The sequence below is a fragment of the Paenibacillus sp. USDA918EY genome, assembly GCF_009870825.1.
GTDB lineage: Bacteria > Bacillota > Bacilli > Paenibacillales > Paenibacillaceae > Paenibacillus_AQ > Paenibacillus_AQ albilobatus.
Map to the genome: position 1 here is coordinate 402,726 of NZ_WTWY01000002.1, position 57,671 is coordinate 460,396.

Annotated in this window: 42 protein-coding genes, 1 pseudogene and 2 riboswitches (2 of these 45 cut by a window edge); of the genes and pseudogenes, 12 read left to right on the forward strand and 31 right to left on the reverse strand. The window is 53.4% G+C overall.

All coding sequences use genetic code 11. From position 1 onward, the window contains the following. From GQY55_RS06125 to GQY55_RS06150, 6 genes are all read left to right on the forward strand, one after another. Positions 1–509, forward strand: the 3' portion of a protein-coding gene (locus GQY55_RS06125) for an aminopeptidase (protein ID WP_160039229.1). It extends 724 nt beyond the left edge of the window; the window shows 509 of its 1,233 coding nt (coding positions 725–1,233); its start codon lies beyond the left edge, outside the window; the stop codon is at positions 507–509. A gap of 275 nt (positions 510–784) precedes the next feature. Beyond that, positions 785–1,333, forward strand: a complete 549-nt coding sequence (locus GQY55_RS06130; RefSeq protein WP_268894992.1) for a TetR/AcrR family transcriptional regulator — start codon at positions 785–787, stop codon at positions 1,331–1,333. A 71-nt stretch (positions 1,334–1,404) separates the two neighbouring features. Beyond that, complete coding sequence (locus GQY55_RS06135) at positions 1,405–2,577, forward strand: MFS transporter (protein ID WP_160039231.1); 1,173 nt, start codon at positions 1,405–1,407, stop codon at positions 2,575–2,577. A 72-nt stretch (positions 2,578–2,649) separates the two neighbouring features. After that, positions 2,650–3,198 carry an NADPH-dependent FMN reductase gene (locus GQY55_RS06140; protein ID WP_160039232.1) on the forward strand — a complete coding sequence of 183 codons (549 nt, stop codon included), beginning with the start codon at positions 2,650–2,652 and terminating at the stop codon, positions 3,196–3,198. 181 nt (positions 3,199–3,379) lie between these two features. After that, positions 3,380–5,161 carry a DUF5050 domain-containing protein gene (locus GQY55_RS06145; RefSeq protein WP_160039233.1) on the forward strand — a complete coding sequence of 594 codons (1,782 nt, stop codon included), beginning with the start codon at positions 3,380–3,382 and terminating at the stop codon, positions 5,159–5,161. A 96-nt stretch (positions 5,162–5,257) separates the two neighbouring features. Continuing rightward, entirely contained in the window at positions 5,258–5,683 is a 426-nt protein-coding gene (locus tag GQY55_RS06150; RefSeq protein WP_160039234.1) for a DUF1801 domain-containing protein, read from the forward strand. Between the two features lie 526 nt (positions 5,684–6,209). Here the strand turns inward: GQY55_RS06150 and GQY55_RS06155 are convergent. The 9 genes and pseudogenes from GQY55_RS06155 to GQY55_RS06195 form a co-directional block, all read right to left on the reverse strand. Then, positions 6,210–6,569, reverse strand: coding sequence for a hypothetical protein (locus tag GQY55_RS06155; protein ID WP_160039235.1), 360 nt, complete (start codon positions 6,567–6,569; stop codon positions 6,210–6,212). Between the two features lie 129 nt (positions 6,570–6,698). Further along, positions 6,699–7,265 (reverse strand): hypothetical protein, encoded by a 567-nt coding sequence (locus GQY55_RS06160; RefSeq protein WP_160039236.1) that lies wholly within the window; start codon positions 7,263–7,265, stop codon positions 6,699–6,701. A gap of 173 nt (positions 7,266–7,438) precedes the next feature. Beyond that, positions 7,439–7,561, reverse strand: a pseudogene (locus tag GQY55_RS32025) (RHS repeat-associated core domain-containing protein); the annotation flags it as partial. Positions 7,562–7,790: 229 nt separating this feature from the next. Continuing rightward, entirely contained in the window at positions 7,791–8,087 is a 297-nt protein-coding gene (locus tag GQY55_RS06170; protein ID WP_160039240.1) for a hypothetical protein, read from the reverse strand. A 741-nt stretch (positions 8,088–8,828) separates the two neighbouring features. After that, positions 8,829–9,170, reverse strand: a complete 342-nt coding sequence (locus GQY55_RS06175) for a hypothetical protein (protein WP_160039242.1) — start codon at positions 9,168–9,170, stop codon at positions 8,829–8,831. A gap of 46 nt (positions 9,171–9,216) precedes the next feature. After that, a complete protein-coding gene (locus GQY55_RS06180) occupies positions 9,217–9,540 on the reverse strand; it encodes a hypothetical protein (protein WP_160039244.1) in 324 nt (107 codons plus the stop codon). 190 nt (positions 9,541–9,730) lie between these two features. Further along, on the reverse strand, positions 9,731–10,654 hold the full coding sequence (locus GQY55_RS06185; RefSeq protein ID WP_160039246.1) for a WG repeat-containing protein: 924 nt from the start codon (positions 10,652–10,654) through the stop codon (positions 9,731–9,733). A gap of 220 nt (positions 10,655–10,874) precedes the next feature. Further along, positions 10,875–17,060 carry a DUF6531 domain-containing protein gene (locus tag GQY55_RS06190; RefSeq protein WP_160039248.1) on the reverse strand — a complete coding sequence of 2,062 codons (6,186 nt, stop codon included), beginning with the start codon at positions 17,058–17,060 and terminating at the stop codon, positions 10,875–10,877. After that, positions 17,053–19,068, reverse strand: a complete 2,016-nt coding sequence (locus GQY55_RS06195) for an S-layer homology domain-containing protein (protein WP_160039250.1) — start codon at positions 19,066–19,068, stop codon at positions 17,053–17,055. Before GQY55_RS06195 ends, GQY55_RS06190 begins: the two co-directional genes overlap by 8 nt. A 36-nt stretch (positions 19,069–19,104) precedes the next feature. After that, positions 19,105–19,200, reverse strand: a riboswitch (cyclic di-GMP riboswitch). Between the two features lie 418 nt (positions 19,201–19,618). Here GQY55_RS06195 and GQY55_RS06200 point away from each other — a divergent pair. Next, positions 19,619–20,872 carry a peptidase gene (locus GQY55_RS06200; protein WP_160039252.1) on the forward strand — a complete coding sequence of 418 codons (1,254 nt, stop codon included), beginning with the start codon at positions 19,619–19,621 and terminating at the stop codon, positions 20,870–20,872. Positions 20,873–21,166: 294 nt separating this feature from the next. On the opposite strand, the gene GQY55_RS06205 is transcribed toward GQY55_RS06200, so the two are convergent. Continuing rightward, positions 21,167–22,831, reverse strand: coding sequence for an MFS transporter (locus GQY55_RS06205; RefSeq protein WP_160039254.1), 1,665 nt, complete (start codon positions 22,829–22,831; stop codon positions 21,167–21,169). Positions 22,832–22,997: 166 nt separating this feature from the next. On the opposite strand from GQY55_RS06205, the gene GQY55_RS06210 reads away from it, so the two are divergent. Continuing rightward, positions 22,998–23,597 carry a TetR/AcrR family transcriptional regulator gene (locus GQY55_RS06210; RefSeq protein ID WP_160039256.1) on the forward strand — a complete coding sequence of 200 codons (600 nt, stop codon included), beginning with the start codon at positions 22,998–23,000 and terminating at the stop codon, positions 23,595–23,597. Between the two features lie 547 nt (positions 23,598–24,144). On the opposite strand, the gene GQY55_RS06215 is transcribed toward GQY55_RS06210, so the two are convergent. From GQY55_RS06215 to GQY55_RS06230, 4 genes are all read right to left on the reverse strand, one after another. Then, the gene (locus tag GQY55_RS06215; protein WP_160039258.1) at positions 24,145–24,540 is read right to left on the reverse strand and encodes a VOC family protein; all 396 of its coding nucleotides are present in this window, start codon (positions 24,538–24,540) and stop codon (positions 24,145–24,147) included. Positions 24,541–24,709: 169 nt separating this feature from the next. After that, positions 24,710–26,272, reverse strand: a complete 1,563-nt coding sequence (locus GQY55_RS06220; RefSeq protein ID WP_160039260.1) for an extracellular solute-binding protein — start codon at positions 26,270–26,272, stop codon at positions 24,710–24,712. A 43-nt stretch (positions 26,273–26,315) separates the two neighbouring features. Next, complete coding sequence (locus GQY55_RS06225) at positions 26,316–27,200, reverse strand: carbohydrate ABC transporter permease (protein ID WP_160039262.1); 885 nt, start codon at positions 27,198–27,200, stop codon at positions 26,316–26,318. Continuing rightward, positions 27,194–28,234, reverse strand: coding sequence for an ABC transporter permease (locus tag GQY55_RS06230; RefSeq protein ID WP_236575448.1), 1,041 nt, complete (start codon positions 28,232–28,234; stop codon positions 27,194–27,196). The genes GQY55_RS06225 and GQY55_RS06230 overlap by 7 nt, the downstream gene beginning before the upstream one ends. Positions 28,235–28,452: 218 nt before the next feature. On the opposite strand from GQY55_RS06230, the gene GQY55_RS06235 reads away from it, so the two are divergent. After that, positions 28,453–30,708 carry a helix-turn-helix domain-containing protein gene (locus GQY55_RS06235; protein WP_236575449.1) on the forward strand — a complete coding sequence of 752 codons (2,256 nt, stop codon included), beginning with the start codon at positions 28,453–28,455 and terminating at the stop codon, positions 30,706–30,708. A gap of 257 nt (positions 30,709–30,965) precedes the next feature. On the opposite strand, the gene GQY55_RS06240 is transcribed toward GQY55_RS06235, so the two are convergent. From GQY55_RS06240 to GQY55_RS06260, 5 genes are all read right to left on the reverse strand, one after another. Further along, positions 30,966–32,204, reverse strand: coding sequence for an N-acetylglucosamine-6-phosphate deacetylase (locus tag GQY55_RS06240; RefSeq protein WP_160039267.1), 1,239 nt, complete (start codon positions 32,202–32,204; stop codon positions 30,966–30,968). A gap of 110 nt (positions 32,205–32,314) precedes the next feature. Further along, positions 32,315–33,091 carry a glucosamine-6-phosphate deaminase gene (locus GQY55_RS06245; protein WP_201452101.1) on the reverse strand — a complete coding sequence of 259 codons (777 nt, stop codon included), beginning with the start codon at positions 33,089–33,091 and terminating at the stop codon, positions 32,315–32,317. Positions 33,092–33,142: 51 nt separating this feature from the next. Then, positions 33,143–34,027, reverse strand: coding sequence for a sugar phosphate isomerase/epimerase family protein (locus GQY55_RS06250; RefSeq protein WP_212958122.1), 885 nt, complete (start codon positions 34,025–34,027; stop codon positions 33,143–33,145). Positions 34,028–34,143: 116 nt separating this feature from the next. Further along, on the reverse strand, positions 34,144–35,079 hold the full coding sequence (locus GQY55_RS06255) for a Gfo/Idh/MocA family protein (RefSeq protein WP_160039271.1): 936 nt from the start codon (positions 35,077–35,079) through the stop codon (positions 34,144–34,146). A 2-nt stretch (positions 35,080–35,081) separates the two neighbouring features. After that, the gene (locus GQY55_RS06260; protein ID WP_160039273.1) at positions 35,082–36,125 is read right to left on the reverse strand and encodes a Gfo/Idh/MocA family protein; all 1,044 of its coding nucleotides are present in this window, start codon (positions 36,123–36,125) and stop codon (positions 35,082–35,084) included. A 17-nt stretch (positions 36,126–36,142) separates the two neighbouring features. Here GQY55_RS06260 and GQY55_RS31250 point away from each other — a divergent pair, with 17 nt between their 5' ends. Then, positions 36,143–36,358, forward strand: a complete 216-nt coding sequence (locus tag GQY55_RS31250; protein ID WP_236575450.1) for a hypothetical protein — start codon at positions 36,143–36,145, stop codon at positions 36,356–36,358. Here the strand turns inward: GQY55_RS31250 and GQY55_RS06265 are convergent. Next, a complete protein-coding gene (locus GQY55_RS06265) occupies positions 36,355–36,717 on the reverse strand; it encodes a winged helix-turn-helix transcriptional regulator (protein WP_160039275.1) in 363 nt (120 codons plus the stop codon). The genes GQY55_RS31250 and GQY55_RS06265 overlap by 4 nt on opposite strands. A 140-nt stretch (positions 36,718–36,857) precedes the next feature. On the opposite strand from GQY55_RS06265, the gene GQY55_RS06270 reads away from it, so the two are divergent. After that, positions 36,858–38,021 carry an MFS transporter gene (locus tag GQY55_RS06270; RefSeq protein WP_160039277.1) on the forward strand — a complete coding sequence of 388 codons (1,164 nt, stop codon included), beginning with the start codon at positions 36,858–36,860 and terminating at the stop codon, positions 38,019–38,021. A gap of 85 nt (positions 38,022–38,106) precedes the next feature. Here the strand turns inward: GQY55_RS06270 and GQY55_RS06275 are convergent, their stop codons facing one another. From GQY55_RS06275 to GQY55_RS06305, 7 genes are all read right to left on the reverse strand, one after another. Then, a complete protein-coding gene (locus tag GQY55_RS06275) occupies positions 38,107–41,316 on the reverse strand; it encodes an alpha-mannosidase (RefSeq protein ID WP_160039279.1) in 3,210 nt (1,069 codons plus the stop codon). Between the two features lie 176 nt (positions 41,317–41,492). Continuing rightward, on the reverse strand, positions 41,493–42,626 hold the full coding sequence (locus GQY55_RS06280; RefSeq protein WP_160039281.1) for a GntR family transcriptional regulator: 1,134 nt from the start codon (positions 42,624–42,626) through the stop codon (positions 41,493–41,495). 124 nt (positions 42,627–42,750) lie between these two features. Continuing rightward, entirely contained in the window at positions 42,751–45,138 is a 2,388-nt protein-coding gene (locus GQY55_RS06285) for a glycoside hydrolase family 95 protein (protein ID WP_160039283.1), read from the reverse strand. A 380-nt stretch (positions 45,139–45,518) separates the two neighbouring features. After that, positions 45,519–45,791 (reverse strand): hypothetical protein, encoded by a 273-nt coding sequence (locus tag GQY55_RS06290; protein ID WP_160039285.1) that lies wholly within the window; start codon positions 45,789–45,791, stop codon positions 45,519–45,521. 175 nt (positions 45,792–45,966) lie between these two features. Further along, entirely contained in the window at positions 45,967–46,566 is a 600-nt protein-coding gene (locus tag GQY55_RS06295) for a TetR/AcrR family transcriptional regulator (RefSeq protein ID WP_160039287.1), read from the reverse strand. A 268-nt stretch (positions 46,567–46,834) separates the two neighbouring features. Beyond that, positions 46,835–48,199 carry an MATE family efflux transporter gene (locus tag GQY55_RS06300; protein WP_201452117.1) on the reverse strand — a complete coding sequence of 455 codons (1,365 nt, stop codon included), beginning with the start codon at positions 48,197–48,199 and terminating at the stop codon, positions 46,835–46,837. Positions 48,200–48,570: 371 nt separating this feature from the next. After that, entirely contained in the window at positions 48,571–50,001 is a 1,431-nt protein-coding gene (locus tag GQY55_RS06305; RefSeq protein WP_160039289.1) for an NAD(P)/FAD-dependent oxidoreductase, read from the reverse strand. 143 nt (positions 50,002–50,144) lie between these two features. Further along, positions 50,145–50,244: riboswitch (purine riboswitch) on the reverse strand. Positions 50,245–50,529: 285 nt separating this feature from the next. On the opposite strand from GQY55_RS06305, the gene GQY55_RS06310 reads away from it, so the two are divergent. Beyond that, positions 50,530–50,937 (forward strand): VOC family protein, encoded by a 408-nt coding sequence (locus GQY55_RS06310; RefSeq protein WP_160039291.1) that lies wholly within the window; start codon positions 50,530–50,532, stop codon positions 50,935–50,937. A 73-nt stretch (positions 50,938–51,010) separates the two neighbouring features. On the opposite strand, the gene GQY55_RS06315 is transcribed toward GQY55_RS06310, so the two are convergent. The 4 genes from GQY55_RS06315 to GQY55_RS06330 all read right to left on the reverse strand — a co-directional run. Then, positions 51,011–54,184, reverse strand: coding sequence for a GAP1-N2 domain-containing protein (locus GQY55_RS06315; RefSeq protein WP_160039293.1), 3,174 nt, complete (start codon positions 54,182–54,184; stop codon positions 51,011–51,013). After that, positions 54,181–55,443, reverse strand: coding sequence for a hypothetical protein (locus GQY55_RS06320; RefSeq protein ID WP_160039295.1), 1,263 nt, complete (start codon positions 55,441–55,443; stop codon positions 54,181–54,183). Before GQY55_RS06320 ends, GQY55_RS06315 begins: the two co-directional genes overlap by 4 nt. A gap of 970 nt (positions 55,444–56,413) precedes the next feature. Further along, positions 56,414–57,061, reverse strand: coding sequence for a beta-mannanase (locus GQY55_RS06325; protein WP_160039297.1), 648 nt, complete (start codon positions 57,059–57,061; stop codon positions 56,414–56,416). Between the two features lie 18 nt (positions 57,062–57,079). Next, a protein-coding gene (locus GQY55_RS06330; RefSeq protein ID WP_160039299.1) for a vWA domain-containing protein crosses the window boundary here: on the reverse strand, positions 57,080–57,671 show its 3' portion. Its footprint extends 689 nt past the window's final position; 592 of the gene's 1,281 nt are visible here — the last part of the coding sequence; its start codon lies off the right edge, out of view; it ends in the stop codon at positions 57,080–57,082.

Sequence of the window (57,671 nt, forward strand, 5' to 3'; positions counted from 1 at the left end):
TTAACCCGAACGTGCCCACCGAAGAGGTGTTTACGTCGCCGCGCAAGGAAGGAACCCACGGCGTCGTGCGCAGCACCAAACCGCTCAGTTACCAGGGCAATCTGATCGAAAATTTCAGCCTGACGTTCGAAAACGGCAAGGTCGTCGATTTTTCCGCGGAAACGGGTTATGAATCGTTAAAAACGATGCTCGGCATCGACGAAGCCGGCCGTTATTTGGGCGAAGTGGCGCTAGTGCCGCATCATTCCCCGATTTCCGAATCGAATTTGATTTTCTTCAACACCTTGTACGACGAAAATGCCTCCAATCACCTGGCTTTGGGCGAAGCGTTCCCGACCTGCGTCGAAGGCGGATTGTCGATGTCCAGCGAAGAGCTGGACCAAGCCGGGCTGAACCACAGCCTGATCCACGTCGATTTCATGATCGGCTCGGCCGACATGGACATTGACGGCATCACCGCCGACGGCGCCATCGAGCCGGTGTTCCGGAACGGCAATTGGGCGTTTTAAGTTGTAAAAGAAGCAGGAGCCCCGATATTAACGGTTGGGCTCCTCCTTTTTTGGGAGAGACCTATTCTCTTTTAAAACGGGAAATCTGCAGAGACAACGGCCCGCATCCTCTAAGCGTGTTTTGCTATTCTTTTTCACCTATTTCTGAAGCAACCGCTTGACATCCAAAGACTGGAATTGTATGATCAAAACAAAAATGTTAGTTGTCGCTAACTAACGAAGCAGCGAGGTGATTCCGTCTGAGTACCAAAACCGAAAACACGGCCGACCGAATATTGGCAGCCACTGTCGAACTCATGTCCGAGAAAGGCTATAAAGCCGTTACGATCAAGGAAATCGCCGCCGCCGCATCCGTCAGCGAGATGACCGTTTTTCGGACGTTTGGCTCGAAAAAGGCCATTTTGGAAGCTATTTTGCAGAATTACATGTTCTCCACCCCGATCGAGCAGATCATTAGACAGAACATCACGTATGAGCTCGAGGCCGATTTATTGATGATCAGCAAACTGTACCATGACGTACTAAAAAGAGATAAAAAAATCTATTTGATTTCCGTCATGGAACGAAAAACGATGCCTGAAATCCATCGGGGCGTTCATAGCAATGCCGTGAGGTTCTTGAGCATCGTCACCGAATATCTCAAAACCATGCAGGAAAAGGGCAAAGTCGTCCAAGGCGACCCTGAAATCCAGGCTATGACGGTTATGAAGTTCAATTACGGGAAGTTCATCGCAAGCACGATGCTGGAAGGAATCGTCCCCGAAGTACGGGAAGACCACATCGAAGAATCGATATCCATTTTGGCCAGAGGGTTAAAGACGTAATTTTTTTTAGATTATATGTTAGTTACTAGTAACTAACATATAATTAAAATGCTCATAGAGGAGGCTGCTTTATGGACCGATTGTGGACCAAAACGTTTATCGGATTGATGGCGATGTTGTTTTTCTTATGTTTCGGTTTTTATATCCTGCTTCCGACGCTGCCGCTGCACATCAAAGACCTTGGCGCCGACGAAGCGCAGGTGGGACTCATCATCGGCGGGTTTACGTTGTCCGCGGTGGTCGCCCGACCCATCGTCGGCGGACTTCTGGACCGATATGGCCGACGTCCGTTTATCCTGGCGGGACTTATTTTGTTTGCCGTCTCGATGTTTTTGTACAACTGGGCTAGCGGACTGATCCTGTTGTTGCTGCTGCGGATTTTGCACGGCTTCGGCTGGGCCCTTTCCACCACGTCGATCGGAACGTCGATCACCGACGTCATTCCGGCGGAGCGCCGGGGCGAAGGCATGGGATGGTATGGACTGTCCATGACGGTTTCGATGGCCATCGGCCCCATCGTCGGGGTGTGGATGATCGGCCATTACGCCTTTGACCGCACCATTTTGCTTGCTTCCTGCCTGTCTGCCGTCGCCATCCTGATCGCTGTGTTCACCAAAGTCCCCGCCTTCCGGTCGGACCGCAAAAACAAAATGGCGTTTTTCGACAAATCCGTGCTGCCTATTTCGGCATCGATATTTTTTCTGGCGCTGACGTACGGCGGGATCACCACCTTCCTCCCCTTGTTCGCCGAATCCATTCAAGTCAATGCAGGCACGTTCTTTTTGGTTTACGCCATCGTTCTGACCATTACCCGTCCTTTTGCCGGAAAACTGGCGGATCGGTACCACGAAGGGGCGGTCATTATCCCGGCCGTGATCATAGCGGTCATTGCGCTGGCGGTGTTAAGCATATCCACCGGTTACGTGGGCGTGATGTGCTCCGCGGTGTTGTACGGAATCGGCTTCGGATCGGCGCAGCCCACGCTGCAGACGGCAACCGTTAACCTCGTCGCTCCAACGAAAAAAGGCTTGGCCAACGCTTCCTTTTTCACCGCCATGGATTTGGGGATCGGCTTGGGGTCGATGGTTCTCGGCCTGATATCCCAGTACTTGGGCTACCCTTTCTTGTTTGCCGCATGCGCGGTGTCCGGACTTCTTTCATTGCTCATTTTCGCCGTTTTTGTCAGAAGAACCTTACTACGAGGAAAGGAGGAGCTAAGAAGAAACATCGAGCTGTCATCTTAAGACGAATTTTTTTTGAATGGCATGTTAGTTACAACTAACTAACAATCATTTATGTTAAGGAGGCAACAAACAATGGCAACCGATCTTTTGAACATTGGAATTATCCTTGGAAGCACGCGTCCGGGGAGAGTCAGCCCCCAGGTGGGAACATGGATTTTGGACATTGACTCTCGGCGCGGCGACGCCGTTTACGAAATCGTCGATTTGGCGGATTACCGTCTGCCGTTTTTGGGCGATCCTGCCGGCGAACAACAAATAGCCGCTTGGGCGAACAAAATATCCGCTTTGGACGCGTTCATATTCATGACGGCGGAATACAACCACAGCATCACGGGCGCGTTAAAAAACGCGCTGGACTGCGCGCGCACCGAATGGTACAACAAGGCAGCCGGCATCGTCAGCTACGGATCCTCCGGCGGAACGCGCGCCGCCGAACATTTGCGCGGAATCCTCGCGGAGCTGCAGGTGGCCGACGTTCGCACGCATCCGGCGCTGAATTTGTTCACGGATTTCGAAAACTATACGGTGTTTAAGCCCGCCGATTTGCATGTATCCCATGTCAACGACATGCTGGACCAGGTGGTTCGTTGGGCAACGGCGTTAAAGACGGTCCGCAGCTGATTTGTCGTTAAAGCCCTTCCGGGTGCGGAAGGGCTTTGCTTTTTGCGTTGAAAAATCAGACGGCAACCTCTCCCCTCCTTTTTGCGTCTATACTTTTAAACATCTTCCGTGTGCATCTCATCCCTAGACCTGCTATTTCAACTTCCGTTTTCCAACAAACCATTCACAAGGAGAGGAACAAATGAACAAATTCAAAAGCATCGCCCTGTTGTTGTCTGCCTGGCTCGCATTCGGCAGCGTTTCCGCTTACGCGGCTGAAAGCACCACCCCGGAGCCTTTAAGCAAGGCGTTCGACCACATCGTGATCATCCCGCAAAACTTTCAGGGAAAAGCCTATATTAACGGGCAAATGGCCAACTACTTCAGCGATTACCGGATCGTTCAGCGCGAAGGACGCGTGTACGTCCCGATTCGCTTGATGAGCACGCTCGCCAGTGAGCTGGACAAGGGCCAAGGAACTTGGCAGGCCATCTGGCAGCCGAAAAGTCCCGACGACGTCATGCTGGTGAACTACGAGTTAAAAAAGACCATCAAGCTGAAAGTGAACAGCACCACGATGAAGATCAACAACGAACCCCGCGAGATGGACGCCGCGCCGCAAAAAATAGACGGCCAGATCATGCTTCCTTTAAAAAGCACGGCCGAAGCGCTCGGGAAAAGTATTCAATGGTCCGACGGCCTCCTCCTCATGGGCAGCACTCCCGTCGATTTGAAGGATGCGCAGTCGGCAGCAATCAAGGACCGCATCAAAACGCAGCTGTCCGATCCGCGGAAGCCTTTGGAAATATCGGCGGACATCTGGCCGTTAACCCGGTATGGAAATACAACTTACTATATCAAACGAACTTATACAAAAAACGATACCATCGAGCAAGTATTCAAAAAAACGGACGGGCAAAAAGACGTTCAGATCCAGCTGCCCGGGAAACCGCAGATAACATCGCTTCAAGTCCTTAACGGCAAGCTTTATTATGCGACATACATCAACAACCAGGCCGAACTGCATGCACTGGATTTAAAAACCCAGAAATCGGAAAAAGTTAGTTCGCTGAAGCCGATGGGACCGGATCAAGGGCTTTTTTTGGGAAGCGTCGAATCGATCGATAACGATTTGTTTGTCACATTGAATAACGGAGAACTCACTTTGGGCCGGGTGGACTTGTACAAAGTCGAAAAAGGCGCGTTAAAACCGGTAGCCGGTGCCAAAAGTTTTGCCGGATACGTGAAGTCAGGGGATTATCTGTACAAGGCCGACTTTAATTTCATGACCGACATGTCAGGCAATTTGGCTCGCGTCAACCTGAAAACGGGGGAACAAAAGCCGGTCGGCCAGCCGGAGTTTGCTTACGGGGTTAACCGGATGCTTAGCCCGGATGGCGGAGTAGGCTATTCAAGTAACAACACCATGTACGTAAAAGACGGCTACCTGTATACGTTAGGTTATAAAGAGGCCGATCCGAACGACCAAAGCGCGGTGTACAAAATCAATCCGACAGATTCGACCCAAACGAAACTGACGCCTCCGGCCAGCCGCTTTTGGATGATCGGCAGCGAAGTTTATTATATCGACGCCGAATCGGGTTACCTGAGCAAAACCAACCTGAACGGTGCAACCCCCGAAATCGTTGTGCCAAGAAAAATGCTGAACGTCCAATTTGCAAACGGAAGCTTTTATTACACCTCAAATGAGGCAGGTAAGGATACCATCCCAGGGGACTTGTATCAATACGACCCGTCGGCGGGAAAAGAATTCAAACGAAGCGATAAAACGGTCACATCATTTTACGCAGGCAAAACAGGGCTGTATTATGTATCGAACGGGTATGAACCCGGATTGTACAAGGTCGATGCCAAAGGCGGCAACGTCCGATTGGTGAACGACCGCATTCGCGACGGCTTCCTGACGGATGAGGGCATGATCTATAAGCTGGTCTACAAAGATGGAATTTACTTCGTAAAGTAACGGATAACCCCGGAACAGCGACAAGGTGAAATCCCGTCCGAAATAAGGTATGATGATTGGCAAACAAGCGAATGCCCCGCAAAGGAGTGCCGGTTCATGTATGAGCTGAAAACGAAGGAAACCGAAAACAGCGTCATCGAATTCATCGAGCAAATCGACCACCCCGGCAAACGCGAGGATGCGTACAAGCTGCTGGATATTTTTACGGAAACGACGGGTGATCCGGCCAAAATGTGGGGACCCGGCATCATCGGCTTTGGTTCGTACCATTACAAATACGCTTCGGGCCATGAGGGCGATGCGCCTCTCGTCTCGTTTTCCCCGCGAAAAGCGAAAATCAGCCTGTATTTTGCCCCGGGAGACGATCAGCGCGAGGCGCTGCTCAAGGATTTTGGAAAACATACGTCAGGCAAAGGCTGCGTCTACATCAACAAGGTGGCGGACATCGACGTAGAGATTCTGAAGGAGCTGATTCGCCAGTCGGTGAAGTTTTTGCGGGAGACGTATCCGGTTGGAGAGTAAATGAGAAGTTTTTGTTGATGAAAAAAGGGCGCTTGCGGCGTCCTTTTTTCTTCTCCTCCAAGGGTCATAAAAAACATCCGATTATTTGTCATCATCAAAGATCCATTTTTCATTAAAGTGATCGTTGATCGCTGTAGGATTGCTTGCATGGATATTCGATGGAACCTTTACCCCTCGATACCATGCAACGAACTTTCTGGATTCTTTCGTGTAAATAATATAGGCTTTTTCATTGTTAAAACATCCTTGGTTGTCAAAGCCATTGTATTAGGCAAGTCCTTAAATGCCCAATTATTTGACAAAATGAATCACTCCTATTATTTTTTTGATTTAACAATACTTATGGATTTACTGTAGCACCACATACTCAAGTGCTCCCGCGTGGATCAACCTGTATTCATAAAGTCGTTATACTCTTGGCTGCATTTATGGATAGTCCCGGTGGGATGAAGCCCGGCGGTACTACATGGTATAACAGTATTCTTCATAAAAAAACCTTGCAGGAGTTACATTCAAGGATGCATGCCTATTTTTCTATTCCTGTTTTCTTAAAATACTCATCATAGGCTTCATGAATTTTTTTACGACATATGTCTTCCCATATTTTTTTCAATTCCGAAATTTTGGCTTCGTCTGCATCGTATGGGACCATCTCACCACCAAACCCAATCCAAGCATCCGAATCAGGTACTTCGCCAAACTCAGCCGAAAATGCCACCTCATTAGGCGCATAAGTAAAGCCAATGTGCTTACAATTATTCTCAAAACAATGATATCCCGGCTCACCGAACCCATGTTTACAATAAGGCGGCTTCTCTCCACTCCCTTCATCTTCAATGGAATTTTGAGAGCAGTATAATTCTAAAAGTAAATGCTTGATAGTCATTGATACACCTCATCTTTATGACATACTTCAATAACATTTATATTACCATTTGAATCTTTGGTATAAACTATATTCTCTTATATAAAGAAACCCTGAAAGGCATAGCCAATCAAGGTCATAAAACTAGAATCATTTTTTATTTTCTATAAATGTGTTCTTAATAGGAGGGCTTGGTTCCCAACTAATGAGTTTAATATGATACTTCTCATATAACTGATCTTCTTCAAGATAATCTTCTCCGCTTACATTACCCTTCTCATTCTTAACAAGCCATGCATTAGGAAAACTCGAGTTATTTTCATTATACCTTTTTGAATCATTCATATAGTAATCCGCACTACCTGGATAAAAGGCAATGTTCTCAACTTCATTATTTAGTTTCTCTAAGATAACAAAATCCCCACTCACATTACCACTCGTTAATCGTTGTTTCCATTTTCTAAATTTTCCTTGTCCTTCATCCATACCAACACCATCATATTCACATACAACCGTATCTTGAACAATCTTTTTCTTTCCGTTTATTTCATAAACTAATTTAAATGGAAATTCACTGTATGTGATCGATGGTTGTGGTGGATTCGGTTGTGAATTAAGTCCAACATACAAAAGCAACCAAGGCCAACTAAAAATAACAAGTGTCACTAGCGCCGAGAAGCATAGCCAACTTGTTGCAATAATTAATATTTTTTTCATGAATACCCTTTTTCCTTAAGGGCATTAATTACTGATTCCGTTGAATGATTTTCAATACGCTTATTCACGATCGCATCAGCTCCTTTTACAAAGAATTCCCATGTAGTTCACTTATGTTGAATTGGTAAGATAATATCTTCCGCCATTTTTGCCGCTTCCATCACAGTTGGAATATGCCCGCTTGGGTCGATATAAATCAATGGGTTATTATACACATACGTATATCGGTTCAAACTTAAAGGCTCATGAATCTGTCCTTCATACGTATCCTCACTAATAAACCGTCCAATTTCTGGTTGTAAAAGCGGCGGCATTATCTAAAAAAACAGGTCAATCATGGTGGATCTGACCATAATCGACCTGTTTGAGTACCGTAATAACGTTATTTAGGTTATAAAATAAATGTATTATTAGATGGGTTAGATGTGTTATTAGTTTAATATTGGACTCATTCTGCACTGGGTAGTCTCGCCAAAAAAGTGAGACCCTGTTTGCTTATCAGTGTCATATAACAGATTAATAAAATCAAAAAGGTGTGATAATTAACCTGCTGTCAGTGATCACCTTGCACTTTTGGGCTAATGATTTAATTTCTTCTATGTGCTTTATTGCATTAGATTCAACTAACTTATCCTTCAATCTTTCAAGTTCATTTAATAATTTATCCATGTCTTTACTTGAAAAAACATCATAACTACAGGTAGATAGCTCACCCAACAGTTCAAATTCATCCTCATCTTGCTGTAAATATTCTACATTACTAACTTCATACACCTTCCCTAACTGTTCACCACTAGCTAATTCTAAAATAATCTTAAACATACTATCACTCCTCGAATCCCAGCCCACCTGGAAAGGTATTTACAAGTACAACATAAGTTTTAATCCCTTTTGTAATCGACATGTAGCATCCCCTCATATTTTTTTCGAAAATTTTTATAGATACATTGTATTACAAGAAATCGATGGCTTTGGAATTTCTTACATTAGACCACCCAATTAATGACTTTCGAGTCGAGCAAGTCACGGAACAATATGTTCAGTTCTGATGAGGACAAAAACAAAATATTCATTTTAGCCGCCCCAACAAAGAAAAACCACAATACGGGGATTAGTCGTATTGTGGCTAATTACATGTAATTAACTCTACTCGATGTTCCTGATAAGATGTCAATTTTGAATTTCTCTTCAGGGATGCCAAGTTCATTTGTGGTATACAGAATATACTGAGATGCAGTGTCTGTTGGTTCAAGCATGACCCAGTGATTAACCTTTTTTACCCCAAGTCCTATAATTTAGTTTTGTCTGAACATCGACAGGAATATAGGTTTCTTTTCCTGAGCCTAAATCTTTTAGAAAGAGCCGTGCATGACTATTCCTTTGAAATAAATTCCGTAGTATAAAAAAAGAACCTTGAGGATTGCACCCTCAAGGCCTCATTATAAATATCAATTGTAATTCAGCGTCTGACAAACTTAGACTGAACTTTTCAGTTAAGAGTGTTTAGTCTCTAAACGGCTTCTTTTGGTTCTTAATGAGTTTTAAAACAATCCCCTGAAAAGGTTACTCAAAATCCTCGAACCAACAAGTTGAAAATTGTATCATAGGATCACAAAAAACAGCTGACATTTCTTTAACACTGGAATGGGCGGATGTTTTCCCCTTATCCCACAACCACTTATCCGAAATTAATCTTAATATTTTTTCTGCCCTGTGATAATCGAACGGGCCTATCGACTCAAAATTACATGTAGTTTTGAACCAACCATCCACCTTCCAATAAGGTTCATTTTCAATCAGATTAAATGATGTTACTTCATCACTCAATCTGCGTATTACTTCATTTAGCACACTTAATGCTTCAGTATTAGTATTACATTCTGTAAACAAGCTAAGTTGAAACATTTGAACCTCCTTTCTTTAATGCGAAATAGTTCAATCTGGAACTACACTAATGTAATTCTTCCCATTCTTTAAAACTTCCCCATCTCTTCATTCCTTGTTTAGACAACTGCATCCCATTCAAAATCCTTATTTGGGTCACCATGGTAAGGCTCCTTTTTCTATATGCTACCAAACCTATCCACATAACCTTCAAGCGTTTTATCGAATTTGACTTCTTCTCCTGGAATGAATCATTCCTCTGCTCCTCACTTGCTGTCTCTGTTTCAGGCTCCGGAAACTCCAGACAGACATCATTTGCGAAGTTCAGCTCACAGTGCTTTTTCTTGTTGTTCTGCTTCTCCCAGCCGTCCCGTGGGCCGCCTAGATGCATATCCGGATTCCTCGTCGTATTGGCTGCATTTTGGGCTAGTCCCGGCTGAATGAAGCCCGGCGGTACTACGTGGCAGTTGCCCTTGTCGCTTCCATTGCCTTAGCCGTTGCTGTTTCCTCTGCCCCGTGGGCATTGTCAAATCATAAAAATAAGGACGCCACCAGCGCCCTTATTTTTATGTTACTACTTATTATCTCATTTCACCCAGTTCTCGATTAAAGAGCTTCTCCTCCCCATTTACATTCACCATGAAATATCTTGCCCCTTGAAGATAAGACTCAACATCTACGTTGGACTCCTTTGGCAAAGGGTACACCATTTCTCCCCGGTCATTAATCAGTTCCACCTGTTTCCCCTTTTTAACCAAAGCAAGCCCACTGATAAAGGGAAGAGCAGCATCATACTTTGCCTCAATAAGCGTATCCCCCGTTGTGTTCATGTATCCATATTTCATCGTCTGGGGATCAAAAAAGAATGCCCTTCCTTCTGAAAATCTGCTGCCAATTCTCAAGCTTGGAGGTATAGCGACTTCCCCATCCATATTGATATATCCATACTGCCTATTTTCAAAAAGAACCTGAGCCAAGCCTTCAGAGAACCCTTCAACAGGTGTATACTTCGGGTTTTCAAGTATGACTGAGCCCTCGGTATTGATAAAATAGGATTTGCCTGCTCTTGATACAAGCGCCATCCCATCAATGAATGAACTTGCTTCGTCATACACAGCATCGAGACACAATTCTCCGTCAGAGCCAAGAAAACCAAACCTATCTTCTCTGCTAAATCTATACAAGTTTGAGGAAAGACCGTCGATATGATCCGCAATACCTTTTGGAAGCTGGTTGAGCGCGTCCCCTTTTTTATTTAGTAATGTGAATCTCTCTTCTGCCATGACCCAGGCTTTTCCCTCAAGAAACTTCTCGGCGGATTGAAACTGATAGTCTATAATCACGTTCCCATCCATATCGATATAACCCCACAAACCATTTTTTAATACAGCTGCTACTCCATCAGAAAAATAATCGGCTTCCTCAAAGATCGGAGGAATCAGAACATTCCACTCCCGACCAATATATCCCCATTGTTCGCCTTCGTTAAACGGGAAGTAGTCCATATTACACCTCTTTTTCAGGTATTATCTCTCAACTATAATAACGATAATCTTATAAATATGAGATCATACAACCCCACACTGGACTATGTGGTAAAAAGTCAGTAAAAATTTAACAAGAAATCTCTTCAGGCATGCGTTGTAATAATCACCAAAGATTCCATAGTGCCTAATCCATGCCCACTTTCAAGATAAAAATTAAATACTAAAGATAAAATAATTACTAAAATATTGGTTTCAATAACGCCCCAATCGTCTTTAGGCCACTAGTTACTCCCTTAGCAATGGCACTTCCAACAGCAGAAGCACCAGTTAATATACCTTCAACAAATAACTTATCTCCGGATGGAAGAATAGCTGCATACTGCTCATTTACATAGTCTCGTGCTTGATTTACGCTGAAGTTTTTGGTCTTACCGTCTTTTTTCAGATATAACGAGTAATTCACTACTCCAGGGGCAGTAAAGTACACGCTCATTTTCAGATCTCCAAACACTTCGATGTCTTTTATAGGTTGTATTATTTTACCGCTTCCTCTAGTATATCCCGTTGCCTCAGTATACTTTACAAGTTGCTCTTCTGCACTGCCACCAAAAGGTTTTACTTCCCAGATCATCTTGTTATGAACAATATCAATTTCCCCTGCTGTGGATCTCTCCTCTAATTTAGGATTCTTCTTGCCTCCATAGGACTTCTTTATTTCCTTTGAAGCAATAACTTGAGCTATCTCATGAAATACAGTACTATTACCGCTTCGAATTCCCCCTGGTTGGGCTAAACCATTATACATGAGAATTTTTACTACTGCTCCTGTTCGGCTCGTCCTCCCACTAATATACTCTCCGGCAATATAATTGAGATTTTCGACCGACATATGCCCGCTCGGATCAACATAAATCAACGGATTATTCTCCACATACGCATACAAATTCTGACTAAGTGGATTTCCTAATGTCCCTTTATACGTATCCTCGCTAATAAACCGTCCAATTTCCGGCTGGTAATAACGAGCACGGGCGTATGTCAAACCGTCAGTATAACCATACCCCAATCCGGTGTATCCAAACAAATTGTCCGGTCCCGGCCAGTTCAGGTCGAACTTCTTGCCGTCCAGCGGGATGCCGAATTCGTCGTAGTGGTAGCGCGCCGACACGCGGCCGTCTTTTTCTACGAGGCCCAGGGCGCTGCCGAGCGCATCCTCCATATACCAAAGCGTCTTCGGCTGCGTTCCCGGCTTGGCTCCGCCGTCACCCGGAACCGGCTCCCAGCCGTTGTTCGGGTCATAGGCAGGCAGGTAAGTCATGCTCAACCGTTCTCCGCCTGCTCCGTATACGTAAGATTGTTTCCACTTGCTGTCGTCCGTTTCAGCGGCCTGCAGCGGCTCCGGAAGCTCCAAGCTGACGTCATTGGTAAAGTTCAGCTCCCAGTGCCTTTTCTTGTACTGCTTCTCCCAGCCGTCTCGTGGGCCGCCTGGATGCATATCCGGGTATTCTTCGTCGTATTGGCCGCATTTTTTGGCTAGTCCCGGCGGAATGAAGCCCGGCGGTACTACATGGCAGTTGCCCTTGCCATTTCCGTTTCCATTGCCGTTCCCGTGACCGTTGCCGTTGCCATTTCCATTTCCGTTTCCGTTATTGCCGTTACCATTACCGTTTCCATTATTGCCGTTACCATTACCGTTACCGTTGCCGTTGCCTCTGCCGCCATGGGCATAATCAATCGTCATCTTCATCCGGTTGCCGTCGCCGTCATAAGCATATTTCGTGACGTCTCCACGCTCGTTCGTCTGCTTGATCAGGCGGTTCGCTCCGTCCCAAACATATTGCTGAACGATCTCCGGAGCGGACCATTTTCCGACGGAACCCGGCAGATTTAAAGGCGCGTCCGGCCCAGGAGCCGGAAGCCCTGCTGCAGGATCCACTGCTGTAGGATCCACTGCTGCAGGATCGGCAGGATCCATTGTCGCCGGGTCGTATACGTCCGTTGTAACGCTTGGATCTGCGTAGGTAACCCCGGTCACCGAGAATGTTTCCGGAAGCTTCAGCTGCTGCCGAATGACCTCCAGCAAATTGCCCCGCGGATCATATCGGTAATCGTTGATTTCCGTGCCGCTAGTCATTTGAAGCAACCGATCCGCTGCGTCGTACGTGTAACTTTCCGTATCGGCCAGGTCGCCCCAATGGCTGCTCTTGGCCGTCCGGTTACCGACGGCGTCATATTGGTAGGTCGTGATGGACGGCAGTCCCGCTTCCGCGTTCTGTCTTTGCACCTGAATGAGTTGGTTCAACGCGTCGTAGGCGTAATCGGTAATCATACGCTTCTCTTTGTCGTTTGCGTCGGCATCGTCTTCGTCGTTACCGTCCGACATACGCTCCGTCCGGACCAGGTTTCCTGCCGGGTCGTAAGCATACGACAACTTCTCCAGGACCTTGCCGAATTGATTCCGATGGGTCAAGCCGACGAGCTGTCCGGCATCGTCATAGCGATACGTGCTTTCCCCAAGCGTCGGAAGATGCTTGGATACAAGCAACCCTCTGGCATCATAATCATAGGAAGTGGTTCGGCCCGCCGCGTCGGTCACCGACGTCATGCGGTCCAACAGATCGTATTGGTAGCTGACGGATGTTCCATCCGGGTATTCCACGCGGCTACGCTGGCCGGTAGGCGTCCATTCGTAACGAATCGTGCGCGCATTCGGATCCTTGACCGATATAAGCCGGTTCAGCGCGTCATAAGCGTACGTCGTCGTGCCCAGGCTGTCCGTCATCTGTGTTCTGCGACCGGCGGCGTCATATTGGTAACCGACATGTTTGCCGTCCGGGTACCGGATGCCGGTCAAGCGGCTCAGCAAATCGTAAGCGTAGCTGGTTTCGGTGCCGTCCGGAGCGGTCATGCCCGTCACATTGCCGACGCTGTCATAAGCAAACTCGGTAATCCGCTGATCCGGAGCGATCTCCCGGATCAAGTCGCCGCGGCGGTTATACTGATACCCTGTCGCGCGGCCGAGCGCGTCCGTCTTGGAGACGATGTTGCCTAAAGCATCGTAGGCATAGGCCGTCTTGTTGCCCAAAGCGTTCGTGACCTGCGTAAGCCGTCCAAGCGCGTCGTACGCATAGGCTGTCGTCTGCCCCTTGGCATCCGTCAAACCGGTCACCAGGTCATGGGCATTGTAGGCAAACTGGGTGGCTTGGCCCAACGGATCGACCATTCGGGTAACCCGGTTCAGCGGGTCATAGGCGTAGGTCGTCGTCTTTCCTGCTTCGTCGGCAGACTGAACGACGCGCCCGAGCGCATCCCGGGTTACCGTCGACTCTCCGCCAAGCGGATCGATCGTCTTCACGAGCAGACCGCGTGCGTCGTATTCCATCTTCCATTCCGCGCCGTTCGGACCGGTGATCCGAGTAAGGCGGCCCGAACCGTCATAGGCATAGGCGGTTACCTGCCCCAGAGCATCCGTCTGCGAAGTCAGCCGGCCCAAGGCATCATACGCATAAACAACCGCATGGCCCAGCGGATCGGTTTCCTGCGTCAAACGTCCGGCGCCGTCATAGCTGAAGCGGGTCGCGCCGCCTTCCGCATCCCTGATCTCTACCGGAAGGTTGCGCCGGTCATAAGCGATCCGGGTTTCCGCGCCGCTGGCTTCCGCCTGGAGGGTCAGGTTCCCGTTGCCGTCATATTCATAACGGGTGACGTTGCCTTCGGGATCGGTCGCCGCTGCGATCCGGTTATTGTCGTCATACGCATAAACCGTCTCGCCCCCTTTCGGGTCCGTTATTTTGACGAGATTGCCCACCCCGTCATATTCGTAACGGGTGACGCCCCCCAAAGCGTCCGTTTCTTTGGCTAACCGCGCATAGCTGTCATATTCGTATTTCGTCTTGGAGCCTGCCGTATCCGTATAAGCGGTCAGGTTGCTGTCCTTGTCATATTCGAACCGTTCCGCCTGCCCCAAAGCGTCGATTCGTTTCGTCACCCGGTCGCGTGGATCGTATTCGAAGCTTGTCCGCTGTCCAAGTGCATCGATGATGTCGGTGACCCGGTGCAGAGGATCCCGGACCATTTCCACCCGGTTGCCGAGCGGGTCCTTCAAGGAACGGGCAAAACCGGACGAGTCATTTTCGATCGTCGTCGTTTCGCCGTTAGGGTTTACCACCGCTTCGGCGATGCCGCGGTCGTTGACGACGATTTTGGAGACGCCGCCAAGCGGATCGGTCATGCTTGTCAGGTTGCCTTTTCCGTCGTAACCAAACACCGTTTTATTCCCGAGCGGGTCGACCACTTCCTCCGGAAGATTGAAGGCAGTGTACCGGATTTCAGTTTGGTATCCTTCAGGGTCCTTCGCCCGGATCAGGTTGCCGCTGCCGTCGTACGTATACTCCCATGTATTTCCGTTGCGGTCCGTTTTTTGAATGACATTGTCGTTCGCGTCGTAAAGGAAACGTTCCGTCGTTCCATCCGGGTACGTGATCGCCGTTTGACGGTACCGATCGTCGTAGAAATGGACGGTTTTGCGTCCCAGCGCATCGGTAGTCACTGTCTTCTTCTCGTTCGGGAAGTATTCGATATCCCCCCAAGCTCCGGAAAAATCTCGCTGGCGCACGACCCGGTCCTGATCGTCATATTCATTGACGAGGGACATCGTCTGGTTCGGATTGCCGATCTCCGTCATTCGGTGCTTTTCATCGTACTTGTAAGTGATCCGCGCGCCGTCCGGCAAAATCATCGCCTTCAGGTCATGGTTCACGGCATCGTATTCGTAAGCCGCATACCGGCCCGATTGATCCGTAACCCGGACCACTTTGCCGCCGTCCCCGTAGGTGAGCGTCAGCTTCGCGCCTTCCGTCGAAACCTCCGTCAGCAGGCTGCCAGCATACGACAGCTGAACGGTATTCCCGTTGGCATCGGCGATCCGCAGCAGCTTGCCGTCTTTCCGATAAGTGTATTTCCACTTCTGCGGCGTCTCCTGCGTGAAGGTGCCGTCCGGTTGTTGAACGAGCGTATCGTACTGGCCGTCCATGCCTTGATAACGTCCGCCGCCGAGCGGCTCGAAGCGGAAGCTTGCGCCTTCCGGGGACACGGCGTACAGGATTCCGCCTTCGCGGAATTCCAGCTTCCGTTCGTACGTATGATGCCATCCGACCCCGAAATCCCCGTCGTATCTGTCGCGGCTGTGGTAGGTGAGGGTCATGTCGAGCGGCATCAACGCCGGGACGTCGATATTCGTTTGATAAAAAGTGAAATCCCCTGTTGCAAGGTTGATCGGGTCAAACGCGGCGGCAAGCGGAAATCCGTTGCGGTTCGCGAATTCTTCCTGGATTCTCTCGTCGTCATCCTTGCCGATTTCGCCGGCTTGCCGCGGATTCAGAATCAGCAGGTTGATGTCCTTTTCGAGGGTCCCGTAGCAAACCTGGCCGCTGCAATCCTGCACGGGGAAGCCGTTAAACTCGACGATGTCGGCGATCTTCTGAACGATGGCGTCCTTTTCGATGACATTATAATAATAGCTGGCGACGACCGCCCAATTGACGCCCCATGAAGGTGTTTTATAGCGCAGCACGCTGAGCGTGTCCGACGCATTCGAACGCTTTTTGTCCAGATCCCTCGTCGCAAACGCCTGAATTTCGGCAATTTCGTATGCCGGGAGTTTGACCTTGATCTCCCATTCGCCCACGTATTTCTGCGGCTTGTTGTCGGCTCTTTCGGGAAAATCGGTAAAATAGGTTTTGTCTACCGCGATTTTTTTCGCCCAATCCGAGGCGAGCGGACGAACCGGAATTCCCGAAGCGAGCGTGTCCGCTTTGCCGTCGTCTACGGTCGTGTCGTTGCCCACCCGGCGGATCCGTTTCATCTTTAGTTCCACTTTGGTGCCGAGTTCCGCGATTCCGCGGATGACATGCTCCTCGCTTGCCGGATCGGGCACGATTTCCATGCCCTTCGGCGCCGGCGGATTGGCGTTCGAAATTTGGACTTCGCCCGCTTTTCCGTTTTTCGGGAAGCGTTTCGGCGTTACTTTAATCTCGTATTTGCCTTCCGCCGCCGGCTTTCCGTTGACTTTTCCGTCCCATACGTACTTGTTTTTATTCAGGGTCGGATAGGTTCCTTCGTGCAGTACGGCAACGGTAGAACCGTTTTGTTCCAGACTGATGACCGTTTCATGCGACTGCTGCGTCGTATCGTTCGGGTCGGGATTGTCGAAGCTGAAACTGACCTCCGTCTGTCCTCCGTACACGGAACTGAAAGAATACGGGTCGATTTGCAGCGACGTTTCCGCAAAGGCTTTCGGCAAATGCTGGGACGGGAACAAAGGAAACCCTGCGATCAAAATGATGAACGCCAGCAGCGTTTTGCCGACGGCCCCAAGCTTGTCGAAGCAGCCCTTTAGCGCCCGGGGTTTCAGCCGATTAATCATGGAACAACTCTCCCTTTATCGCCAGCCAGCGGTAAATGACCATTGCCGCCTCGGCCCGTGTCGATGTCGCTCCCGGATTCAGACGATCCCCGTCGCCCTTGATCAACCCGCTTTGAATCGCGGCCTGTACGGACGGCTTGGCCCAATCCCGAACCGATCCGGCGTCCTTGTATCCGGTGAGGAGATCGCTTTGTTCATCCTTACGAAGGCCTGCGGCATTTGCCAGCATGACCATCATTTCCGCCCGGGTAATCGGAGCGTTCGGCTTGAATAAGCCGCCTTCATACCCTTTGATCCATCCCGCTGCCGCCGCCTGCTCGACCGATTCGGCCGCCCAATGCCCCTCAGGGACGTCACGGAAGGAGTGGCGATCCGCAGACTGCTGCGCATCCAGCCCGGCGGCCTGAACGAGCATCTTGGCGAATTGGGCACGCGTCACCGGCTGTCCGGGCGCAAACGCTCCGTTTTCCATGCCGTTCACGATCCACCGGGAGGCCAGCACTTCCACTTCCGCTTTCGCCCAATGGCCGTTCATGTCCTTAAAGGAAGGCGCATACAGGAAAATGCCGTATAAGCCCGGTTCCTGAACCTTCGCGCGCACCGTTTTCCACAACGCGTCGACCGTTCCCCCGCTGTATGCCCAGCGCCCCGCGCTTTCGTCAAAGCGGTAAATGCCTGCGCGGTTTGCCGCATCGGCATTTTTGAGCGGCTCATCCAGCTGGAAGGTTAGCGCAGCAGGTTTCAAAGGTTTCGTGTCTGCGGTCCACTTCCACGCCACGCCGGTCCAGGTCATGCCGCTCGCGAGACGGTCGGACGGAAGGCTGCCGATTTTTTCAAGCGTAATCCGGGTATCGGAAGCGAACGCTCCCTGGCCGAATTCAAGCTGGAACGCTTGCCCCTTCGCCGCCACGCCTCCTTTTGGACCGATAACGATGCCTTCAGCCGGTATGCTTCCGGTTCCGCTGCCGCTTGTCGGCGGGGCTTCCGTTTTTTCGGTCCGGATAATATCACGGCTAACCAACGTTCCGTTGTTGACGAATGTCAACTTCTCCCCGTTAAAGCCGATGAAAGCGGTAGGTTTCGTTAGCCCCAAACTGAAGATTTGCCCGCTTTTCAGATCGGCCGCCCTCATGATCGCCGCATCGCCGGAAGCTTCCAGCCAAACGGCCGTTCCGCGGGAAACGCTCATTTCTTTATACTCGCGTTGCCCTTCCTTGGCCGGCTTCGTCAGATCGACCGGCTGCGGGCTGCTGCTGCTTATATCTATGTAGACGTACTTCCCGTTTCCGTCCAAATCTTTTTGTTTCCACAAAATTTCTTCGCCGTTAAATACAAAACGCTCCACATATTCGGTATATGGCAGGTCGACGATTTTATTATGTTTGCCCGTGGCGACGTTATATTCGTATAAATCTCCGTCTTCGCCGCCTTTGTAGACAACGCGTCCGTTTTTTATCACAGGATCCCGGCCACGGCCCAAATCCGTTAACTCTCCGGTTGCCAAGTTATACAAGGTCATCGTGTAGGAAGGAAACGTCTGCCAGACCACAAAATCGCCGTCCGCCAGCGGCGTGCTGTTTTGGCCCGTATTTTTGTTCAGCTTGGTTTCGGTTTTCGTGCTGACATTGTAGCCGTATACGTCCCAGTTCAAATTGTCGTCGGTGCCGCCGTCATTCCGCTTATCGATCCAAACGACGACCGCTTCGCCTTTGCCGTTGATCCCGACGGAAGGAGAATCGGTCAATTTTCCATGGGTCGTGATCGCTTGGCTTTGTCCGGTTTTCGTATTCCCGTAAAAAATTTGCCCTTTCAGCTTGGCGCTGTTTCCGCGCCACACCGCATGTTCGCCCGAAATCCGGATGTTGGCGCCGCTAATCGATAACGGGGACGTTTCGTCCTGGTAGGTGAACACGGTTTCCGCTGAGACCCGCTGTACCTCCGGAATGACTCCCCCCAGCAGTCCTGCCGCAAGCAGAGCTGCTATCCATTTTTTAGTGCTACCCCTCATGTTTTTCCTCCTTGAGACAGCAAAAAACCAAGCACCATGAGCAACCCGGCTGTCAGTCCATGAATAGGCTTCATGGAGTAAGACCCGTGGCTTTGCGTCCCCGACTTTCGTACGGGTTTGCCTTTGTTCAAGCACCTGGTTTAGCGCTTTCTGCGTAGTTCTTTGAATCTATTTTTAATCAGAATTATATAAATAGTTACAAAAAGTTACAATATGTAATGAAATATATGGTTCTTAGAACCTTAATTTTCGTGATTGTGATTTGTATAAACGCGAAAATTAGGATATCTGCTATTTCTAGTCAGTTCTTTTAACAGAGAGTAAACAAATTGTAATTCACCACGCAAGCCATCTTGAACTAAAAAAGGCCAGGAGCCGTGTTTTTTGAAAACAACCGTTTATGCAACATTTTGCGTTAACGTCCCGTCTGAAACGGTGAAAGGCATGCATCATTTTCCAATGAAAGGTTTGGTAAAAATATTGCGGAAATAAGCAGCCGACTGGTAACCCAAACGTTCGTACAAGCTCACGCCTATAGGAGGAATGACAGATGAATAAAATGTACAAAGTGCTCGCGACCGCATCCATTTTGGCTCTGGCAGCCATGCCCGTGGCGGCAAACGCGCAGCAGCTCCCCGCCCAAGCGGTGCAAAAAGGAAACGCCAACAAGCAAACCGACGTCAAAAACGTTCCGGCAACCTGGGGACAAATCACGAATTTCGTGCACGACAAATCGGATAAATTCATTACCGTGACCGGACGCGGACTTGCGCCGACCGATCAGGACGAAATCATCCTGGCCATTACGCCAAAAACGAAATTCATCGACGCGAAAGGAAAAACCGTTCCTCTGCAAAAAATCATCGACGGGCACAAAACCGTCAAAGCTTTCTACAGCCCGAACATCACAAAAAGCATTCCAGCCCGCGGAACCGCGCTGACGCTGGTCGTTCAGGACCAAAGCTTCTCGGCTATCGACGGTAAGGTAACCGAGGTTAGAGACGGCAGCATTTTGGTAAAAGGCACCGATGTTTACAACAAACACGACGAGGAAATTTGGCTGCATTTCGCGGATAAAGCGACGATCATCGATCAAAACCGCAAAACGATTGCCGCCGGAGACATCAAAGAAGGCATGAGCGTGAGAGCATTTTACGGCCCTGCCGTCGCGATGAGCCTTCCGCCGCAATCCGGAACGAATTACGTGATCGTGAACACCGAAGACACCGGGAGCGGTGAAACCGGAAATGAGGATCAAGAACTGAAAGCCGGTACGGACGGCATCATCACCAATACGGCGGACGGCAAAGTGACCGTCATCGGCAAGGCTCATGAGAAGGGCGGCGTCAACTACGTCGTTCTCTCCATCGATGACAAAACCCAAATCGTCGACGAAGACGGGAAGGCGCTGACCAAGGATGCCCTGAAGGCGGATACCCGAGTAGACGCTTACTACAGCGACATCATGCTGATGATTTATCCCGCCCAAACGCATGCCGGCAAAATCGTGGTGAAAAAAGCGGAAACGGTCAAGATCGAAGGCACCGTCAAAGCATCGGATCGCACATCGGCCGATCAAGTCTATGTGAATGTAGGTTCCGATGATTCCATCGACAACGACGTCATTCTGAACATCTCGAAGGATACGACGATCATTCCGACACTGGGCGGCGAAACGGCGCTTCGCGCGGGCACCAAAATCATCGCCTATCATTCGCCGATCATGACGAAGTCGATTCCCGGCATCACAAACGCCGAAGTGGTGATCGTCACGTCCGATAAAGATGCGGTACAGCCTAAATAAGAAAAACGTCTATCGACGTATATTCAAAGCAGCCAGACCGCGTTTAGCGGAAGAATTACTTGCGATATAAGGATGCCGAGTCTCTAGCGTATACCTTCTTGTATCTAAAAACTTGCCTAAACGCGCCGAAACCCGGCCGATTCTTCTGATGAATCGGCCGGGTTTTTTCTGGCCCGGACTGAAGATGAAAGACCGTATGCAGACAAGACCACCGGACGCACGGGCGGAACGTTCGCTAAAGTTCGGTTGGCATTAGGTGAACTTACGGCCGATGCCGGTTCGTCCGGTGCTCCCTCAGCTCTTCCGCTTCCTACCGGCAAGAGCGACCGTCATCGGAATGATCAGCATGGTGTAGAATCCGAGCACCGTCATGCTGAGGATAAAGGCGCTCGTGTAGCTGCGTGCATTCGCCTGTGAAACGCCGTCCGCCACCAGCCTCTCGGCACCCCCGGCAGCGGAAGCGGTAACCTTGCAGGCATCGGGAGCCGCCTGTGACTTACCGGCCGATGCCGGGAAGCAATCGCGCAGCCTGGCCAGCGCCGTCTCCCCCTGCTCCCCCGACAAGGCGTAGGATGCCAGATGCTGCCGCAGCTCAAGCTCGGTCCGCGCCTCCGCCTGATGGGCATAATGACCGAGCGAGCTCATCCAGACGATTCCGATAAGGCCGATACCGATGGCGGAGGCGAGCTGCATCCCCGTCGTCAAAATGCCGGAGCCCGACCCGATATCCTGCTTCTCTACCTTGGACAGCACCACATTGGTCAGCGGCGCGGCGATAAAGCCTTGGCCTATGCCCAGCAGGACCAGAGCCGGCAGCCAGAACCATACGTTCGGCGACCACCCGGTGGCCCAGATCGTCAGCGCGACCGCGAAATAGCCGACGGAGGTCAGCACCGAACCGACCGTAAGGACGTGGGCTCCGATTTTGCCCGCCAGCTTCGGTGACAACAGCGAAGCCAGGAAATATCCGATGCCCATGGGCAGGATGATCAAACCGGATTTCAGGGCGCTGAACCCATGCCCCATCTGCAGCAAATAGGCCGTAATCAGGAAAAAGGCGGCCTGAGCGGTCATCATGAGGAAGATGACGGCCAGCCCCAGGCTGAATGCCTTCTGGCCAAACAGCTTCACGTTCATAAACGGCCGGCGCCCTTTGGCAATCAGCCTGCGCTGAGTCCATACAAACGCGGCAAGGACAGGGACGGATAGAATCAGGCTGATGACGAGCAGCGCCGGCCACCCTTCCTTCTGCCCTTGAACCAGCGGATATACGAGGAGCAACAGGCCTGCAGCAGCAACGGCCGCACCAAACCAGTCCATCCGTGAGCGGTCCGCATCCCTCGATTCCGGCACAAACGGAGCCATGAACAGGATGATCAATCCGATCGGAACGCTGAAGAAAAACACCAGCCGCCAGTCGAGATGCCACGGGTTCCAGCCGAGCAGCAAACCGCCGATCAGCTGGCCTGTGGAGGCGGCCAATCCCTGGGCTGCGCCATACAGCCCGAAGATCATGCCCCTCTTCTCCGGCGGGTACTGCGCCTGAATGAGGGACAACACCTGCGGCGATATGAGTGCCGCACTAAAGCCCTGAAGCACACGAATCGCTGTGAGCATTCCGACACTGTCGGAAATGCCGCATAACAAGGATGTCAAAGTAAAGCCGGCGACGCCCACCAGGAGCATCTTCCGCCGTCCGTACCGGTCGCCCAGCCTTCCGCCGATAATCAACGCCACGGCATAGGACAAGGTGTAGGCCGAGACGACGAACTGAACGCCGTAGAAATCGGCGTGAAGCCCCCGTTGAATGGAAGGGGTCGCCACATTGATGATAAAAATGTTCGCTACGGCCATAAAAACCGACAGCAGCATCACCGCCAGCATTAAACGCGGCCTCTGGCGCGGCTCAGCCGCCGCCTGCGCAAGAGGCGCGGAAATGGAATTGACCGGTTGGTTCATCGCTTGTGTTTCATCCTCCTCTGGCGAATCCCGAATATTTGACAGCAGCCGGAATCACCCATTAAAATAAATGAGACAGATCTGTCTCGTTTGATAATCGTATGATACAGACAGATCTGTCTCATGTCAACAACAAACTTACCTTATTTAGGAACAGGTGATTAGAATGACCAAGAGGGAATCCGCCAAAGAACGGATATTGAAGGTGGCGTCCGATTTATTTTATAGCGAAGGCGTGCGCGCCGTAGGGATCGACCGGATCATTGAAGAATCGGGGGTCGCCAAGGCCAGCTTTTACCGCAACTTTCCGACCAAGGACCATCTGGTCGTGGCCTATTTGGAGCAGCGCTCCAAGATCAGGATGGAAGCCATTGAAGAAGTAAAGCGACAGTTCCCCGGTTCGCCCAAGGAACAGCTCTACGCCCTCCTGGAGGAATTGGTCGAACGGATGAAGAGCTCCCGATTCCGCGGCTGCCCTTTTATGAACGCCATTGTCGAGTTTCCGGATGAAGACCACCCCGGGCACCAGGCAGCCATGACATTCCGCTCCACGTTATGGAAAAACGTTGAGGATATTGCCCGCCAGTCCGGCGCCCGCGATCCGGTCCAGCTCACCAACCAGCTCCAGCTGCTGAAGGACGGTGCCATGATGAGCGCCTACATGGATAAAGGTTATTATCATCCGGACTATTTTCTGAACGCCTGCAAAGTGCTGATCGATCGGCAGTTTGATGAGCACTCCGCGTCCAGCCGGACAGACGAATAACATAGTGCGGCAGCAAAACAATGAAGGGCAAGACCAAGAGCATCCTTTCGCGCTTTTCTCCGGCCTTGCCCTTTTTCATGATATAAGTAAGCATAAGTTTCGAAGCGATTGCTTCTTTATATCTCAAGAAAAATTTCCGCTAGGCGCGGTCTGTCTTCTGTGAAAATACGTCGAAAGACGTTTTTCTTATGCCCTATGCCTTTGCAATGGCAAGCAGATGGGAAGTGACACCCACATACTCCCGGAAGGAGCGAACACGCTCCTGTTCAGTCTGGATTCTGGGGCCGGACGCGGTGATCTTGGAGCCTCCCGAAGCCCGGGAGTGGATAACACGCCGGTTGGAGGCCATGCATCGGCAGTACGCCGAACTAACACCGGAATCGAGATAGGATGACGTTCGTGCAGCCTGCGCTGAAGCAATTCAAATGAATATTCCTGATGTCGGCGTTTCAGTGCAAACCGGCCTTTTGGCCATACCAACAAAGCCAGGCCCATCAAGGACCTGGCTGTATTTTATCCCGGTATGAACTTTCGGCTTGGACAAGAACTATATTTTCGTAATCATCCACGTCACACCGAATGGATCGATGACTTCTCCATAATAAGCACCCCAAGGCTGAAGGGCAAAAGGATACTTGCTTTCCCCGCCTTCGCCCAGCTTGGCATATGCCGCTCTGGCTTCCGATTCATCGTTATAGGTTAAAGAAAGACTGACGCTGCGGTTATACAAAACCGGTTCAAACGCATCGGACAGCATGAGCGAATTCGTTCCCGCCACGGTCAACGCCAAGTGCATCACTTTATCCTTCATCGCCTCGGGGGCTCCGGATGCATCCCCGTATGTGTTCATAAACTGAATTTCCCCGCCGAGAGATTCGATGTAAAAATTCGCCTGGCTTTTTGCATCCTTCGACATCAGATAAGCGTTCATTTGTGCTCCCATTATTTTCAACAACCTTTCGCCTGTTTTTTGTCCTTACATGAATACGACGAATGCATATCGGCGAAATCGACACGGAAGCAAAAATTTTTTCAAAAAAAGTTTTTTATAAAAAAAGACACCCGGCTTTTGGCCAGGTGCCTCATGGGATTGGCGTCAATTCACGCCTTCCCTATTTATTTTCCAGCTTCGCCTGCTCGACTCTCTTCAGCGCCGCATCGTACGTATCGATCAGCTTTTGCACGCCGAGCCCGTTAATTTCCTTCACGTATTGATCCCATTCGCTTAAGTTTCTTGTGCCGAGGACGAATTTCGAGAAATTTTCCTCCCTGTACTTTTTCACGGCCTGCCCGGTAACCGAAAGCACCTCGTTTTCCTCGTCCGTAAACGCCGGTTTCGGCTGCATCGCAGGCGGATCGTATTTGACGGCTTCCTCGTAAGCTTTTTTCAAGTCCGGCGAGAATAAAGACAGATGGGCGTTAAAGTCGATCCATGTGTACGTGCCGCTCGTTTGCAGCCCGGTCTGCTTGCGCATTTCCGTGACGTCGGTAAACTCGGGTTTGAATTTTTTCTGCCCGCTTTCTTCCGTATACGTTTCGCCTTCCTTGCCCCAGCTGCTTAACGTCCGCCCTTCTTCGCTGTAGAAAAAGTCCATGTATTTCATAATGTCGTCTTTATGCTTGGAGGTGGAAGCAACCGTCAATCCGCCCTCCAGGTAGTGGAAATAAGGGTTTTGCGGTTTTTGGCCCGGCAGCCCGGCCGGCGGCGCCATAAATTGCAGGCTGTATTCCGGATTGTCCTTGCGCATGGCGTTGTTGAAAAAGTCGACGCGGCTGATATAGTCGATCGTTATAAACGACTGGCCGGTAGACATGACGTCCTGCCACTGCTTCGTCTGGATCGAGAGGAAATCCGGCGGAATCAGCCCTTCCTTGTAGAAGGTATGCCACATGTCGACCATCGCCTTGTAATTGTCCTCCGTCGGGCCGAACTTCCATTTTTCCTCGTCAAAATTGTAATAAACGTCCGTGCCGCTGCCGAAGTTGGTCGTCAAATTCGCCATCATTTCATCCGGGATTTGACCGAAACGCATGGAAAGCGGATAGCTCTTCGGATAAAGCTCCTTCAGCTTTTTGAGGACTTGATGCAGCTCCTCATACGTTGTGGGAACGGACAGGTTATTCTTTTTGAAAATATCTTCGCGGTACAGCCAAATCATCCGGTTCGTTTCCCCGAAGCCTTGGTTCGGGAACATATACATTTTGCCGTCGGCGGACAGCGCCGCTTTCGCTTCTTCCGGATATTGCTCCATCCATTTTTTCAGGTTGGGCATCTGGTCGACATGGTCCAAAATGTTCTCTAGGGCCCCCTGATCGCCATATTTGTTGGAGTCGCGGCGGCTCGACATATACATCAGGTCCGGCAGGTTGCCCGAAGCCATCACCAGGTTGAGCGTATCGCTCAGCTTGCCTGACGGCGTTTCGACGTTTAACGTCACGCCCGTCTTTTCCTTGATCCACTTCCAAATCGGCCAATCCTTGCTGTACGGAAAGGTTGCGTTGTTATCCAGAAGCGCCGAGAGCGTGACCTCGCTTTTCGGCGTCGCCGCAGGTTCGGTCCCGCCTTTCGGTTCCGCGGCCGGAGCTTCTTTTCCCGTGCCTGAAGAGCAGCCTGCCGCCGCGAGCATCAATACAAGCAGTGCCGCCAAAATCGCATACGTCCGTTTTTTACCCATGTACATCCCCCTTGATTTTATGTTGAAAGCAAAATCAATGATGTCAGCCTTTCACCGCGCCGATCATGGAACCCTTTACAAAATATTTCTGGACAAAAGGATACAGGATCAAAATCGGCAGCGTCGATACCATGATCGTGGCGTATTTGAGCGAATCCTCGACCACCAGATTATCCCCGCCGATCTGCGTGACCTGCCCGGAGCTGACGCTGCCGGCAAGGACGAGATTGCGCAGCAGAACCTGAAGCGGAAACAGCTCCTGGCTCCGCAAGTAAAGCAGCGGGTACAAAAAGTTATTCCAGATGCCAACGGCGTAAAACAGCGAAATGGTGGCAAACACCGGTTTGGACAGCGGCACGATGATCCGGAAAAAGATCCCGATGTCGTTCAGTCCGTCCATCCGCCCCGATTCTTCCAGCTCTTTCGGAATGCCGCTGAAAAACGTCCGCATCAGGATCAAATTCCAGGTGCTGACCGCGCCGGGCAACACCATACCCCAGATGGTGTCCACCAATCCCAGCGAACGCACGACCAGAAACGTCGGAATCATGCCGCCGCCGAAAAACATCGTAAACACGATTAAAACCGTAAAACCTTTATGAAACGTCATGTCCTTGCGCGACAGGGCGTACGCCCCCATCGAAGTCACCAGCATGGCAATCGCCGTGCCGAGCACCGTATAAAGAATCGTATTCCGGTACGACGTCCAAATTTTCGGATCGCCAAGGACCAGCTCATACATCTTAAAATTCAGGCCTTTGGGCCAGAGCGTGATTTCGCCTTTCATCACGTATACGTCTTCGCTCAGCGATACCGCAAGCATATACACAAAAGGATACAGCATCACGGCGGCAACCAGCAGCATGATGAGCGTATTGACGACCGTGAAGACGCTGATGCGGCGCCGGCCGCTCCCTAAAGTTACCATAAGCTCGTTCCCCCCAACCGCCGGCTGATGTAATTGGCCGAAAAGATAAAAACAAAGCTGATAACGCCCATAAACAAATCAATCGCCGAGGCGTAGCTGAAATTGCCCTGCTCCATGCCGACCCGGTACACATAGGTGCTGATAATGTCGGCTGTGCTGTAGACGGCGGGATTGTACATCAGGAACACCTTTTCGAACCCGATTTCCAGCACCTTGCCGATGTCCAGGATCAAAATGATCATAATTGTCGGCGCGATCCCCGGCAGGGTTACATGCCAAAGTTTTCTCCACCTGCCCGCGCCGTCGATGCCGGCCGCCTCGTACAGCTGCGGGTCCACCGCCGTCAGCGCCGCCAGAAAAATAATCGTCTCCCAGCCGATATGCTGCCAAATCTCCGACAGGACGTAAATCGGCCGGAACAGCCCCGGCTCCATCATGAAATTGATCGGCGTCCCGCCAAGCGCGGTAATGGCATGATTGACGATGCCTCCCGTCGGCGACAGGAACATGATGACCATGCTGGCTACGATGACGTTGGAAATAAAATGCGGCAAATAGCTGAACGTCTGCACCCATCGTTTGAATATGGCGTTGCGGACCTCGTTCATCAGCAGCGCGAGAATGATCGGCGCCGGAAAACCGAAAATCAGTTTGTAAAGTCCCAGCAAAAACGTGTTCTTCATCAAAACCCAAAAGTCCGGGTTGCCGAAAAACATGCGGTAATACTTCAAGCCGACCCAATCGCTCGCCCAGATGCCCTTAAAAACATTATAGTTTTTGAACGTGATGACCAGCCCGAACATCGGAGCGTATTTGAATATTAAGTAATAGATCAGGCAGGGCAAAAACAGCAGCCATAAATATTTGCTCCGCCGGAATGCCCTCGCGATTCGCCCCCTTTCCGGGTGGGCGCGGGAACGTCCTTTTAACGCTGCACCGGTTCCCGGCAAATTCGTTTCCGCTGTTTTCATGTCCCTTCCGCACCCCCTTTTCGCCAAGTCGTTTTTCTTTTTGCCTTCCTGTACCGACAGCATAACGGATTCCCCTTCGGAAAATAAATCGGCAAGTTTGCGGCGCCATCCCCTTTTTTTCGGGTGAGTGGAAAGGTTGTAGAGAATCCTGAAAAGGTGAATATTGTGTGAACGCGAAAATAAACCTTATGATAAAGTCACTGTAGGCCGATAAGTTTCATTCACCCTTCGAGCCGAGCCTACACTTGCATGGAGGTGTCGACCTGATGTCGTTTGTTCTGATGAAAAGAAGGTTTGGCTTTTCCACCTTGTTCACCAAGCTGCTGTCCGGTTTTCTTGCGGTCATTCTGCTGCTCACCGCCTTCAATCTCGTTTCCTTTTTTTATTTGAAAGGGCAAATCCACAAAGAGATCGTGAAATATAATGAACTGGCCATGAACCATGCGGCGCTCGGCTACGAAAACCAGTTTCGTTTGACCCGGGAGATGGTGCTGGGCCTGAGCCAAAATCCGCAATGGATGACGTACGTGAACCAGCTGCGCCAGGTCAAGCGCAATCAGGCATACGGCTACGTGAACGACGTGATCGGGGAAATGAAGCGGCTGTACGCGAATCCCTTTTTGGGGATGGACAATTTGATCATTTATTTTCAGAAGGACGCCTATGTCGTCGAAAAGGACGGGACGAGCAGCGCAAAAGCGATGTTCGGCACGTATTACGCCAGCCCGGCGTATCCGCCGGCTTTTTGGGATGGACAGTTCGGCCAGCGTTACGCGTTCCGCGTATTTCCCGCGGCGCCGTTTACGGAAAACACGGCCGGATCGGTTCGCTCCAAAGGCAAACTCATGCCCGTCGTCATTAAAATGATGCCTTACAAGGATATGTATTTGATCGCCATGCTGGACGCGGAACGGCTTGCCCAAAATCTGCAATCCACCATGAGCGGCAGCTTTTATATTTTGGATTCGGAAGGGCGCCCGCTTTATTCGCCTGAAACCGGACCCGACGCAGGCACGCTGCCTGCGCTTCATTCGTTCGACGGACAACGGTCATTCGTGCAGTTGAAAGACGCTTATTATTTTTATCAGAAGGGAGCGGACACGGGATTTATGTACGTCAGCCGCGTGCCCGTTCAAAGCATCTCCGCCCAGCTGCTGAACCTGAATCTCGTGCTGCTTTCGCTTCTCGCCATTGTCGGCGTGCTGATCATTCTTACTTATGCGTTCAGCCGCAAGGTGCATCGTCCGATCCGCATCATGGCGGACACCCTTCGCGCCGACGAACCGGAACCGGTGCAGGGACCGGTCAGGGAAATTGAGCTGATCAGCAGGAGAGTCCAGCATTTGCGCTCCACCCATCAGCGGATTTCCAGCGACTTGGCCCGAAAAAATTCGCTGCTCCGCCATTACGCCTATACCAACCGCCTGAAAAACATCCACATGAACCTTAGCGAACTGAAAGAACTGGCGGATGTCAGCATGCCGTATGTCATGGTCGCGTATCAGATCATTTTTAAGGAAGCCAGCGCCGAATATCCTTTGGTGCAGGAAAAAGGGGCCTATTACATGCGGGAATACGTCGACCAGATTTGGCGGCAGGTGTATCCGGACTCCGTCACGCTCCAAACCGAACCCTGCCAGATTTTGTCCATCGTTTTCCTTCCCGATGAAAACGCGGAAACCTCGGCGCAGCTTCGGCATCTGCAGCAGGTATTCGACCGGGATCGGAGCTCCTACCTCGTCACGATGGCGGAAAGCCCGGTGCAGCCTGCGGGGGCTTCTTTTACGGACGCGCTCGCCTGCGTGACCGGCATGCTGAAACAGCGGAAGCTGCTGGATCAGACCCAGTGGATTCGGCCGGGTCACGCCGCACCCGTCAAGGAAACCCGCTGCTTCAAAGCGACGTGGGAGCAGGAGCTCCACAACCGGCTGCTGAGCGGCAGCGAGGACAGCATGCGGGAGTGGATCGCGAAAAGCCTGGGCGTGCTCGAGAAAAAACAGGCGGCGGCCATCGAATACCGGCGATTCGCCAAAGACGTGGCCGATGAGCTCGACAAGCTGCTGCGCAGCTTGAACCTGCATGCGGAATTTGAGGCGGCGGCGGTGCCAATGCTGGAATCGACGCTGCATTTCTACAGCCCGGGACAATATGAAGCCTGGTTCGGCAGCCTGCTCAGCCCGGCGCTGGAATTGATCCGGCGCAAAACGGAAAACCACGACCCGATTACGTCCTTCGTCATGACCTATATCAATGAGCATCTGGACGAGGACATCAACCTGGATATGATGGCCGACAAGCTGAACATTACTTCCGGCTACCTGTCCACTTATTTCAAGGAAAAAACCGGGCTCAATTTCAGCGATTATTTGAACGATCAACGCATCCGCGCGGCCAAGGACATGCTGCAAAACCTCGATTTGCGCATCCAGGACGTCGCCGCCCGGGTCGGCTACCACAACGTCAATTCGTTTATCCGCATGTTCAAACGGCATGCCGGCATGACGCCGGGGGAATTCCGGAAGAAATATGCCTCTTAATGAGCATGTTTCGTTCAGGTCCGGGCCACCACCGGATTAAACCATGTACTTGAATTTGCGTAAGTCCGGGAAGACGGGCGGCAGCTTGCGCCGCTGCGTCTTTTGGCTAGGTGCGCGATATGCTGTCGCGAAGAATCCAGAAAAGAAATAGCGGCCAAGAACAAGCGTCTTGGCCGCTATTTTGCGTTCAATTCCGTCGTATTGGATTGAAAATAGTTACGGTCTCCCGTCGGTACGGCCTATGGGCCGTTTCCATATCACTCCGCCTCGCATGCGCGCCGAAACATCCGCTTCCCTTGCTTATATGTCTCTTGAATCCGGATTTGTCCTGCTTCCAGCGTAAACACGGCCAGATCCGCCGGAGCTCCCGGCTGAAGCCCGGCGTCTGCCTCAAGCTTCATCAGCTTGGAAGGCGCGGTCGAGGCCATGTCCCAAGCCTCCCCGAGGCTGCATATGCCGCAGGATTGCATATGCGCGATGCCGGCCGTCAGCGGCAGCGCCGATCCGGCCAGCAGCGCCGGCTGGCCGGCAAGATGCAGCCGCCCCTGTTCGGTTAGCGTGACATGACCGCCGACGGGGGTATCGTAGTTCCCGGGCGGCATGCCGCCAAGGCTGACGGCGTCGCTGACGAGAATCAGCCGGTCTCCTTTTACCTTGCGGGCGACCTTCAAGAAGGCGGCCGGAAGGTGGAAGCCGTCGGCGATGACGCTGGCCCACAGCCGTTCATCCGCCAACTGATCCCAAATGTAGTTGGGATGGCGCGGCAGTACCGGATGGGCGCCGTTGCCGAGGTGCGTGGACAAGCCGGCCCCCGCCGCGGCAGCACGCCCGATTTGATCGGCGGAGGCGGCGGTATGCCCGATCGCCGCCACGATGCCTAGCTCCGCGCAGCGGGCGATAAAAGCTTCGGCTTCCGGCCATTCCGGCGACAGCGTGACGATCCGGATGCGCCCGCCCGCCGCCTGCTGCCACGCTTCGAGCCGCTTCAGGTCGGGCGCCTTGACGAAGGCCCGGTTATGGGCGCCGCGCGGGCCGTCTTCGGGCGAGATAAACGGGCCTTCCAGATGAATGCCCGCAATGCTGTGCATTCCGCCCGGGCCGCCCTCCTGCTCAAGGCGGGAGCAGACCCGATGAATAACGGCAAGCGCCCGTTCCATCGACTCGTCGGAGCCCGTTATGACCGTCGGATAAAACGAGGTGACGCCTTCCGCCCATAACCGGTCGATCAGTGCGGTCACCGTCTCCTCCGTCAGGTCGGGCGCATTCATGTCCAATCCGCCGTAGCCGTTGATCTGCAGATCGACAAGCCCCGGGGCGATCCATGAAAGCGTTTCGGCATCCGGCAGGTTGACTCCGTTTAACTCGCGATCCGCTGCGTCAATGCTTCTGCATTCCGCGATAACCCCTTCCTGAACGCGAACTGCTATCGGCTCCCCTGTACGGTAATGCCTTCCCAGCAGTTCGAAACCGGACGCCTCCCTGTTTGATCTGTCCATCCATGCACCGTCTCCTTGCTTCATGAATCTTGAGGAAATGATAGAATAAGTCCCTGTCGTTTTTGGCAACACAGCTTTCTTTCCGTCCTTCGCACAAAAACCGCGGTTCTCTATTCGTCCGGAGAGGAATCCCGGTCGAGGTACATCCGGCAATCGGCATGCGTTCTCAGGATCGAAGCCGGACAAGCCGTCGTGATCGGCCCTTCCAGCGTGCCCCGTACCGCGCGGCGTTTGGCGGCTCCGGGCACGATGCAAAACAGCTGGCCGGCCGACATCAGCGCCGGAACGGTTAACGTCATCGCGTACTCCGGCACGTCCTCGAATTTAGCAAAACACCCGTCGTGAACCTGCTGCTCCCGGCACAGATCATCGAGTTTGACCCGTTTTACAAGCTCGGGATCGTTAAAATCGGCCACCGGCGGGTCGTTGAAAGCAATATGGCCGTTTTCGCCGATGCCGAGGCAGACGATATCCAGAGGCGCTTCCCGCAGCAGCGCAGCATATCTGGCGCATTCCTGCGCAGGTTCGGCGGTGCTGTCGAGCAGATGAACCTTTCCCGGACGAACCCGGCTAAACAGCTTTGTCGTCAGGAAATGGCTGAACCGCTGCGGCGCATCCGTAGACAGCCCGATGTATTCATCCATATGAAAGGCTGTTACCCGCGCCCAGTCGATGCCTTCCGCCGCTGCGAGCGCCTCAAGAAACTCGTTCTGGGAAGGCGCGGCCGCGAACACGATCCGCACGGTTCCCTGCGTATTCAGCTTTTGGCGGATCGCCTCGGCCGCTTCCGCGGCGGCGGCTTTGCCCATATCGTCCCGGCCGGCGTACTGCCGCACGCGCAAACGATCCGCCGTCCATGCTCTTTCAGCCAACGGAGTGGTACTCATCGTGCATCCCTCCTCTCTTCATCGTCGCTTTCCGTGGCAGGCAGTCCGGCATTAAATTACGCTCTGCCCTGGCTGCCGCAGCAAGCCGAGGAAACTTTCCAAACATTCCGCCGTCGCTTCTTCTCCGCCGGCGGAGAAAGCGTACCCCGAAGGGCGCTTCAGCTGCTCTTCGCTCAGCTCGGAAGTAAGCCTGTAATGCGTTTCGACGACCAGCCAGCCGTCGTATTCGTCTTCCGCCAGCCTGGCTAGCAGCCGGTCATACCCGACCTCGCCCCTGCCGATGGCAACGGCTTCGGTTTTGCCGTTCTCCCGCACGGCATCCTTGAGATGGATGTGACAAATATGGTCCTGCAGCGCTTCGTATCCGTCCGGATAAGGCGTTTCGCCATCCGGGTCCCACAAATCGTTGCCCGGATCGTACAACGCCCGAATCCAAGGGGACGACACCTCGCGTACAAGGGCCGCCACCTTGGCTCCGTTTGTCGCATACACGGAAGGATCGGCTTCCAAGGCAAACTGAACCCCGAATTCCTCCATCACCGGGACGGTCTGCCGGAGCTCCCGCACGATGCCCGGAAACGCCGTGCCAAAATCGTCCCGGTTCGCCCAGAAGGAGAATCCCCGGAGAATCCCCGTATCGAACTTCCGCGCCAGTTCCGCGTATCGGCGGAGCATGCGGTGATGCGCGGCAACCTCCTCCTTGTTATGCAAATTGCATTTAAATACCGGCGTGGACAAGCCGCACACACTTAAGCCTGCATCGCGGATCTTGGCGGCGATCTCCTCCAGCCTCCGATCGCCGATCCGGTGCAGCTGCTTGCCGTCGACCGAGCGCAGTTCCAATCCGTCCAAACCGTACCGCTTCGCCACGCGAATCGCATCCTCGATTGTCTGCGAAATTTCATCCGTAATCACTCCGAGCCTGAATTTCGCCATCATTCATCGCCCCCTTTCTTTTTCCGCGGGCCCGCCTTCCTATCAACGCCCGCCTTTTTCAAGATATAATCGGCCGGGCAGGTCGTCACCGCCCGCGTATTTACATGCGTTCGATTCTATTTTTCCCGTGACGCGAACGAGCCGCGCAGCCGAACCGGAGCGCCCGTCGCCCGGCTTTCGTTTGCCGCTTCCAGAAAGGCGATCACCTCGATCGTTTCTTCGATATCAAGCGGCGGCGTTTTCGTGCGGAACATGCGGATGACCTCCTCCAGCATGCTGGCGAAATAAGGCTTCTCCTGGGCATAAATATCGACGTATTCGGTCCCCTGCTCGCGGTGGAGCAGCGCTCCGAAGCGCCGATTCCCTTTCCGATTGCCGCGGATCGTGCCGATCCGGCCGTCGGCCCAGACGCCGACCGCCAGGTCATGATCTTCATTCGCTGTCACCCGCACCTCTGTACATCCCGGGCCCATGCAGCGGTACAGCATATCCGCCATATGAATGCCGTACCAGAAAAAGCCCGGCTGGGTGGGCTGCAGCTCCATCGGCCCGCAGCAATCCGCGCCGATGATTCCGCCTTGATCGCCTGCGCGAACGGCCGCATCCAAATTTTCCGCCCAACGGACGGAAGAGCAGCTCATGAGCGGCACCCGATGCTTGCGGGCAAGATCCGCCATAGCGCGCGCATCCCCACTGTTAACGGCAAAAGGTTTGTCGATAAAGACCGGCTTCCCGTACGGGGCCACCGCCGCGAACTGTTCCGCGTGAATCCGCCCATCGACGGTCAGCAGCAGGATCGCATCCGCTTCTTCGGCAACCTCCTTAATGCTGCCGACCGTGCGCACGCCAAAATCGTCCTCGATTTTGGCGGTAAAACCCGCCACCCGATCGATGCTTAGCGGAAAATCGGGCGATCCTCCCGGAAAAGCGACGGTTGCCCGCGCTCCCGGAACATGGTAGGGATGCGCAGGATCATTGAGCATTTCCGCAAATAAAGGGGCATGAGAGGTATCCAGGCCAATCATGCCGATGTTCAAAACCTTTGAATCCATGCTTATACCCCTCCAGGCTGTAGTCTCACTTCCCTGCCGGTTCGGGCGGATTCGTAAATGGCCAAAATCAAGTCGACCGATTTCCGCGCCTCTTCCCCGGATATGAGCGGCTCCCGGTTCTCCTTCACCGCCTTGATCAAATCGTCGATCAAAATATAATGCCCGTCGGCCGAAATCGCGCGCGGGTCGTCGGTGCCGTCGGCCGTTCCTTTTTGCGTGCCGATCGGCGCCGCCTCGCCATCCACCGTTTTCCACACTTTGAAGCCGCTGTCCCCGTACACGATCGAGCCGTGTTCCCCGTGAATTTCAAACCGGGCTTCCTGGCCCGGATTAACGGTTGTGGCTCCTTGGATAACTCCATAGGCTCCGTTTGCATATTTCAGCACGGCCACGGCGGTATCTTCCACCTCGATGTCATGAATCAGCGGCGAAGCGTAAGCAAACACGCTTTCCACGTCGCCCATCATCCACCGGATAATGTCCACGCCGTGAACGCCCTGGTTCATCAGCGCCCCTCCTCCGTCCAGCGCCCATGTTCCGCGCCAGCCTGCGCTTTTGTAATATTCCCGGCTGCGGAAATATTTCAGGTAGGCGTCCCCCAGCACGAGTTTGCCCAGTTTGCCTTCTTCAATCGCCTTTTTCGTCAGGAGCGCCTCCTGCGTCGTCCGTTTCTGGAACACGGTTGCGAGCTTGACCCCGTTCGTGCGGCAAGCTTCGATCATCTCATCCATATCCTTCGCCGTAATGCCCAGCGGCTTTTCGCAAAACACATGCTTACCTGCACGTGCCGCCGCCACGGTGATGTCGCGGTGCAGCCCGCTCGGCACGCATACGCAGACCGCGTCAACCTCCCCTCCCTGCAGCAGCTGCTCCATGTTTCTGAATGTCGGCGGCGATCCGAATTCCTTCGCTAACGCTTCGGCTTTTTCCTGCACTTCATCCACGATGGCCGTCAGCTCGGCCTCCGGATGATTGATAATCGCACGCGCATGGAGCGGGGAAATGACGCCCGCGCCGACAATGGCAAACCTCATCTTTTTCGTCATTGCGACCTCCTTATTCGGTGAGTGCACCATGGACTTTCATCCCCATTCTAAAAACCGGCACCCCGGCTGCCAATCCTCCGTTGTTCCGCTTTGCCCACACCTTTGGCGTCAGCCGCAAAATGGAAGATGAATCTGCAGAAGTGCATATTCAGATATATATGAGGCTTGCCCCCGCGTTTTTCGCAAAAAAAAAAGAAGATGCGTCATGCATCCTCTATTTTCCGAGAGTTTAGGCCTGCTTCCTGTTCGGCTCTTCCGTTTGCTCCTGAACATTCCACCTTGCGGCCCAACGCTCCATTTCCTGCAGCGCCGTTTTGAAGTCCATGCCCTTTTCCGTCAGCGAATATTCCACGGTCACGGGCACCGTCGGAAACACCTTGCGCGAGACGATTCCGCTTTGCTCCAAATGACGAAGCGCATTCGACAACGACTGCGTTTTGACGATGGCCAAATCCCGGCTGAGCTGGTTGAACCTTTTCGGCCCCTTGGACAACTCCGCGATCACCAGGAAAGCCCACTTCGCCCCCAAAATCTGCAGCACCGAGCAAATATTCGAAAAATCGCCCGCGTCACCGGGGTTATTCCGTTCCATGCGCGAACCCTCCCTTACCTTTTGTAAGTTAGTCCAAAGAATTGGATAATATCCAAATGTTTTGCCTTCTTACGAAAAGAATGTATTGTCATTATAATGCAATCGAGAGCTCTCTTACACCCGTGAAAGGAATGATTTTGATGAACCGTCTGTTTATATATATGCTGACGCTCGGCGTGTTTCTCACCGCCACCTCCGAACTTGTCGTGTCGGGAATTTTGTATGTCATCGCTTCCGATCTCCGCATTTCGATTGCGCTCGCGGGCCAGCTGGTTACCGCATATTCGCTTGCTTTTGCCGCCCTAACGCCCGTCATCGTCTTTTTAACGTCCCGCTGGGAACGCAAAAACGTGCTGCTCCTTTCGCTAGCCCTTTTTATGCTGGGAAGCGTTGCTTCCATCGTTCCTCATTTCGGCGTCGTTTTGGCCTCCCGGGTGCTGCTCGGCATCGGCTCGGGCGTTTATCTGGTCACCGCTTTTGCGGCCGCGGCCAAATTATCCCCTCCCGATAAAGTCGGCGCCGCTATCGGCACCATTGTGCTCGGGTTCAGCTCTGCAATGATTTTGGGCGTTCCGATCGGGATCGCCATCACCAAATGGCTGAACTGGCAGTCCATTTTCGCCATTCTTGGCATTCTCAGCTTGGTTATGGGACTTATCATCCTCCGGTTTCTTCCCCGTATCTCCGGCGACGAACCCGCTTCGTTCAGGCAGCAGTTTAAGGTGCTGGGCTCCGGCGTTATCGCCAGCCTGCTGCTGCTCAGCTTCTTCCGCGAATCCGGGAATTCGGTCCTGCTGACGTATTTGACGACGTTCATGAACGATTTGCTCTATTTGAACGCAAGCACGATCGGCCTGCTGATGCTCGGCCTGGGACTGGTCGGCGCCGTCGCGGCCCGCCTGGGCGGCTCCGGTGCCGACCGTATCGGAGCCAAGCGCATCCTGATCGCCACCTTAACCGTGCATGTGGCGGCGCTTCTTCTGCTCCCCTTGTTTACAGGCATGCTTGCCGTAGAAATCGTCCTGATCGGACTCATCATGTTTTCGATGTTTATGGGCGGGCCCGCCCTGCAAACCCACTTTATCAAACAGGCTCCCGGGTCCTCCAGCCTCGTTCTCAGCCTGAACACGTCGATGATCCATTTGGGCCTCGCGGCCGGGGCCGGTTCAGGCGGCATGCTGATCGAACGAACATCCACCGTATTGTATAATCCGTGGCTTGCGGGAATCGTCGTCGCGCTCGGGCTTGGGACTGCCGTCTTCCGCTTTGCGCTTGGAAAACGGCGTGCCGCCCAAAGCGCGTGAAATGCCCCGGCAAGCCAGCGAATCCCCGATGTTATCTTCTAAACGAAAGAGGACGCCCACAACCCACAAGGCGCCCTCTTCCCGTTTAGGAAACTACAATATTCAACGTTTTGATTTCATACGGAGCCAAAGCGATCTCGATCTTCTGTCCGTCGACCGAAAGCGGAGCCGGATGTTCCTCCATCAGGTCCGTTTCCGCCGCCGAGCGAATCGCACCGAAATACGGATCGATCTCGATCGACGCTTTCGTCCGAATGCCGCCGAATTCGTACAGACGTACGATCAGCGAGTTGCCGTCTTCCGCTTTTTTGACGGTATCGATCATCACGTTGCGGGCATTTATGCCCAGCATGCCAAGCGATTCGGGAAGCCCGGTTTGTCCGGCAGCACCGGCAGCCATCAGCGGCGCGTTCAGCTCGCAGGCCGCCTGATGCGTTCCCGCCTCATACCAGCCGCCGCTGTGCGGATAGAGCGAATACGTAAATTCATGCAGCCCCTGGTCCGCGCTGCCGTCCGGATAGACGGCGGATTTGAGCAAGCTCAGGCGAATGACGTGGTTCCGAATGTCATGCCCGTATTTGCAATCGTTCAGCAGGCTGACGCCGTATCCGCCCTCGGACAGGTCCACCCAGCGCTGGGCCACCGACTCGAACCGCGCGTAATCCCAGCTCGTATTCCAGTGCGTCGGCCGTTCCACGTTGCCGAACTGGATTTCATACGTCGCTTTGGTCGAACGGATCTCCACCGGGAAGGCCGCTTTGAGCAGCTGCTGGCGCTCATGCCAGTCGACGCGGGTCTTGAAGTCGATCCGCGGATGATTGCGGTAAACGGTCAAATGCTGCTCGATCGTCGAGCCATGGTAACCGTACACCAACTTCAGCACGCCGCGCAGCGGACCGGCCTCGAGTACCGTCAGCTCTTTCAAGCCGTCCACGACGGTCATTTTCTCTTGGTAGTAGATATCGATATCCCATGCATCATGGGCCATCGGCTTATCCTCGAACACCTGCAGCACGTTGGCCGGCTGTCCCGGCTTCAGCACCTCGCGTCCCGCCTGCTTGTCGAAAAGCGAAACGATCTGGCCGTTTTCGTTCAAGCGGATGCTGTAATAAGGGGTTTCCAAGCGATCTTTTTCGATGACCCATTCGGAAGCAGCGCTGCCGGTCCCGTTCGCTCCAACGCCGCCTTGGGCTTGGTCCGTCTCGCGACGTCCGTAAATGGTCGTGTACCCGTAAGCCGGAACATTCCGAACCGCCACCAGCACCTTGCCTTGATCCCAGGATCCCGCCGATGGCGCCTGAGCATCCAGCCGCACCCCGTCGGCCGCATACCAGGCATATTCCGCCGCGTCGTCCACATCGACCTCGGCCAGGAAGGAACGCGTCCAACCGAGGGCATTAAAGATGCGGACCGGCAGCCCTTTTTCCGCGCCAACGGCTGCCGATGCCTCGTGACCGTTCAAGCCGGCAAGGCCCGTTTCGATCGCCGCCAGCGCAAGCTTTTCGGATTCCTCATATTCCAGCTTGCTGTCCTCGTACACTTCATGGATGGAAGAGCCCGGGATGATGTCATGGAACTGGTTGCGCAGCACGATTTCCCAGCTTTCGGCCAGCTTTTCCGACGGGTAGGCATGACCCGGGTTGAGCGCAAGCGCCAGCGAGTTCAAAAATTCGGCCTGGTGCAGCAGCAGCTCCATCCGGCGGTTCATCCGCTTGTTGTACGCTTGGGATGTATAGGTTCCGCGGTGGTATTCGAGATACAGCTCGCCGTCCCACAAATGAAGCAGCGGGTTATCCTGCACCTTCTCCTCCAGCTGGACGAAGAAATCCTCCGCTCCACCGGCTTTTACCTGCGGCGCGCCCGGCATGTCCCCGTAACGCCGTACCGCCTCGAGCATATCGCGGGTCGGGCCGCCGCCTCCGTCGCCCCAGCCGTACGCAAGCAGCAGTTGGTCGTTGATGTCCTTCTGGCGGTAGTTGTTCCACAAGCCCTGCACCGACGACCCGGTCACATTGCCGTTATAGGTGTAAAACCAGCTGCCGTCGTTATCCGGCGTCGTAATGTAATGCGTCAAAATTTCCGTGCCGTCGATCCCTCTCCAGGTAAACGTGTCGTAAGGGAAGCGGTTGTACTGGCTCCAGCTGATTTTGGTCGTCATGAAATAATCGATGCCGCTTTTCTTCAAAATTTGCGGAAGCGCCCAGCTGTAGCCGAACACGTCGGGCAGCCACAGCACGCGGTTGTCGACGCCGAACTCTTGCTTGAAAAAGCGTTTGCCCGTCAGAAGCTGACGGACGAGCGACTCTCCCGAAGGAATGTTGCAGTCCGACTCAAGCCACATGGCGCCGGTCGCTTCCCAGTTGCCCTGTTGGACGCGATCCTTGATCTTCTCGTACAACGTCGGGAAGTCTTTTTTCAAATACGCGTACAGCTGCGGCTGCGATTGGAGGAATACGTATTCCGGGAACCGATCCATCAGCGTCAGCACCGTCGAGAACGAACGCCCCGACTTTTCGCGCGTATGCTGCAGGCGCCACAGCCAAGCCACGTCGATATGGCAGTGCCCGACGGCGGTAATTTGCGGGCGGGGCCCCCGCGTAATCGCTTCAAGCCGTGCCCTCAACGTTTGCCGCGCCTTTACGGCCGAAGCGTAAAAAGCGTCGGAACCCGGACGGCTCCAATCCAGCTCGCGGAAAGCTTCTTCCAAAGCGGCGGTGAGCTCATGGCGTTCCACCTGGCGTTCATCCAGCTGCTTCACGGTTTGCAGCATATGCAAGGAGGTGTAATACAGATCGTCCACGTTTTCGTCCAAAATCGCTACGCTAAGCGAGTCGATGCGGTGGTCGAACGGCGAACGCCCGTCATGGGCGGTCAGCCCGCTCCAGGCGTAAACCGCAAGCTCCGCGCGGCCCGCGGCTACTACCGTTTCCGGGAAAAACAGCTCCGCATGGTTGCGGTCCAGCGCCTGCAGCGGCTCCCTGTTCAGATATACTTGGGCTTCGTAACCCGAGCAGTTCCCGCCGCCCGTTTCTCCCAGCTTGATCAAACCAATGACATCCCGGCCTTTCCAGCTTTCGGGGAATTCGACTTCGGTAATAAACCATGCATAACGGTCCCGGCCGCCCCATCGGTCGCCAACGCGTACCACGGGACCTGATGCAGCCTGCTCCCGCGCCTCTTTCAATTCCTTCACGTCAGGTACGATGTGCACCCGATCCAAAGTCCGGCCCTCCCGGTATCGGAGTCCAGCCAATTCGCGAATGCGGTTCTCCAGTTTTTGAAGAACAAATCTCATATGTTTTCTGCTCCCTTCTCCGGTTCGAATCACCTTTAATATATACAATATATCATTTATATCTAAAAATATCATTAAAAAACGTTTACTTGACCATTTTTATGGGAAAGGAAGCGGCGAAATAACAAAAAAACCGGCTTTTCCTAAGCGGAAAAACCGGTTGCATCATGTGCAGGTCAGAAAGGCGCCGGCCCGGTGGTGCGGAGAGCGACCAGCTCCGGCTGCAAAATGATTTTGCTGTACTTCGGCGTATGCCCGGAATTTTCATTTTCGAGCAGGCGCAGCAGCACCTTGGCCGCCTCGTACCCCATTTGCTCTTCCTTCTGGTTGATAAACGTAAATATGCTGAACTCCTCGAACATCGGGCTTGGGTTGTCGAAGGTGATGACCGAGACGTCCTCCGGCACCCGCAGGCCGGCCGCGCGGGCCAAGGACCAAATATGCACGCCGAGCTTGCAGTTCAGGGCGACATAGGCGGTAGCCATTTTATTTTTGATAAAACGGTACAGCGGGTAGTCCTCTTGAAACGGCTCGTCCTGAATGCTGAAATCGGTCAGGATCAGCGCCGGATTAATGAGCGCCCCCTGCCGCTTCAGCGCCTCGTTGTATCCCTGGATCCGCTCCTCGACGGTGACGGTCGGCATCGGCGTATCGGAGCAAATCGCAATGTTGCGGTGCCCTTCGTTCCATAGATGCTCCACCGCAAGGATCGAACCCTGCAGCGGGTCGGACAGCACGACGTTCGTTTCGACGCCAGGCAGGTGCCGGTCCAGCAGCACGAACGGATAGTTTTGCATTTTCAGCGCGATGATCTCCTCGTTGTACACCTCGGCGTCCACCGGGAAGATCAGCAAACCGTCCACCTTGGAGCGGAGCTCGCGGATCGCGTCTTTCTCGAGTTCCTTGGAGTTGTATGTAAACATGATGATCAGCGAATATTTGCTGTCCTTCAGCGCCTTACGGATGCCGCGCACCATCTGGATCGCAAAAAAGTCCTCGATGGACGGAAAAATAAGCCCGATTTTGGGCGTTGTCGCCTGCTGCCCTTCGTACGTCCTGTTCCCGGCGTTCTCGATGTAGCTCTCCGGTATGCCCTTGACGTAACTGCCCCGGCCGGGGATACGGTAGATCCAGCCTTCATTCGCCAGATCGGCCAGCGCGTTGGCCACCGTAATGCGGCTGACCTGAAACTGCTCGATCAATTCCTTTTCGGTCGGAATCCGGTCGTCCTCCACCAGCTGCCTGGATGAGATCAATTGCTTGAAATGGTTTTGGATCTGGATATACAGCGGTTCCCGTTCCTGACTCATCTGCTAACCCCCAGTGACATTTATTCCTCGCACGATCATGCCGTAGCAATATAACATTCATTATATCATTTCGGCTATAAGGCTAGTCAACGGAGCGGGTTGGTTTTATGTCATTGCCCAACATTCATTCGCCATGACGGATTTTCAGGTTTCCTTCTGCCGACGCCAAGATCGCAACCGGGACGCCTGCGGAAAAATCGATGTCCAGCATATGCCCGCGGCAGCGCACCTTGCGCTTCCCGGCAAAATCGGCCGTCACGGAAGCTTCGGTCAGCCTTCCGCCCGCCCAGACGATGCTCACGGTATAACCTCCTCTGGCCCGCAGTCCGCTGACGCGTCCTTCAGCCCACTCCGCAGGCAGAGCCGGGAGCAGATGAATATCCTGCTCATGGCTTTGCAGCAGCATTTCCGCGATGCCTGCCGCAGACCCGAAATTGCCGTCGATCTGAAACGGGGGATGCGCGCACAGCAGATTCGGATACATGCCGCCCCGATGGTAATCGAAGCCTTCGCCGTCCACGATGCTCAGAAAATTGTTCAGCACCTGCACCGCCTGTTCCCCGTCGCCTAAGCGCGCCCACAACGCCACTTTCCAGCCCATGCTCCATCCCGTGCCTTCGTTGCCGCGAATTTCGAGGGATCGCCGTGCCGCCTGTGTGTATTCGGGCGTCCCCGTCACCGTCAGCTCGCTGCCGGGATACAACCCGTACAAATGGGAAAGGTGGCGGTGTTTCGGATCCGCATCGGCAACATCCCGATCCCACTCCATCAGTTGGCCTTTCGCGCCGATTTGCAGCGGAGGCAGCTTGCTCCGCGCTTCCCGGCATGTTTCGGCGAACGCTTCCTCCGCCCCCAGCTCCCCGCTGGCTTCGATGACAATGCCAAACAGTTCCCGGCATAACGTGATGTCCATGGCGGTAGCCCGCGAGACCGAGCTGTATCGGTCGGCGCCCGGCACGATAAAGCTGTTTTCCGGCGAAGTGGACGGGCTGGTGATCAGCCGGCCCGCTTCATCGGCCACAAGCCAGTCGAGCAAAAACCGGGCGGCTTCGCGAATCAGCGGCCAAGCCCGCTGCTTCAGAAAATCGATGTCTTTGGCAAACAAATAATGCTCCCATAAATGACGGCACAGCCATGCCCCGGCCATCGGCCAATAGGCCCACTGCGCATCTCCGCTCGGACCGACGTTGTTCGTGCGCCATAGATCGGACATCGTGTGCGCGGTCCAGCCTCGGCAGCCGTATTGAATCCGGGCCGTCTCCGCCCCGGTCACGGCCTGCTGCCCGATCAGGTCAAAAAGCGGCTCATGGCATTCGGACAAATGGCAGGTTTCGGCAAGCCAATAGTTCATTTGCAGGTTGATGTTGAAATGGTAGTCGCAGTTCCAAGGCGGCTGCACCTTGTCGTTCCATATTCCCTGCAGGTTCGCAGCCTGCGTTCCGGGTCTCGAACTCGATATGAGCAAGTAACGGCCGTATTGAAAAATCAGGCTGAGCATGTCCGGATCCTGGGCGCCGTCCATGATCCGGCGGAGCCGCTCGTCCGTCGGCAGGTTGGCGTTATCCGCACGCTGCGGGGCGCCCAACCGGAGCTCTACGCGCTCGAACAAAGCCTGGTAATCGCGCGCATGCGCAGCAAGCAGCTCGTCGAAGCTTTTGCCTTCCGCTCCGCGCATGACGCTGCGGCAAACGGCCTCCGGATCGCGGCCGCTTAACCCCGGCGCCCGGCCCGGGCCGTCAAAGCTTGTCGCCGACGTATACAGGAGCGTGATCTCCTTTGCTCCCGAGACGGTCAGCCGTCCATCCTCGGCATGAAGCACGCCCCCTTCATGAAACACGCGGACGAGCGCCGCGAAACGCATCGGCCTGCCCGGTCGCTCTTCGTCGTATATAACGGCGGGTTCCTGCCCGTTGTTATGATTTTGCACCCGCAGAGGACATTCGCCCGTCAGCAGCAGCGTGCCGTCCGACGCGGCCTGCACGCCATGCCTCAGCTCCGACCCGATGGATACCGCCACCTCCAAGCCTGCGGGATCGGCGCTTTCGATACGGACGAGCATCACCTGATCGGCTGCCGAAATAAACGCCGTGCGGCGCTGCCTGCGCTCGCCCGCGCCGAATTCGATGCAAGCCGCGGCCGTGTTCAAATCCAGCGACCGGACGTAGTCCCGTTCATCCGGCTCCCCCGCAAAATCCAAAAACAAATCGCCAAGCGGCTGGTACGGCTGCACGCCTTGTCCGGGCGAGCCGAGCATGCTGCGCTCGACCAGCTGCTGCGCTTCCGCATAACGCCCTTCCGCCAACAGGAGGCGGGCTTCCGGCAGCGATGCCGCTGCCGCCGGGTTATCCTCTTGGACCGGATATCCGGCCCAGAGCGTATCTTCGTTCAGCTGCAGCCTTTCGCGCCGCACGCCGCCGAATATCATCGCCCCCATCCGGCCGTTGCCGAGCGGGAGCGCTTCCTCCCATTTTTTTGCAGGCTGTTTGTACCAAAGCTTGTTCCGCTTCGCCATTTCGCCAACTCCCCAACATAACGTTTTTTTCGATTGCCGAATCTAGACCCCCGACCGAATAATAACAGCGTCCGGTTTGGCCGATGCGGATGCATTCACCGATCGTAAACGCTTCCAATCCATTGACCAACATTGTACACCGTAAAAATCCAAAATTGAACAGCCCTCTTCCCAATCATCCGTCCTTCAAAGCAAAAAAAGAGCCTCCCAAACCTCTTCCCGACGCAAGGATAGCGTAAAAGAAGCATTTGAAATAACTCTGTTTCGAAGACACTCCCTGTTATCGCTCCAAAATTTCAGAAGCGGGATCCGGTCGGCGGAAAGCCTGTTTTCCGCTTTTTCGCGCTTCGAACCGGTCATGCAGCCATTCCCGGCATGCTTCAGGGCTTGACCCTTTTCGGGGAAACCTTGTAGACCGCAAAAGCAATCAAACCGTAAATCGCCCCGTACATTGCCCATGCATCCAGATTCATCATCATCGTAGGCAGGTCATTTGCAATAAACAGCAGCGGAAGCAGCAAAGCGATTCCGCTGCCGACGGCGATATGGACGCGAAGCAATCGGCAGAACACTCCGATCAATGCGGCAAGGAGCGGGCAGATGACAAATACGGGAAGAAAGACGTCCATCCTTTCGAAAAGCCAGTACAGCATGCTGCGTCGACCTCCACCCTTGAATCATTCTTAAATATTAGAACGTTTGGAATGAAGGGGGAGTTACCATTGAAATCGCAGAAAACGCGATTGGGGCCGTCAACAAACCGTTTTGACATCCGTTTCACTGCGCCGTTCGTTCGTTGGAAGCCGAACAAAAAAAGGCATGCCGGAATCAGGTGTCTTCCCTTTTCCGGATGCCTCCCACAAATATGGTCACTGCCTGCTGGAACAGCCGCCGCAGCGGCTCTCCTTCCATCGTCAGCGTAAACTGGCATAACGTCCCCATCCAGCTCCCGAACAGCAGCGTCGTCTCTTCGAGGTTCTCGATCGCAAATTCGCCGCTTTCCAGTCCTTCACGGAAAATCTCCGCGTATGCGGCCATTGGGGTTGCCGCCAGCCCTTGCAGCGCCTGCAGCGTCTCGGGAGAGGTGTTCGGATTCATCGCCAGTTCCTGGCCGACCGGCAGCAGCGGCGTCTTGTAGTTGTTCATGACGAAATAAGCCATCCCGTACAGCTTTTCGACGGCCGTCGGATACGAACCGGCTACCGCTTTCCATTTTTCGCCCCAATTCCGCATCGTTTCCTGGGACAAATGGACGAACAGCTTCTCTTTATTTTCGAAATGGTAATAAATATGGCCTTTGCTGAAGCCGGCTTCCCGCGAAATGTCCGCGATGGACGTGCCTGCGAAGCCTTTTTGGGCAAATAGCTGCGCCGCTTTCGAGGCAATGATCTGCCGCGTCTCTTCGCTGTTATAATGTCGTTTGTTCATGGAATAAACCCTTCTTGCTTTTCGGTCTCGTAGTTTTGAACGATTGTTCCATTCGAGTATATTGCAAATATTTACATGCTACAAGGGGAACGCGCAGCAATTCGGAGCGCCGCCGATGTTTCATTTTGCTGCGCCAAACATCATGCCTGACCCAACAAAGAAAAAGCAGCTGCGCTTTTGCCCCTTTGAGGCCATTTTTGCGCAGGCTGCTTTTGTCGTTCGAGTGTTTGCTTGGCAGACGGGAGCCGCCCTTTGGCTAGGGGTAGCCTTACTGCACAAGACTGGTGATCTGTTTCTTTTTCCATGACAACCAATAATACGAATAGACCAAAATCATGCTGACGATAAACGCCGCCGGATACCCCAGCCAGATGCCCCGGATGCCAAGGCTCGTATGGTACGAAAGCACGTAAGCGACAGGCACCTCGACGCACCAGATGGAGATGACGCTGAAAATCATCGGCCACAACACGACGCCGCTGGCGCGCATGGTTGCCGCAATAATTTGCACATGCCCGAAAATGAGATAACTCCACAACGTAATGACGAGCAGCTCATGGGCGATATTCAGGGTTTCCGGACTGGTGATGAACCAGGACAAAATATTTTTCGAGAAAATATAAATCGGAATCATCAGCGCTATGCCGATAATATAATTCAGCACGATCCCCGCGCGGATAACCTCTTTCAAACGCCCGTGTTGTTTCGCCCCGATGGATTGCGCCGCCAGAACCGACACCGTCATCCCGAGGCTGATCGCCGGCATCTGGACGTAGCTCACGACCTGGTTCACCGATCCGTAGGCCGCGGTGGCATTAGAGCCAAACCGGTTGACGAACACGATGACCGCGATTTCGGACAGAGACACGAGAATCATGCTGACGCTGGACGGGATGCCCAAACGAAGCAGCAGCTTCAGCATCTCTTTGTTCATGCCCAAATGTCTGCGGACGGAAGCGTCCAGACGAAGCGGGCTTTTTTTCCAATACGTGTACCAAAGCAGCAGCACGAACGTAATGACGGTCGAAATCACGTTTGCGTACGCCGCGCCGTAAATCCCGAGTTTCGGCAGGCCAAGCCATCCGAAGATCAGGACCGGCAGGAAAGCCAGGTTCAGCGCGGTGCTGACGATCAAGGAATAAAACGGCGTTTTGGAATCGCCGGTTCCGCGCATAAACGTCGTATAAACCATATACAGGAACATGACCGGCAAGCTCCAGAACATAATGCGCGCATAGTGGACCGTGACATCCATAATGTTGGCCGGCGTGCCGACGAGACGCAAAATATCTTCCGTAAAGATGCCGCCGACGATGGCAAGCACGATGCCGAGCAGGAACGTAAAGGTCATCGTCGTGCCGACGATTGTCTTCAGCTTCTCCATATTCCCCGCGCCATAGGCCTGACCGATCAGAATGGCACTGCCTGAACCGATCCCGATCACAAACGAAACGAGCAGGAAAAAGAGCGGGAAAAAGGCCGAAATGGCCGCGAGCGCATCCACCCCGATCCAGCGACCGACAACGATCGTGCCGACCAACTGGCCGACGGATTGCAGCGCGTTGCTCAAAATGAGCGGAATCAGAAAAGCAATCATGGCGCGGTACACGCCGGACTGCGGTTGAGCATTCATTGGGGACGCGCCTTCGGGCCTTCGGATCTCATCCGCGTGCCCCGCGGCCTGCTGTGAGGAACTCATATGACAACATCTCCTTTTATTAGACAAATAATTCATCGGTTTGAAATTCACTTAGACATTATATTGTATTGTTTGTTATTTATCAATATAGAGGCCGGTATTTTATTTTTAAAAAAATGTTATCCCAATCCTTCCCGTCATAACTTGTTTTCACACGTATGTTTTGCAAATTCGGATAAAAAAAGGTACGCCCTCCCGAAAATCGGAAGAGACGTACCTTAGACAAGCCTCTGGTGATAATCATTTTGGAGCACCGTTCCGCGGCTTTTCCGCCATGTTACAGAGCGCCTTTTCATATCAAATTTTTAGAGTGAATCCACGATGCTGCGCGCAATCCAAACGCCGGCCGCGCCGGCTTGGGCCAAACCGCGGGTAATGCCTGCCCCGTCGCCGCCGCAATACAATCCGCTGATTTCCGTTTCCAGCGTCTCCGACAGCTTCGGCCGGGCCGAATAAAACTTCGCCTCCACGCCGTAAAACAGCGTATGTTCCGAAGCAATCCCCGGCGTCACCTGATCCAGCGCCTGCATCATTTCGATCAAGCTTTTCATCGTATTGTAAGGAAGGACAAGTCCCAAATCGCCCGGCACCGCTTCCTTCAGCGTCGGCTCCAGGAATCCTTCGCGGATCCGTGCCTCCGTAGAACGTCTGCCGCGCAGAATGTCCCCGTATTTCTGAACGATGATGCCGCCGCCCGACAGGTCATTGGCCCGCTTGCAAATTTCACGCGCATATTCGTTCGGCTTGTCGAACGGCTCCGTAAACTTGTGCGAGACAAGCAGGGCGAAGTTCGTATTGTTCGATCCGAGCGCAGGGTCTTTGAAGGAATGGCCGTTGGCCGCCATCGCTCCGGTATGGTTTTCCACCACGACATGGCCCGAAGGATTGCTGCAAAACGTTCGGACCCTTGTTCCTACCGACGTGTTGAAAATAAACTTCCCTTCATATAAATGTTCGTTGATCTCCCGCATGACGACATCCGACGTTTCCACGCGGACGCCGACGTCAACCTGGTTGTTGTACATTTTCAACCGGCGTTTTTTCAGGATCGAGGTCAGCCAGACCGAACCGTCCCGCCCAGGCGCGATCATGACGCGGTCAGCTTCGTACGTCTCCCCGTTTTTGAGCACGATGCCGTGCACCGTATGCGTGCCCCCGTCTTTGCTCGTGACGATGTCCTCGACTTCGGCTTTAAACATCATATCGATGCGCGTTTTCAAAAACTCGTATATCGATTTCAGGATCTCCAGGTTCTGCTCGGTTCCGAGATGCCGCACCTGCGCCCGCAGCAGCTTCAGTCCGGCGGCATAACCGCGCTGCTCGATGCTCCGGATGACGTCGGTCGTCGGATCGGTGATGTTCGTCGTCGCTCCGTGCTCCAAATTGAGCGCGTCCACATAGCGGATCAGCTCCATGACCTTGGAGGGAGACAAATAATCCGTCAGCCAGCCGCCAAATTCGGTCGTGATGTTGAACTTCCCGTCGCTGTATGCGCCTGCGCCCCCGAAACCTGCGGTGATCGAGCAAGCGGGCACGCAGCCGGCAAATTCCTTCCGGCCTCCTGCAGGCGGACATAACTTGATTTTGTCTTCCAATATCGGACAACTGCGGCGGTAAATATCATGTCCTTTATCCACCAGCAGCACCTTCAAATGCGGAGCTTTCAGCACAAATTCATAACAGGCGAAAATGCCGGCCGGACCGGCCCCAACAACAATCACGTCATATTTGTTCATCGTGAACCTCCTGAAAGTATGAGTAGTCGGATTTGGCCTCCGCAGGACTCTTCGCGTTCCTTGACCCATCAACGGGGTGCCCGGCGGCGTCCCGACAAATTTCCATAAGCGCAAAAAAAATCCCCGGCCGAGGAACAGGTATGCCAAAAAGCAAGCCTGTTCGTAGCCAGAGATTTACGGTCTCTTGTAGAAACCCTCAAACCATATCAATGAGGATATACGAACGATCTCTATCTATGAGCAACAACATTGTTAAGTTTACCGGACAAAAACGAATGTGTCAATGATTTATTAGAACATAGTTCGTGTTTAACGGTATTGTAGTCCATAAAAAAATCTATTCGGCATGAAAATTCGATAAAATCCGAACATTAGGCAAGGAACAAGACCGATTCCTTTCTTTCCCCGCATTCCATGCATTTTTCACGCTATTGAAAAAGACGGCAAACGGGGTTATGATGTATCCGCTTCCATATAATTCGGCACCGGGTTTTATTCATCCCAACGTAATGTGAGGAGGTCATCCAAATGATCAAACGGATCGGGCATCTGGCTTTTGACGTGGCGGATATGGAAAAGTCCCTGCATTTTTACTGCGGCGTTCTCGGCTTTCAAAAGGCTTTTTCTATCGAAGACGACCAAGGGAACCCCTGGATCGAGTACATTAAAGTGGCTGACGGCCAGTTTATCGAACTGTTTTACGGCGGGCAGCAGAAGCCTGAACGGCCGGAGCGGCCCATCGGCTTTTCTCATTTATGCCTCGAAGTCGACAGCATCGAAGAAATCGCGGCCCATCTGAAAAAGAACGGCGTCGCCCTCGACGTGGAGCCGCAGCAGGGAAAAGATCTGAACTGGCAGTGCTGGGCGCGGGATCCTGACGGCAATCGGATCGAATTCATGGAAATGCACCCGGATTCGCAGCAGATGAAAGCTTAAGGATAAAAAAATAAAGAGTGTCCGTCCGTCATGCGGATCAGGACACTCTTTTCGTTGATGTCACGTCGATCGATCAATTTCCCGTATCTTGCGTGCCGGTTTGCGAACCGTCCTCCGTGCCGCTGCTTCCCGCGGCATTTTGGTCGTCCGAATTTTGCGCGCCGTCCCCGGAAACCGCCGTTTTGCCGAGCTGGTCTTCCGGTATGATGGCGTAAGGCACGTTGTCGACCAGCACTTGATCGACTTTGTTCAGGTCAAGCTTTTTGATGAGCTTGAGCGTTACCGTGCTCGTATAAGCTTCGGGGCCGTCGGTCTCCGTCGTCCCGGCATCCCCGCTGCCAACGGCGTTATCCGTTCCGTTTCCGGAGTTTCCGGAAGTGCCGGATGCACCCGCGCCTTTCTGATCGGTTGCGGTTCCATCCAATGCGGCGGAGCCGTCCGAATTTCCGGTCCGGGTTGCTGTGCCGTCCGTGCCGGACGCGACGTCCGAACCCTTCGCCGTCCCGTCGGTTCCGGTTTGCCCGGCGCCGGTTCCCGTTCCGGAGGCCGAGCCCGCCCCCTGATCCGATGCCGGTTGTTCTGCGCAGGCATGAACCAGCTTCGGCGTCGGAACCTCCAAAATGATGCTTCCGTCTTTCCCCATCACCGTCACTTCATTCGCCGCGAAGTCGCGGCAGGACGCCGGCTGCTTGAAATGGAATACAAGCTGGGTCACGCGGGTTTTGTCCGCGTTTTTGATCGTTTTGGTCGTTAAGACAGGCACTTCCTTCTCGATCTTTGGCGTTTCCGGCGGCGTCTCCGGCTTATCCTGCTGTGCGGTTCCCGTTGCGGGCGTTTTCGTCTCGGCATTAGCCGGCTTATCCGGTTCTTTCTTGAATCCTCCGTTGGCCTGCATGACGATCAGCATGCCGCCGATCACGACGATCATCAGCATCAGCACGGCGCTCAGCCTGAACACCCGGGGGTTGCCGCGGAAAAACTTGACGAGCGGCGACGCCAGTTCATATTTAATTTTGTCGTAGACCGGTTTCAGCTCCGGAGCGGCCGTATCGAAATATTTCCGCACGTTTTCTTTGTTTTTGAATGCGTCCGTATCGTATTTCTGAAAATATCCCATAATTGCCGTCGCATAAGCCGGTACTAATCCCCGCGGGCGGACGAACGCAGACTCCTTCGCGGACCATTCGATAAACTCGTAGACCGTCTCCGGTTGCGGGGCATGTTTATGCAAAAATTCCATCAGCCCGTTATAATCCACAGCCCCTGTAGCGACGTCATAGCAGAAAGCAAGGGTGATGCTGCCGAAACGGGATGGTCCCACTTCTTTCCGCAGCCAGCTCTGGGCGATCCGCTGAACTTCGTCCCGCTCCTCCGGAGACAATCCTCTAAAAAGGGAGGCCTCCGGATAAGGACTCGAAAACCACTGGTGCGCCGCCAGCATGACCTCCGCTTTCGAACGGGTGCGGGAATCAAACCGGGATACCCATGAGCGGAATTCCTTCGGATTGTTCAAAAATCCGATTTGCAGCAGCTGCTCTTTCGTAATCTTGTCGAGCTGAACGTCTTTCAGAAGGAACAGGTTCGCCGCGTACATCAGCCTGTCGACGAAAAACGAACCCCCTTCCACCAACGAAAAACCATGCTGCGGGTCTTGGTCCAGCTCATCCAGCTGATCCAGCACCTGGTTCACGGCTTTAACCGGTTCCGCTTCCTTGCGAAGCTTGTCCACCAGCTGGTTTTCGGCGGTTTGAACGAAAAAGTCGCTGTGCAGGACAACCGGATGCGACGTCACCCAATGATGCAGCAGGTCCGCGACGTCCCGCGCTTTCTGCGCTTTTTTCAGCCGGTTTTCAATATATGGATTAAACAGCAGCTTCGGCAGGCCCGGACTGGCGAGCACCCGGCCGAAAAAGGCCGCGAACAGGTCCGGGTCGCTTTCGATCAGCCCGTAGATCGGGGACAACACATCCTTGCGCCCGAGCGTAATGGCGTTGTTCAACGTGCGGATAAAATACTCTATGATCTTCCGTTCGCTGTGCTTTTTGTCGACCCGGTAATAATCCTTGATGCATTCCAGAACTTCAAGCTCGGGGAGCTCCCCTTGCTTCACCCGGTCGAATTCCAGATCGAAGCTGGCGAGGAACAGGTCGTTAAGCCGCATTTTTGCAGGCAGGGCGTCCGCCGGCGTCAAATAATCCAGCATAGCCCGGAGCACGCTCAGCCTGTTCGGCTCGTACAGCTCCAGGTTGCCTTCCTCCATCTGGAAAAGCACGGCAAGCTCATGATAGCTTGCGATCGCGATTTGGCGGATCGGTTCCATGTCTTTAAGCATCCGGGCGGCAAAATCGTAAAAGCGTTCCGCACGCTCCGCATTGCCAAGATTCGCCCATGCAAAATCCAAATAAGGCTGGTCATCCCAGTCCAAATCCGTGTTTAACACGCGTCCCGCCGCCAGCTCGAACAGAAAATCCTTTTCGATGCTGCGGTCGTTCAAGCGCAGGCTTCCCTTTTCCACGAACATGATCTGGATGCCTTTTTTGCTCTGCGGCTCCCGGGCGTAAGTCTGAAACCCGAGATGGCGGCGGACGCCGTAAGGCAAACTGGCGAACAGCAGCATGAGCAGCCGCTTCGCTTTTTCGGACAGCTGCTCGATCTCCACATCCAGCACGACATAGACCTTCTTCTTGCCGGCCACCGAAGCCATCGCGGCAAACAGCAGCTGCTTGAACACCTGCTCGTCGATTTTAAGCTCCTGGAGCAGCCCAAGCCCCTCATCCCTGGTCGGGTGACCGCCATGCTCCATGGCCGGGATCGCGGGCAGTTCCGGAAGGTCCATTCCCTGCTCGATATCGTACCGTTCGGCAAACGAAGCGTTCAGCCAGGTACGGTAATCCGTTTCCGGCGAATCTTTGAAATCTGCGGGAATGACGTAGTTATGCGTAAAAAAGGCGCTGCGCAGACCCGTAAAATCCGCCGGCTGGTATACACTCCGCCCGACGATCGTTTCGCCGGACTCGGTATGGATGACATGCAGGGAGTCCGGATATTCCTGCCCTTCCTTTTCCGCCCGTGCCGTAAGCTCCGCCGGAGCATCGTATTGGCAGTACGGATGAAGCACTTTTTTGATATAAGCATGATCCAGTCCCGTGGAACGGGCGATGGTGTCAAACCCTTCGTTATCACGGAAAATGCCCCGCCGCTCGCGCGTATACATCTGCTGCTGCACTACATTCGGGGGTAACATCATGCGTCTTCTCTCCCCTCTATGTAATTCAGCTTATACATCAGCCAGATAAACGGCTCATCCACGCGGATCGGGCTGACGACGGACTGCATTTTTTGGTTGACCGGGTTGCTGCCAAGCGCCGATACCGCAAAATACGCCGTATTGGAAAAATACACATCCATCGTTCCTTTGAACGGACGGTCCACCTTTTCGATGAAGCGGCGGATCTCGCCGTCGATATTTTCGAATTCGGTCAAATTGAGCGCCTTGCGGTGCACCATGTTGTGGAACACGTTGCTGTTCGATTTGATGTACTCGCCTTCCTCGTCCTTCAAGGAATGGAGCATATCGCTTTTGGTCAGCACCACGGCGGTCGGAATATCGGTTTTGCCCTTATCCTCGTAAGCGATAAAATCGCCGAACAGCGTCAGCACCACGTCGCGCGGCTCGTCGTACTGCGATACCCATTCCCCCGGCTCGTCGCCCATCTGGATGCGGATTTTATCGCGGATGGAGCGGATTTGCAGCGGATCGACCATAAACAGGATGCCCGCCGAATTTTTGATATGCTGGCCGTGCAGGCCGAGATAATCCTCGTCGACCATTCCTTCCCCCGCCACGTCGAAAAACACCAGCGTCAGCGGCGGTTTGCTCTCGTCCTTAAACACGAATTGGAAAATAAAAGGCTCCTGCATCTTTTCCTTCTGCGTCGAGGCAAGCAGGTCACCGCGTTCAAACAGCGGCTCCTCGTACATCGTCCGGAATTTTCGGCTGATTTCCGCGTTCAGCGGCATGCATGCCGCATTGAAATGATCGGCCGTCGAATGCTGAAGCGTATGGATCAGCGACGTCATATACACGGATTTCCCGACCTGGGAAGCGCCGATGATCGAAATGATGTTGCTCGGCACCTTGCCGGACGTGACCGGAAGCTCGTTATGGCATTTCGGGCACAGCCGGTGGCGCGTAACCACCCCATAGCGGTCATTCAGCCCGACAAGGACATGGTCGGAATAAATGTGACGTTCCACAGGAATATCGCCTGGCCGCAAAATGGCTTCCATATCATACACCGAATCAAGGCCGAAGCGCTCCCGGTACCGGTTCAGCACCTCATCCTCCTGCAGCGCATAATCCTCGTCATCGTCCCGGCTGTGGGCCGCGCGGAAGACGACATCGTCCGGCGCGAACTTGCTGAAGCAGTACGGACACACAATATCGTAAAAAAGCGGCTTTGGCTCGGCGATCGGTTTCTTTTTGAACATATTGAAAATGCCCATTGGTTTTCTTTCTCCCCCTTTGCCTGGTGGGTTGCAACGTTGGCGGCCTTCAAGCTGCCCTTGCGTATGGATCATCATATCAAAAATCATATTAAAAGTTCAGTATGAAGCTTTTAATGGAATGTTTCATTTATGTTATTAAAACTTCACGCTATAAGTAAGGCTTATGCTAAGCACGGTGCAAGGCGCCGCTGCGATGAAGGAACGTTCTTCCGATCTTGGGCTCAGATACGATTCGTGCCCTTTCGCTGCCCTTGCCTCGTATCCATCTTCCTACTACATTATACTTCCTAAAGCAAGAAACTTCTCGTTTGGGGTGTGGGGGCTCCGTAAAATCCTATTCTAGCAATGTTTCTGACCTTATACTCCTTCGAATCGGGAATTTACATGGAGCGTCCAGCGATCGGAGGAATATCCGCATGTGGAGTGATGCCTTCCCTCAATAACACGATTTCAGCTTACTTCCTCCCTAAGCACCCAAGCGGAATGTAAATTTTCTAGAGAGTCTCCGTGCCTCCTTTGAAATCGTGTTATGTCCTAGCTTCAACGGAGCAGGCGGAATCATTCTGAAGAAGCGTTAGCGATCGCCTTTGTCCCCGGATTCCAACCATAACATACATTCCACAGGAATCCGGGGGCAACAGTGATCGGAAGAATGATCCGCATGTGAAGTGATGCCCATTCCATCAATAACACGATTTTAACTTACACTTCCCTCTCCAAACACAAGCGGAATGTAAATTGCCCGAAGAGTTTACGTGCCTCCTTTGAAATCGTGTTATATCCTAGCTTCAACGGAGCAGGCGGAATCATTCTGAAGAAGCGTTAGCGGTCGCCTTTGTCCCCGGATTCCAACCATAACATACATTCCAAAAGGAATCCGGGGGCAACAGCGATCGGAAGAATGATCCGCATGCGGAGTGGTGCCACTACCCCAGATAACACGATTTCAACAGAGGCAGATGGAAATTTACGATTCCGGCACCAACTCATACATCTGCCCATACCTCTTCCCATCGGTAAAAAACAGCCGCACATAATCGTTTTTGCCGACCTCGATCACCGGCAGCACGTTTACGCCGGCCTCAAAATCCGCCACAAACGGATACAGCGTGCCGTCGTCCTTATTCGCCGGGTAGCCGCCCGTTTTTTTGACGTAGCAAAGCGCCTCTTTCGGGATCGGAATTTCGGTCGTTACCTTGATTTGCACCGACTTGTATTTTTGCAGCCAGCCGCCTTTGTGGCGGATGGAAAACCACACCTTAGCTTTGCCCGTGCTGAATTCCTGCCGGTTCTGGCCGTCATGCTGGCGGATCAGCGCCGGGCCCTCCTCCGTTTCCGTGGCGGCATAAATCGTGTATACGACCTTGCCGACGCCGTCGATCCGGTCGTGGTAACCGTTCGCGGCCTTATATTCGTTCCGGGTGTACAGCTTCAGCCTGCTCATGTTCGGCCGGCGGGTATCCTGCATCGGCTCCTCACCCGCCAAGCAGCGCTCGATATAGACCGCCTTGATGTCCTCCGGCCAACGCCAGCGGAGCGTGCAGCGGTCTCCATCCAGCTGATGGGTCACGCCGCGAATGAGCATGGAGCTGATATCCGCATCGATGAACCTCATCCTGTTTTCTCCTCCCGTTTAAAATCCTCTGCTGCCGCTGTTTTTGTTCCGGTCCGCAAATCCGCCCCGCGAACGCCCGGCCAAACCCGGACGCTGCAGGCCCGCTTCGAGCTTCCCGTTTTCTTTGACCGGCACGATCGCCGTAAAGACCGCCAGCACGCCGGCAAGCACCAGGCAGGCCAAAAGCCGGATGATGCTGTCCTTCCAATCTTCGCCCGTCAGGCCGAACTCCAGCAGCAATCCGGCCAGCAGCCCGGAAACCGCGCCTCCGGCGCCAAAGCTGCGCGCAAGATAACGGTTGTCAAAAATAAGTCCCAGCGCGAGGCCGATGCCGGCGCCGATCAAAGCGAGGAAAACCACGCGAGCGATCAGATAGAGGACGCTGTTTGCCTGCGGTCCGGTTCGCTCGGTAACAAGGGTGCGCTCGCCTGCGTCCCGGTAAATTTTTTGGAACACCGGCGACAAATCGCCGGCATTTTGCACGTCGTAATATTGTCCGCCCGTTTCCTGCGCGATCGCTTTCAGCAGATTCGATCCTTGCGGATCCATCAGTCTCAGCCCGATCGTGTTCACTTGAACTTGCTTTTGCTTATAAGGAGCGAGCGCCGCA

Excerpts from the sequence above, each read along its gene's own strand:
- GQY55_RS06220 (WP_160039260.1), bottom strand. The coding sequence starts at position 26,272 with ATGGGTAAAAAACGGACGTATGCGATTTTGGCGGCACTGCTTGTATTG.
- GQY55_RS06180 (WP_160039244.1), bottom strand. The coding sequence starts at position 9,540 with ATGCATCTAGGCGGCCCACGGGACGGCTGGGAGAAGCAGAACAACAAG.
- GQY55_RS06145 (WP_160039233.1), top strand. The coding sequence starts at position 3,380 with ATGAACAAATTCAAAAGCATCGCCCTGTTGTTGTCTGCCTGGCTCGCA.
- GQY55_RS06140 (WP_160039232.1), top strand. The coding sequence starts at position 2,650 with ATGGCAACCGATCTTTTGAACATTGGAATTATCCTTGGAAGCACGCGT.
- GQY55_RS06150 (WP_160039234.1), top strand. The coding sequence starts at position 5,258 with ATGTATGAGCTGAAAACGAAGGAAACCGAAAACAGCGTCATCGAATTC.
- GQY55_RS06250 (WP_212958122.1), bottom strand. The coding sequence starts at position 34,027 with ATGGCGAAATTCAGGCTCGGAGTGATTACGGATGAAATTTCGCAGACA.
- GQY55_RS06200 (WP_160039252.1), top strand. The coding sequence starts at position 19,619 with ATGAATAAAATGTACAAAGTGCTCGCGACCGCATCCATTTTGGCTCTG.
- GQY55_RS06135 (WP_160039231.1), top strand. The coding sequence starts at position 1,405 with ATGGACCGATTGTGGACCAAAACGTTTATCGGATTGATGGCGATGTTG.
- GQY55_RS06320 (WP_160039295.1), bottom strand. The coding sequence starts at position 55,443 with ATGGGCATTTTCAATATGTTCAAAAAGAAACCGATCGCCGAGCCAAAG.
- GQY55_RS06285 (WP_160039283.1), bottom strand. The coding sequence starts at position 45,138 with ATGGCGAAGCGGAACAAGCTTTGGTACAAACAGCCTGCAAAAAAATGG.
- GQY55_RS06325 (WP_160039297.1), bottom strand. The coding sequence starts at position 57,061 with ATGAGGTTCATCGATGCGGATATCAGCTCCATGCTCATTCGCGGCGTG.
- GQY55_RS06280 (WP_160039281.1), bottom strand. The coding sequence starts at position 42,626 with ATGAGTCAGGAACGGGAACCGCTGTATATCCAGATCCAAAACCATTTC.
- GQY55_RS06265 (WP_160039275.1), bottom strand. The coding sequence starts at position 36,717 with ATGGAACGGAATAACCCCGGTGACGCGGGCGATTTTTCGAATATTTGC.
- GQY55_RS06240 (WP_160039267.1), bottom strand. The coding sequence starts at position 32,204 with ATGGACAGATCAAACAGGGAGGCGTCCGGTTTCGAACTGCTGGGAAGG.
- GQY55_RS06205 (WP_160039254.1), bottom strand. The coding sequence starts at position 22,831 with ATGAACCAACCGGTCAATTCCATTTCCGCGCCTCTTGCGCAGGCGGCG.
- GQY55_RS06175 (WP_160039242.1), bottom strand. The coding sequence starts at position 9,170 with ATGTTTCAACTTAGCTTGTTTACAGAATGTAATACTAATACTGAAGCA.
- GQY55_RS06195 (WP_160039250.1), bottom strand. The coding sequence starts at position 19,068 with ATGAGGGGTAGCACTAAAAAATGGATAGCAGCTCTGCTTGCGGCAGGA.
- GQY55_RS06245 (WP_201452101.1), bottom strand. The coding sequence starts at position 33,091 with ATGAGTACCACTCCGTTGGCTGAAAGAGCATGGACGGCGGATCGTTTG.
- GQY55_RS06210 (WP_160039256.1), top strand. The coding sequence starts at position 22,998 with ATGACCAAGAGGGAATCCGCCAAAGAACGGATATTGAAGGTGGCGTCC.
- GQY55_RS06290 (WP_160039285.1), bottom strand. The coding sequence starts at position 45,791 with ATGCTGTACTGGCTTTTCGAAAGGATGGACGTCTTTCTTCCCGTATTT.
- GQY55_RS06225 (WP_160039262.1), bottom strand. The coding sequence starts at position 27,200 with ATGGTAACTTTAGGGAGCGGCCGGCGCCGCATCAGCGTCTTCACGGTC.
- GQY55_RS06275 (WP_160039279.1), bottom strand. The coding sequence starts at position 41,316 with ATGAGATTTGTTCTTCAAAAACTGGAGAACCGCATTCGCGAATTGGCT.
- GQY55_RS06215 (WP_160039258.1), bottom strand. The coding sequence starts at position 24,540 with ATGGGAGCACAAATGAACGCTTATCTGATGTCGAAGGATGCAAAAAGC.
- GQY55_RS06160 (WP_160039236.1), bottom strand. The coding sequence starts at position 7,265 with ATGAAAAAAATATTAATTATTGCAACAAGTTGGCTATGCTTCTCGGCG.
- GQY55_RS06300 (WP_201452117.1), bottom strand. The coding sequence starts at position 48,199 with ATGAATGCTCAACCGCAGTCCGGCGTGTACCGCGCCATGATTGCTTTT.
- GQY55_RS06230 (WP_236575448.1), bottom strand. The coding sequence starts at position 28,234 with ATGCTGTCGGTACAGGAAGGCAAAAAGAAAAACGACTTGGCGAAAAGG.
- GQY55_RS06270 (WP_160039277.1), top strand. The coding sequence starts at position 36,858 with ATGAACCGTCTGTTTATATATATGCTGACGCTCGGCGTGTTTCTCACC.
- GQY55_RS06260 (WP_160039273.1), bottom strand. The coding sequence starts at position 36,125 with ATGACGAAAAAGATGAGGTTTGCCATTGTCGGCGCGGGCGTCATTTCC.
- GQY55_RS06310 (WP_160039291.1), top strand. The coding sequence starts at position 50,530 with ATGATCAAACGGATCGGGCATCTGGCTTTTGACGTGGCGGATATGGAA.
- GQY55_RS06295 (WP_160039287.1), bottom strand. The coding sequence starts at position 46,566 with ATGAACAAACGACATTATAACAGCGAAGAGACGCGGCAGATCATTGCC.
- GQY55_RS06255 (WP_160039271.1), bottom strand. The coding sequence starts at position 35,079 with ATGGATTCAAAGGTTTTGAACATCGGCATGATTGGCCTGGATACCTCT.
- GQY55_RS06185 (WP_160039246.1), bottom strand. The coding sequence starts at position 10,654 with ATGGACTACTTCCCGTTTAACGAAGGCGAACAATGGGGATATATTGGT.
- GQY55_RS06170 (WP_160039240.1), bottom strand. The coding sequence starts at position 8,087 with ATGTTTAAGATTATTTTAGAATTAGCTAGTGGTGAACAGTTAGGGAAG.
- GQY55_RS06305 (WP_160039289.1), bottom strand. The coding sequence starts at position 50,001 with ATGAACAAATATGACGTGATTGTTGTTGGGGCCGGTCCGGCCGGCATT.
- GQY55_RS06155 (WP_160039235.1), bottom strand. The coding sequence starts at position 6,569 with ATGACTATCAAGCATTTACTTTTAGAATTATACTGCTCTCAAAATTCC.
- GQY55_RS06235 (WP_236575449.1), top strand. The coding sequence starts at position 28,453 with ATGAAAAGAAGGTTTGGCTTTTCCACCTTGTTCACCAAGCTGCTGTCC.
- GQY55_RS06315 (WP_160039293.1), bottom strand. The coding sequence starts at position 54,184 with ATGATGTTACCCCCGAATGTAGTGCAGCAGCAGATGTATACGCGCGAG.
- GQY55_RS06190 (WP_160039248.1), bottom strand. The coding sequence starts at position 17,060 with ATGATTAATCGGCTGAAACCCCGGGCGCTAAAGGGCTGCTTCGACAAG.